At 70.8% G+C, this 53,544-nt stretch carries 56 protein-coding genes, 5 pseudogenes and 2 riboswitches (1 of these 63 only partly in view); of the genes and pseudogenes, 28 read left to right on the top strand and 33 right to left on the bottom strand.

From position 1 onward, the window contains the following. The 4 genes from AB4Y78_RS08330 to AB4Y78_RS08315 all read left to right on the top strand — a co-directional run. On the top strand, positions 1–979 hold the 3' portion of the coding sequence (locus AB4Y78_RS08330; protein WP_265230186.1) for an FAD-binding dehydrogenase. The gene continues 686 nt to the left of window position 1, outside the view; only the last 979 of its 1,665 coding nucleotides appear in the window; its start codon lies off the left edge, out of view; its stop codon occupies positions 977–979. Positions 980–1,044: 65 nt separating this feature from the next. Next, positions 1,045–4,071, top strand: a complete 3,027-nt coding sequence (locus tag AB4Y78_RS08325; protein ID WP_441713301.1) for an FtsX-like permease family protein — start codon at positions 1,045–1,047, stop codon at positions 4,069–4,071. Continuing rightward, complete coding sequence (locus AB4Y78_RS08320) at positions 4,068–4,904, top strand: ABC transporter ATP-binding protein (RefSeq protein ID WP_441713300.1); 837 nt, start codon at positions 4,068–4,070, stop codon at positions 4,902–4,904. The genes AB4Y78_RS08325 and AB4Y78_RS08320 overlap by 4 nt, the downstream gene beginning before the upstream one ends. Next, positions 4,901–5,602 carry an ATP-binding cassette domain-containing protein gene (locus tag AB4Y78_RS08315; protein WP_441713299.1) on the top strand — a complete coding sequence of 234 codons (702 nt, stop codon included), beginning with the start codon at positions 4,901–4,903 and terminating at the stop codon, positions 5,600–5,602. Before AB4Y78_RS08320 ends, AB4Y78_RS08315 begins: the two co-directional genes overlap by 4 nt. A gap of 142 nt (positions 5,603–5,744) precedes the next feature. Here AB4Y78_RS08315 and AB4Y78_RS08310 read toward each other — a convergent pair whose 3' ends face one another. Both AB4Y78_RS08310 and AB4Y78_RS08305 read right to left on the bottom strand, forming a co-directional pair. Then, the gene (locus AB4Y78_RS08310; protein WP_441713413.1) at positions 5,745–6,722 is read right to left on the bottom strand and encodes an NAD(P)H-quinone oxidoreductase; all 978 of its coding nucleotides are present in this window, start codon (positions 6,720–6,722) and stop codon (positions 5,745–5,747) included. Continuing rightward, a complete protein-coding gene (locus AB4Y78_RS08305; protein WP_007928796.1) occupies positions 6,722–7,021 on the bottom strand; it encodes a DUF4235 domain-containing protein in 300 nt (99 codons plus the stop codon). The genes AB4Y78_RS08310 and AB4Y78_RS08305 overlap by 1 nt, the downstream gene beginning before the upstream one ends. Positions 7,022–7,106: 85 nt before the next feature. Beyond that, positions 7,107–7,209, top strand: a riboswitch (TPP riboswitch). Positions 7,210–7,286: 77 nt separating this feature from the next. Here AB4Y78_RS08305 and AB4Y78_RS08300 point away from each other — a divergent pair. The 4 genes from AB4Y78_RS08300 to AB4Y78_RS08285 are packed head-to-tail and all read left to right on the top strand — an operon-like array spanning position 7,287 to position 11,509. Next, positions 7,287–7,931: an ECF transporter S component gene (locus AB4Y78_RS08300; RefSeq protein WP_265230185.1), complete on the top strand. Its 645-nt coding sequence runs from the start codon at positions 7,287–7,289 to the stop codon at positions 7,929–7,931. Continuing rightward, entirely contained in the window at positions 7,844–10,165 is a 2,322-nt protein-coding gene (locus AB4Y78_RS08295) for an ATP-binding cassette domain-containing protein (protein ID WP_441737038.1), read from the top strand. Before AB4Y78_RS08300 ends, AB4Y78_RS08295 begins: the two co-directional genes overlap by 88 nt. A gap of 16 nt (positions 10,166–10,181) precedes the next feature. Continuing rightward, the gene (locus AB4Y78_RS08290) at positions 10,182–10,673 is read left to right on the top strand and encodes a flavodoxin family protein (protein ID WP_441713297.1); all 492 of its coding nucleotides are present in this window, start codon (positions 10,182–10,184) and stop codon (positions 10,671–10,673) included. 56 nt (positions 10,674–10,729) lie between these two features. Then, the gene (locus tag AB4Y78_RS08285) at positions 10,730–11,509 is read left to right on the top strand and encodes a thioesterase family protein (RefSeq protein ID WP_441713296.1); all 780 of its coding nucleotides are present in this window, start codon (positions 10,730–10,732) and stop codon (positions 11,507–11,509) included. Here AB4Y78_RS08285 and AB4Y78_RS08280 read toward each other — a convergent pair. The 5 genes from AB4Y78_RS08280 to AB4Y78_RS08260 form a co-directional block, all read right to left on the bottom strand. Then, on the bottom strand, positions 11,493–12,395 hold the full coding sequence (locus AB4Y78_RS08280) for a hypothetical protein (RefSeq protein ID WP_441713295.1): 903 nt from the start codon (positions 12,393–12,395) through the stop codon (positions 11,493–11,495). The genes AB4Y78_RS08285 and AB4Y78_RS08280 overlap by 17 nt on opposite strands. After that, a complete protein-coding gene (locus tag AB4Y78_RS08275; RefSeq protein ID WP_265230181.1) occupies positions 12,383–12,964 on the bottom strand; it encodes a hypothetical protein in 582 nt (193 codons plus the stop codon). The genes AB4Y78_RS08280 and AB4Y78_RS08275 overlap by 13 nt, the downstream gene beginning before the upstream one ends. Before the next feature lie 148 nt (positions 12,965–13,112). Next, positions 13,113–13,583: a hypothetical protein gene (locus tag AB4Y78_RS08270; RefSeq protein WP_387357167.1), complete on the bottom strand. Its 471-nt coding sequence runs from the start codon at positions 13,581–13,583 to the stop codon at positions 13,113–13,115. 5 nt (positions 13,584–13,588) lie between these two features. Further along, positions 13,589–14,389, bottom strand: a complete 801-nt coding sequence (locus AB4Y78_RS08265; protein WP_441713294.1) for a hypothetical protein — start codon at positions 14,387–14,389, stop codon at positions 13,589–13,591. 4 nt (positions 14,390–14,393) lie between these two features. Beyond that, positions 14,394–14,978, bottom strand: a complete 585-nt coding sequence (locus AB4Y78_RS08260) for a DinB family protein (protein WP_441713293.1) — start codon at positions 14,976–14,978, stop codon at positions 14,394–14,396. 286 nt (positions 14,979–15,264) lie between these two features. Here AB4Y78_RS08260 and AB4Y78_RS08255 point away from each other — a divergent pair, with 286 nt between their 5' ends. Genes AB4Y78_RS08255 through AB4Y78_RS08245 form a run of 3 tightly spaced genes read left to right on the top strand, consistent with a single transcriptional unit; the run spans position 15,265 to position 17,884 of the window. Beyond that, entirely contained in the window at positions 15,265–15,966 is a 702-nt protein-coding gene (locus AB4Y78_RS08255) for a DUF1361 domain-containing protein (protein ID WP_441713292.1), read from the top strand. Then, positions 15,963–17,168 (top strand): MFS transporter, encoded by a 1,206-nt coding sequence (locus AB4Y78_RS08250; protein ID WP_441713291.1) that lies wholly within the window; start codon positions 15,963–15,965, stop codon positions 17,166–17,168. Before AB4Y78_RS08255 ends, AB4Y78_RS08250 begins: the two co-directional genes overlap by 4 nt. Positions 17,169–17,197: 29 nt before the next feature. Next, entirely contained in the window at positions 17,198–17,884 is a 687-nt protein-coding gene (locus tag AB4Y78_RS08245; RefSeq protein ID WP_265230175.1) for a DsbA family oxidoreductase, read from the top strand. Here the strand turns inward: AB4Y78_RS08245 and AB4Y78_RS08240 are convergent. After that, positions 17,868–18,386, bottom strand: a pseudogene (locus AB4Y78_RS08240) (DUF932 domain-containing protein); the annotation flags it as partial. The gene AB4Y78_RS08245 and the pseudogene AB4Y78_RS08240 overlap by 17 nt on opposite strands. A 115-nt stretch (positions 18,387–18,501) precedes the next feature. Next, positions 18,502–20,091, bottom strand: a complete 1,590-nt coding sequence (locus AB4Y78_RS08235) for a ParB/RepB/Spo0J family partition protein (protein ID WP_259908832.1) — start codon at positions 20,089–20,091, stop codon at positions 18,502–18,504. Between the two features lie 311 nt (positions 20,092–20,402). On the opposite strand from AB4Y78_RS08235, the gene AB4Y78_RS08230 reads away from it, so the two are divergent. Both AB4Y78_RS08230 and AB4Y78_RS08225 read left to right on the top strand, forming a co-directional pair. Further along, positions 20,403–20,858 (top strand): hypothetical protein, encoded by a 456-nt coding sequence (locus tag AB4Y78_RS08230; protein ID WP_259908831.1) that lies wholly within the window; start codon positions 20,403–20,405, stop codon positions 20,856–20,858. 53 nt (positions 20,859–20,911) lie between these two features. After that, positions 20,912–21,030: riboswitch (SAM riboswitch) on the top strand. A gap of 9 nt (positions 21,031–21,039) precedes the next feature. Further along, complete coding sequence (locus AB4Y78_RS08225) at positions 21,040–21,504, top strand: hypothetical protein (protein WP_282072733.1); 465 nt, start codon at positions 21,040–21,042, stop codon at positions 21,502–21,504. 341 nt (positions 21,505–21,845) lie between these two features. Here AB4Y78_RS08225 and AB4Y78_RS08220 read toward each other — a convergent pair. The 5 genes and pseudogenes from AB4Y78_RS08220 to AB4Y78_RS08200 all read right to left on the bottom strand — a co-directional run. Further along, positions 21,846–22,364 (bottom strand): annotated as a pseudogene (locus tag AB4Y78_RS08220) (bifunctional [glutamine synthetase] adenylyltransferase/[glutamine synthetase]-adenylyl-L-tyrosine phosphorylase); the annotation flags it as partial. Between the two features lie 56 nt (positions 22,365–22,420). Next, positions 22,421–23,764: pseudogene (locus AB4Y78_RS08215) on the bottom strand (NAD(+) synthase); the annotation flags it as partial. A gap of 9 nt (positions 23,765–23,773) precedes the next feature. Further along, entirely contained in the window at positions 23,774–24,259 is a 486-nt protein-coding gene (locus AB4Y78_RS08210; protein ID WP_265230173.1) for a DUF4345 domain-containing protein, read from the bottom strand. Further along, positions 24,246–25,250 (bottom strand): sterol desaturase family protein, encoded by a 1,005-nt coding sequence (locus tag AB4Y78_RS08205; protein ID WP_259908823.1) that lies wholly within the window; start codon positions 25,248–25,250, stop codon positions 24,246–24,248. Before AB4Y78_RS08205 ends, AB4Y78_RS08210 begins: the two co-directional genes overlap by 14 nt. A 133-nt stretch (positions 25,251–25,383) precedes the next feature. Further along, positions 25,384–26,619 carry a hypothetical protein gene (locus tag AB4Y78_RS08200; RefSeq protein WP_282072720.1) on the bottom strand — a complete coding sequence of 412 codons (1,236 nt, stop codon included), beginning with the start codon at positions 26,617–26,619 and terminating at the stop codon, positions 25,384–25,386. On the opposite strand from AB4Y78_RS08200, the gene AB4Y78_RS08195 reads away from it, so the two are divergent. From AB4Y78_RS08195 to AB4Y78_RS08185, 3 genes are all read left to right on the top strand, one after another. Beyond that, positions 26,618–27,121: a mycothiol transferase gene (locus AB4Y78_RS08195; protein WP_040881501.1), complete on the top strand. Its 504-nt coding sequence runs from the start codon at positions 26,618–26,620 to the stop codon at positions 27,119–27,121. The two genes, AB4Y78_RS08200 and AB4Y78_RS08195, sit on opposite strands and share 2 nt — an antisense overlap. Beyond that, entirely contained in the window at positions 27,118–27,549 is a 432-nt protein-coding gene (locus tag AB4Y78_RS08190; protein WP_259911156.1) for a hypothetical protein, read from the top strand. Before AB4Y78_RS08195 ends, AB4Y78_RS08190 begins: the two co-directional genes overlap by 4 nt. 84 nt (positions 27,550–27,633) lie before the next feature. After that, positions 27,634–27,810 carry a VOC family protein gene (locus AB4Y78_RS08185; protein ID WP_156811789.1) on the top strand — a complete coding sequence of 59 codons (177 nt, stop codon included), beginning with the start codon at positions 27,634–27,636 and terminating at the stop codon, positions 27,808–27,810. 9 nt (positions 27,811–27,819) lie between these two features. Here the strand turns inward: AB4Y78_RS08185 and hrpB are convergent, their stop codons facing one another. From hrpB to AB4Y78_RS08155, 6 genes are read right to left on the bottom strand one after another with little or no spacing between them, the layout of a single operon-like run. Then, on the bottom strand, positions 27,820–30,363 hold the full coding sequence (gene hrpB, locus AB4Y78_RS08180; protein WP_282072719.1) for an ATP-dependent helicase HrpB: 2,544 nt from the start codon (positions 30,361–30,363) through the stop codon (positions 27,820–27,822). A 31-nt stretch (positions 30,364–30,394) separates the two neighbouring features. Next, positions 30,395–30,940, bottom strand: a complete 546-nt coding sequence (locus AB4Y78_RS08175) for a GNAT family N-acetyltransferase (protein WP_441713288.1) — start codon at positions 30,938–30,940, stop codon at positions 30,395–30,397. A gap of 46 nt (positions 30,941–30,986) precedes the next feature. Further along, positions 30,987–31,535: a DUF1697 domain-containing protein gene (locus tag AB4Y78_RS08170; RefSeq protein WP_441713287.1), complete on the bottom strand. Its 549-nt coding sequence runs from the start codon at positions 31,533–31,535 to the stop codon at positions 30,987–30,989. Next, positions 31,532–32,305, bottom strand: a complete 774-nt coding sequence (locus AB4Y78_RS08165; RefSeq protein WP_441713286.1) for an SDR family NAD(P)-dependent oxidoreductase — start codon at positions 32,303–32,305, stop codon at positions 31,532–31,534. The genes AB4Y78_RS08170 and AB4Y78_RS08165 overlap by 4 nt, the downstream gene beginning before the upstream one ends. Positions 32,306–32,349: 44 nt before the next feature. After that, on the bottom strand, positions 32,350–32,877 hold the full coding sequence (locus AB4Y78_RS08160) for a GNAT family N-acetyltransferase (protein ID WP_007928774.1): 528 nt from the start codon (positions 32,875–32,877) through the stop codon (positions 32,350–32,352). Between the two features lie 41 nt (positions 32,878–32,918). Next, entirely contained in the window at positions 32,919–33,056 is a 138-nt protein-coding gene (locus tag AB4Y78_RS08155; RefSeq protein WP_441713284.1) for a hypothetical protein, read from the bottom strand. Here AB4Y78_RS08155 and AB4Y78_RS08150 point away from each other — a divergent pair. Next, on the top strand, positions 33,013–34,233 hold the full coding sequence (locus AB4Y78_RS08150) for an MFS transporter (RefSeq protein ID WP_441713412.1): 1,221 nt from the start codon (positions 33,013–33,015) through the stop codon (positions 34,231–34,233). The two genes, AB4Y78_RS08155 and AB4Y78_RS08150, sit on opposite strands and share 44 nt — an antisense overlap. Positions 34,234–34,265: 32 nt before the next feature. Continuing rightward, positions 34,266–34,733, top strand: a complete 468-nt coding sequence (locus AB4Y78_RS08145; RefSeq protein ID WP_441713283.1) for a PaaI family thioesterase — start codon at positions 34,266–34,268, stop codon at positions 34,731–34,733. A 728-nt stretch (positions 34,734–35,461) separates the two neighbouring features. Here AB4Y78_RS08145 and AB4Y78_RS08140 read toward each other — a convergent pair. Next, positions 35,462–35,884: a recombinase family protein gene (locus tag AB4Y78_RS08140; protein WP_441713282.1), complete on the bottom strand. Its 423-nt coding sequence runs from the start codon at positions 35,882–35,884 to the stop codon at positions 35,462–35,464. 212 nt (positions 35,885–36,096) lie between these two features. Here AB4Y78_RS08140 and AB4Y78_RS08135 point away from each other — a divergent pair. Beyond that, a protein-coding gene (locus tag AB4Y78_RS08135) for an IS3 family transposase (protein WP_441713281.1) occupies positions 36,097–37,370 on the top strand; the annotation gives its coding sequence in 2 pieces (ribosomal slippage) (positions 36,097–36,445 and positions 36,445–37,370; 1,275 coding nt in all). A 128-nt stretch (positions 37,371–37,498) separates the two neighbouring features. Here the strand turns inward: AB4Y78_RS08135 and AB4Y78_RS08130 are convergent. Both AB4Y78_RS08130 and AB4Y78_RS08125 read right to left on the bottom strand, forming a co-directional pair. After that, on the bottom strand, positions 37,499–37,783 hold the full coding sequence (locus AB4Y78_RS08130; protein ID WP_441713280.1) for a hypothetical protein: 285 nt from the start codon (positions 37,781–37,783) through the stop codon (positions 37,499–37,501). Between the two features lie 111 nt (positions 37,784–37,894). Continuing rightward, positions 37,895–38,428 carry an ABC transporter permease gene (locus tag AB4Y78_RS08125; RefSeq protein ID WP_441713279.1) on the bottom strand — a complete coding sequence of 178 codons (534 nt, stop codon included), beginning with the start codon at positions 38,426–38,428 and terminating at the stop codon, positions 37,895–37,897. Positions 38,429–38,436: 8 nt separating this feature from the next. Here AB4Y78_RS08125 and AB4Y78_RS08120 point away from each other — a divergent pair. Further along, positions 38,437–38,955, top strand: a pseudogene (locus tag AB4Y78_RS08120) (IS5 family transposase); the annotation flags it as partial. On the opposite strand, the gene AB4Y78_RS08115 reads toward AB4Y78_RS08120, so the two are convergent. The 6 genes from AB4Y78_RS08115 to AB4Y78_RS08090 all read right to left on the bottom strand — a co-directional run bounded on the left by AB4Y78_RS08115 (position 38,952) and on the right by AB4Y78_RS08090 (position 42,644). Then, entirely contained in the window at positions 38,952–39,557 is a 606-nt protein-coding gene (locus tag AB4Y78_RS08115) for a hypothetical protein (protein ID WP_441737033.1), read from the bottom strand. The pseudogene AB4Y78_RS08120 and the gene AB4Y78_RS08115 sit on opposite strands and share 4 nt — an antisense overlap. Continuing rightward, positions 39,554–39,862, bottom strand: a complete 309-nt coding sequence (locus AB4Y78_RS08110; RefSeq protein WP_441713277.1) for a hypothetical protein — start codon at positions 39,860–39,862, stop codon at positions 39,554–39,556. Before AB4Y78_RS08110 ends, AB4Y78_RS08115 begins: the two co-directional genes overlap by 4 nt. Before the next feature lie 832 nt (positions 39,863–40,694). Further along, a complete protein-coding gene (locus AB4Y78_RS08105) occupies positions 40,695–41,258 on the bottom strand; it encodes a helicase-related protein (protein ID WP_441713276.1) in 564 nt (187 codons plus the stop codon). Between the two features lie 21 nt (positions 41,259–41,279). Further along, positions 41,280–41,810 (bottom strand): glyoxalase superfamily protein, encoded by a 531-nt coding sequence (locus AB4Y78_RS08100; RefSeq protein WP_441713275.1) that lies wholly within the window; start codon positions 41,808–41,810, stop codon positions 41,280–41,282. Positions 41,811–41,950: 140 nt separating this feature from the next. After that, entirely contained in the window at positions 41,951–42,184 is a 234-nt protein-coding gene (locus tag AB4Y78_RS08095) for a hypothetical protein (protein ID WP_441713273.1), read from the bottom strand. A gap of 64 nt (positions 42,185–42,248) precedes the next feature. Then, a complete protein-coding gene (locus AB4Y78_RS08090) occupies positions 42,249–42,644 on the bottom strand; it encodes a RidA family protein (RefSeq protein ID WP_441713410.1) in 396 nt (131 codons plus the stop codon). Positions 42,645–42,775: 131 nt separating this feature from the next. Here AB4Y78_RS08090 and AB4Y78_RS08085 point away from each other — a divergent pair, with 131 nt between their 5' ends. After that, complete coding sequence (locus AB4Y78_RS08085; protein WP_441713272.1) at positions 42,776–43,747, top strand: helix-turn-helix transcriptional regulator; 972 nt, start codon at positions 42,776–42,778, stop codon at positions 43,745–43,747. Positions 43,748–43,919: 172 nt separating this feature from the next. After that, entirely contained in the window at positions 43,920–44,489 is a 570-nt protein-coding gene (locus AB4Y78_RS08080; RefSeq protein ID WP_441713271.1) for a GNAT family N-acetyltransferase, read from the top strand. A gap of 251 nt (positions 44,490–44,740) precedes the next feature. On the opposite strand, the gene AB4Y78_RS08075 is transcribed toward AB4Y78_RS08080, so the two are convergent. Continuing rightward, the gene (locus AB4Y78_RS08075; protein WP_259911130.1) at positions 44,741–45,376 is read right to left on the bottom strand and encodes a winged helix-turn-helix transcriptional regulator; all 636 of its coding nucleotides are present in this window, start codon (positions 45,374–45,376) and stop codon (positions 44,741–44,743) included. A 72-nt stretch (positions 45,377–45,448) separates the two neighbouring features. Here AB4Y78_RS08075 and AB4Y78_RS08070 point away from each other — a divergent pair, with 72 nt between their 5' ends. Both AB4Y78_RS08070 and AB4Y78_RS08065 read left to right on the top strand, forming a co-directional pair. After that, on the top strand, positions 45,449–45,856 hold the full coding sequence (locus AB4Y78_RS08070; RefSeq protein WP_441737030.1) for a DUF1761 domain-containing protein: 408 nt from the start codon (positions 45,449–45,451) through the stop codon (positions 45,854–45,856). 75 nt (positions 45,857–45,931) lie between these two features. After that, positions 45,932–46,617, top strand: a pseudogene (locus AB4Y78_RS08065) (helix-turn-helix domain-containing protein); the annotation flags it as partial. Between the two features lie 36 nt (positions 46,618–46,653). Here the strand turns inward: AB4Y78_RS08065 and AB4Y78_RS08060 are convergent. Next, the gene (locus AB4Y78_RS08060; protein ID WP_441715745.1) at positions 46,654–47,241 is read right to left on the bottom strand and encodes a recombinase family protein; all 588 of its coding nucleotides are present in this window, start codon (positions 47,239–47,241) and stop codon (positions 46,654–46,656) included. A gap of 454 nt (positions 47,242–47,695) precedes the next feature. Between AB4Y78_RS08060 and AB4Y78_RS08055 the strand changes: the two genes are divergently transcribed. Then, a complete protein-coding gene (locus tag AB4Y78_RS08055; protein ID WP_068327929.1) occupies positions 47,696–48,442 on the top strand; it encodes a DUF5131 family protein in 747 nt (248 codons plus the stop codon). Here AB4Y78_RS08055 and tcmP read toward each other — a convergent pair. After that, a complete protein-coding gene (tcmP, locus tag AB4Y78_RS08050) occupies positions 48,429–49,559 on the bottom strand; it encodes a three-Cys-motif partner protein TcmP (protein WP_441737027.1) in 1,131 nt (376 codons plus the stop codon). The genes AB4Y78_RS08055 and tcmP overlap by 14 nt on opposite strands. Here tcmP and AB4Y78_RS08045 point away from each other — a divergent pair. Beyond that, entirely contained in the window at positions 49,548–50,102 is a 555-nt protein-coding gene (locus tag AB4Y78_RS08045; RefSeq protein WP_441737024.1) for a GNAT family N-acetyltransferase, read from the top strand. The genes tcmP and AB4Y78_RS08045 overlap by 12 nt on opposite strands. A 48-nt stretch (positions 50,103–50,150) precedes the next feature. Here the strand turns inward: AB4Y78_RS08045 and AB4Y78_RS08040 are convergent, their stop codons facing one another. Next, positions 50,151–51,011, bottom strand: a complete 861-nt coding sequence (locus AB4Y78_RS08040; protein ID WP_072623517.1) for an alpha/beta fold hydrolase — start codon at positions 51,009–51,011, stop codon at positions 50,151–50,153. A gap of 429 nt (positions 51,012–51,440) precedes the next feature. On the opposite strand from AB4Y78_RS08040, the gene AB4Y78_RS08035 reads away from it, so the two are divergent. Next, positions 51,441–52,805 (top strand): TrkH family potassium uptake protein, encoded by a 1,365-nt coding sequence (locus AB4Y78_RS08035; RefSeq protein WP_433955094.1) that lies wholly within the window; start codon positions 51,441–51,443, stop codon positions 52,803–52,805. Further along, on the top strand, positions 52,798–53,205 hold the full coding sequence (locus AB4Y78_RS08030; protein ID WP_259921726.1) for a potassium channel family protein: 408 nt from the start codon (positions 52,798–52,800) through the stop codon (positions 53,203–53,205). Before AB4Y78_RS08035 ends, AB4Y78_RS08030 begins: the two co-directional genes overlap by 8 nt. Positions 53,206–53,544: the final 339 nt, after the last annotated feature.

Raw genomic sequence — 53,544 nt, 5'->3', positions numbered from 1 at the left:
CCTCGTGCGCGCCAACTGGCCCGAGCGCCTCGGCGCGCCGCCGAAGCACATGGTGACCGGCGTGCCCGCGCACGTCGACGGACGCATGATCGGCATCACCGAGGCGGCCGGCGGCAACCTCATCAACCGCGACCGCATGTGGCACTACGTCGAGGGGATCCGCAACTGGGACCCCATCTGGGCGCAGCACGGCATCCGCATCCTGCCCGGGCCGAGCTCGATGTGGCTCGACGCCGAGGGCAACCGCCTGCCGGCGCCGCTGCTGCCCGGCTACGACACCCTCGGCACGCTGGAGCACCTGCGCGCCACCGGGCACGACCACTCGTGGTTCATCACCAACCGGTCGATCGCCGGCAAGGAGTTTGCCCTCTCCGGCTCGGAGCAAAACCAGGACCTCACCGGCAAGGAGGTCGCGGGGGTCATCCGCAAGCGCTCGCTCGCCGACGTCACGCCGTCGATGCAGGCCTTCCTCGACCAGGGGGCTGACTTCGTCCAGGCCGACACCGTCGAGCAGCTCGTCGCCAAGATGAACGAGCTCGTCGAGGACGGCGAGCCGCGACTCGACCCCGCCCTCGTGAAGAAGCAGGTCGACGAGCGCGACGCCCAGCTCGACAACCCCTACGGCAAGGACGCTCAGATCGCCGCGATGCGCGTGGCCCGCTCCTACGTCGGGGACAAGATCTCCAAGCGGGCCTACCCGCCGCACAAGCTGACCGACCCCAAGAAGGGCCCGCTCGTCGGCGTCAAGCTGCACATCCTCTCCCGCAAGACCCTCGGCGGCTTCGAGACGGACCTGTCGGCACGGGTGCTCGGCAGCGACGGCCAGCCGATCGCCGGTCTGTACGCGGCCGGGGAGGCGGCGGGATTCGGCGGCGGTGGCGTGCACGGCTACCGCGCCCTCGAGGGCACCTTCCTCGGCGGGTGCATCTTTTCCGGGCGGACCGCCGGTCGGGCGATGGGCGCCGAGATCGGCGACTGACGAGAGCCCACGCGTGCAGGTGACCGGCGTAGGGTGACGCCGGTCACGACGAAGGGGGACGCTGCATGTGGGCAGCGCTGCGGCACCGCAGGGGGCAGGTCATCGCCCTTGCTCTCGTGTCCGCCCTCGTCGTCACGTGCGCGGTCTTCTCCCCGGTCTTCGCGCGCAGCATCGACCAGGCCCTGCTGCGGGTGCACGTCACCGAGGCCGACCCGGCGGCCACGGCCATGGCCATCGCGCGCAACCGCACCTCGACCGACCGCGACCTGCGCCCCGGGAGCGTCGCGGAGGCCGTGCCGGCGGAGCTGGCCGAGGTCTCCCGGGAGCCGATCCAGATCATGCGCCACTCGGGCGACGTCGTCCCGGCGCCCGGCAAGAAGGCCTCGCCGGTCGTCGTGCGCTCGCGCACCTCGGTCTGCGAGCACCTCGAGGTCGCGGGGGACTGCCCGTCGGCGGCTGGCGAGGTCCTCGTCTCGTCGGCCGACGCCAAGGCATGGGGGTGGAAGGCCGGGACGAAGCTCGCTGTGCCGCAAGGCAAGTGGGGGCGCTTCGACCCCGACCCGCCGCCGGTCGAGCTGAGGGTGGTCGGGACCTACACGGTGGTCGACGACCCCGACTACTGGCTGGGCGACCGGCCCGACGGCAAGTCGGGCGTCACCGCCCCCGACCTCGACAACCTGCCGCTCATCGACGACCTCATCACCGACGAGGCCACCTTCGCCGATGCCTTCCCCAAGGCGACCGCGCTCGTCGTGCTGCCGCTCGACCGGGAGGCCGCCACGCTCGACTCCCTCCCGCTGGCCGCGCAGGCCGTGGAGGGGATGCGCGAGGAGCACCCGGAGCTCGACGTCGACGACACCGCGACGACGCTCATGGACGGCATCGCGACCGGGCGCGACCAGACGGCGGTCATCGTCCCCTTCGTCACCGTGCAGCTGGCGCTGCTGTCGGTCCTCGTCCTCTTCCTCGTCGCCCAGGCCGCCGTGGACCAGCGTCGGCACGACGTCGCCCTCGCCCGGCTGCGGGGCCGCTCGCGCAGCGGCGCCCGCCGGCTGCTGCTCGCCGAGCTGCTCGTGCCCGTGCTCCTCGGGGTGCCGCTCGGCGTCGTCGCGGCCCTCGGCCTCGCCGTCCTCGTCCGGCGTCTCATGCTCCCGGCAGGGCTGCCCTTCGAGGTGCCGCTCGCCGCGCTCGGGTGGATCGTCGGGGCGCTCCTGCTGTCGGTGCTCGCCGTGCACCTCGCCGCCCGCCCGGTGCTGCGCGAGCCGGTCAACGACCTCCTCCGGTCCGTGCGACCGAGCACGGCCGGGGGGTCCCGCACGACCGAGGCCGTCGTCGTCGTGCTCGCCGTCATCGGGGTCGTCGGGCTGGCCACGGGGGCGCTCTCCGGCCCCGCCGCGCTGGCCACCCCGACGCTGCTCGCCATCGCCGTCGGCGTGCTGGCCGCCCGTCTCGTCCCGGCCCTCGCCGCCCGCCGCGCCCGCTCGGCCATGCGTCGCGGCCGGGTCGCCGCAGCGCTCGCCGGGCACGGCATCGGGCGTCGGCCCGCCGCCCGACGGGTGCTCACGGTGACGACTGTCGCCACGGCTGTGGCGATCTTCGGTGCCAACGCCGTCGTCGTCGCCGACCGCAACCGCGAGGCCAGGGCAGACCTCGAGACCGGCGCGCCCGCCGTGCTCACCGTCGACTCGACGACGGCCCCCGCCCTGCTCGACGCCGCGCAGCTGCTCACCGACGACGGCATCGCCGCGGCACCCGTCGCGCTCATCCGGCCGCGGGCCCGCGACGCCGAGGCGACCCTGGCCACCGACCACGACCTGCTCGCGCGGGTCGCCCACCCCGACACGGTGGCCGGCCTCGACCTGTCCCCGCTCCGGCTGCCCGAGCAGGCGCCCATCCCGATCCCCGGAGCACGGGCCACCGCCCACGTCTCGTGGGACCTCACGACGAGCACCGGTGACGCCGACCCCGCGCTCGTCGTCGACATGACGACGGCCGACGGGGCCAGCCGCAGCGCCACCCTCGCCACCCTCGGCCCGAAGACCTCGGGCAGCCGCACCGTGCGCGCAGACCTCTACTGCCCCGAGGACTGCCGGCTCGCCGGGCTGCGCGTCGCGACCTCCGGGGCGACCGGCACCGAGGTCACCGGCACGGTGACGATGACCGGCCTGGCCGTCGACGGTCAGGAGCTCCCGGTCGCCGATGCGCAGACTTGGGCGTCCACCCGCACCGGCGACGGCACGGGGATCACGACGAAGGTGACGGGGGACTCCCTTCGCCTCGACGTGCAGGCGGCCGACGGCGGCGACGTCTCGACGTGGGTCACCGACGTCCCCCGCCCCCTGCCCGCCATCGCCTCCACCCCGGGGCCGAAGGGGGAGGTGCGCCAGGTCGTCGACGTCTCCGGCGGTCAGACCGAGGTGCGCATCGCCGACGTGCCGACCCAGCTGCCGAGCGTCACCGATCGCGGGGTGCTGCTCTCGCTGCCCGCCCTGGCACGGGTCACCGGTGACCTCGACACCGTGCGCACCGAGCGGCAGATCTGGCTCGCCGACGCCTCTCCCGCAGCCGTCGACCGCGCCACCGCGCTGCTCGCCGAGGACGACGTCACCGTGCGATCGGTCGTGACGAGCGCCCAGGCGGCGAGCGTCTACGACCGGTCGGCCTCCGGCTGGGGACTGCAGCTCGCCCTCATCGGTGGTGGCCTGGCCGTCGCGCTCGCCGGCCTGGTCCTCGTCATCCTCGCCGTCACCGGGTGGCGGGCCGCCGCACGCGACCTCGCCGCCCTGCGGATCAGCGGGGTGAGTCGCGCCGCGGTCGCCCGGGCGACGCGCACTGAGCACCTGACGACCGTGGTCGTCGGGGTCCTCCTCGGTGCCGCCTGCGCGGTGGCGGGGTCGTGGATCGCGCTGCCCTCGATCCCGCTCTTCACCTCACCCGCCCGCGTGCCGCGGGCGGACCTCGCCCCGGACTGGCCGACCGTGCTCGCCGCCACGGCCGGGGTGACCCTCGTCCTCGTCGTCATCGCGTGGCTGCTCGCCGGAGTGGTGCTGCGCCGGGTGCGCCTCGGCGCGGCACGGGGGGAGCTGGGATGAGCGGGCTGCCGGTGCGCACCCACGGGCTCGTGCACATCTACCGGGCCGAGGGCCACGACGTCGCGGCGCTGTCCGGCGTCGACCTCACCGTGGCCGCCGGCGAGCGCATCGCTCTGCTCGGCCCGAGCGGCGCCGGCAAGTCGACGCTGCTCGCGCTCTTCGGGGGTCTGCTGCGCCCGAGCGCCGGCCGGATCCACGTCGGCGACCACGAGCTGTCGGCCATGACGGAGGCGCAGATCGACGGCTTCCGGGCCGGTGAGGTCGGCATCGTGCTCCAGGGAGCGGCCCGCAACCACCTGCCGTGGCTCACCGTGCGGGGCAATGTCGACTTCGCGCAGCGGCCGGCACGGCGCAGCGGTCGGCCGGTGCCGCCGATCGACGACCTGCTCGCCCTCCTGCGGCTGTCCGACGTCGCCGACCGGCGTCTCGAGGGTCTGACCCCTGGCCAGCTCCAGCTCGCGGCGCTCGCCGTCGCCCTCGCCGGCGGCCCCGGCCTGCTCCTCGGTGACGAGCCGACGAGCCAGCTCGACCACGACGCCCGTGACATGGTGCTCGAGGCGCTCGCGGAGGTGAGCGCCGATCTCGGCACGACGGTCGTCGTCGTCACCCACGACCCGGACGTGGCCGCCGCCTTCCCCCGCACCGTCACCATCCGCGACGGCCGGGTCGGGGGCGAAGGGCGCAGCGGCGAGGAGTACTCGGTCGTGGCCGCCGACGGCTCGCTGCCGCTGCCGCCGCCGGCCGTCGAGGCCTTCCCGCCCGGCACGCTCGTGCGCGTGCACCGCACCGACGAGGGAGTCTGGCAGCTGCTCGTCGACGAGGAGGACGCATGAGCACGCCGATCGACGGACCGGACACGGCCCCGCTGGTGCTCGCTGACGTCACCGTCCGCTACGGCGACGTGGTCGCCGTCGACGGGGCGAGCGCGACCGCCCGGCCGGGGGAGATCACCGCGGTCACCGGGCACTCCGGCGCGGGCAAGTCGTCGCTCCTGTGGGCCGTCGGCGGGTTGCTCGAGCGAGGGCAGTCCAGCGGCTCGATCACGCTGGGGCACCAGGCGATCGGTGACGAGGAGAGCTCCCGCGCCGCGGGGGCGGTGCTCATCCCGCAGGGCAGCGCGCTCGCCGAGGTGCTCACCGCCCACGACAACATCGCCGTGCCGCTCGTGGCCGCCGGCACCGCCGGTGCCGCGGCGAGCGCGCTCGCCGACCGCGCGCTCGCCTCGGTCGGTCTCGACGAGCACGGTGGGCACCTCGCCGAGGAGCTCTCCGGCGGTCAGCGGCAGCGCGTGGCCGTCGCTCGGGGACTGGCGCTGTCCTCCCTTCGGCTGGAGCGGGGTGGGCTCGTGCTGCTCGCCGACGAACCCACCTCCGAGCTCGACCACGACACCCGCGAAAGGGTCGTCGCACTGCTCACCGACGTCGCGCGGCGCGGCGCGATCGTGCTGCTCGCGACCCACGACCCCGAGGTCGCCGAGGTCGCCGCCGCCCGCTGGCACCTCGACGACGGGCACCTCACCGCATTTCCCTAGGGAAATGCGGTGAGGTGGGCCGTATTTCCCTAGGGAAATGCGCAGGTGGGGCCGTATTTCCCTGGGGAAATGCGCAGGTGGGGCCGCATTTGCCTAGGGAAATGCGCAGGTGGGGCCGTATTTCCCTAGGGAAATGCGCAGGTCAGGGGGTGAGGAGGATCTTGCCGATGTGGCCGCTCGCCTCGAGCTCGCGGTGGGCGTCGGCGGCCCGGTCGAGCGGGTGGCTGCCCTGGACGATCGGGCGCACCGCGCCGGCCTCGATCAGGGGCCACACGTGCTCGCGGACGGCGGCGACGATCGCCGCCTTCTCCCCGGCGGGGCGGGCGCGCAGCGAGGTCGCGATGACCGCGGCGCGCTTGCTGAGCAGCTTGCCAAGGTCGAGCTCGCCCTTGCGGCCACCCATGAGACCGATGACGACGAGACGGCCTGCCGTGGCGAGCACGTCGATGTTGCGTGGCAGGTACTTCGCGCCCATGAGGTCGAGCACGACATCGGCGCCGTGGCCGTCGGTCGCCGCCCGGACCTCCTCGACGAAGTCCTGCTCGCGGTAGTTGATCGCGATGTCGGCCCCGAGCTCGCGGCAGAAGGCGAGCTTGTCCTCGCTGCCCGCGGTGACGGCGACCCGGGCTCCGGCGGCCTTGGCCAGCTGGATCGCCATCGTGCCGATGCCGCTCGACCCGCCGTGGACGAGGAAGGTCTCGTCGGGCTGGAGGTTGGCGGTCATGAAGACGTTGGACCACACCGTGCACGCCACCTCGGGCAGGCCTGCGGCAGAGGTGAGGTCGACTCCCTTCGGTATCGGCAGCAGCTGGGCCGCCGGCACGAGGACCCGCTCCGCGTAGCCGCCGCCGTCGACGAGCGCGCAGACCTCGTCGCCGACGGACCAGCCCTCGACCTCGGGGCCGACCTCGAGGACCCTGCCCGACACCTCGAGGCCCGGCAGGGGGGAGGCGCCCTTCGGCGGCGGGTAGTGACCCAGCCGCTGCATGACGTCCGCGCGGTTGACGCCGGCGGCGACCATGTCGACAACGACCTGGCCGGGCCCGGCGGTGGGTGCCTCGACCTCCGTGATCTGCAGGACGTCGGCGTCGCCGGGCTCGGTGATGGAGATGCCCTGCATCACGACTCGAGCCCCAGCTCCTTCTCGACGTCCTCGCGCATCGGCTTGGGCAGGTGACCGGCGGACCTCTGGTAGATCGCCGCCGCCTGACGGGTGGTCATCGTGCGGGCCAAGCCGACGGCCAGACCGGCGAGGGCCGCATAGGCGAGGGCCTCCCCGAAGGAGGTGTTGGGGTTGGTCGGGTCGATCTCGGTGTCTCGGCCGGCCTTCTTCCACACCTCGGTGATCACCTTGTTGGCGACGATGCCGGCGAGGATCGCCGAACCGCTACCCAACAGCTTCCACACCACGTTGCCCATGAGGGGTCCTTTCGCCACGCGTGAGAGGTGGTCACGGTCCGCGCCACCCGGTACGGGACCAACCCTGCCACAGGCCTATGCTGGAGGGGCACGACAGGGGAGCGCAGCAGCGCTGAGAGTGCGGGCGACCGCAGACCCTCGTACCTGATCCGGTTCGCACCGGCGTAGGGAGTCGAGTCTCACGGACCGTCGTCGCCGGACGGCCTCGCCGTCGCGGGTGGCGTCGGCCCGCCCTGTGGAGTCACACCACACAGGAGAAGCACACATGACCACCACGAAGTCCACGGGCGCGACCCGCGCCGGGACCGTCCTCGCCACCCGTCCGCTCCTCGGCTGGCGGACCGTCGACCTGCTGACCATCGCCTTCCTCGGCGTGGCCTTCGGCGTCGCCTACTGGGGCTACGGACTGCTGTACAACGGCCCGATCTCCGCCCTCGGGCTCGCCTTCCAGCCCCTCTTCGGCCTCTTCGTCGGCTTCTGGTTCATCGCCGGGGTCGTCGGGGGCCTCGTCGTGCGCCGGCCCGGTGCCGCGATCGCCTGTGAGCTCATCGCCGCGACCGTCTCCGCGCTCTTCGGCAACCAGTGGGGCGTCACGACGATCGTCTCGGGCCTGGCCCAGGGGATCGGCGCCGAGCTCGCCTTCGCGATCTTCGCCTACAAGGCCTTCGGCCCCGCCGTCGCGGTCCTCGCGGGAGCCCTGTCGGCGCCCCTGGAGTGGGTCTACGAGATCGGTGCCTACTTCACCGACTGGGCATGGGCCTGGAAGCTCGCCTACCTGCCCCTCATGGTCGTCTCCGGTGTCGTCATCGCCGGCATCGGCGGGTGGCTGCTCACCCGGGCGCTCGCGGAGGCCGGTGCGCTCAACCCCTTCCCGCCCGGCCAGGAGGTCCTCGAGCGGAGGGCCGTCTGATCCCCGACACCACCGGCGGGCCCGCGGACCGCTCCGTCGCCGTCCGCGGGCTCACCTGGCGACCGGCCGGACGAAAGGAGCCGGTCCTGCGGGAGATCGACCTCAGCATCCCCGCCGGCCAGCGGGTCTTGCTCGTCGGGCCGAGCGGCTCGGGCAAGTCGACGCTGCTGCGGGCGCTCGCGGGACTGCTGCTCACCGTCGACTCGGGTGACCTCACGGGCACCGTCACGATCGAAGGGAGCCCGCCGGGTGAGCGGCCCGGTGCGGTCGGCCTCGTCCTCCAGGAGCCCGGGTCAGGCACCGTCGCCGCCACCGTGGGGCGGGACGTCGCCTTCGGTCTCGAAAACGTCGGGGTGGCCGCTGACGCCATGCCGGCCCGGGTCGCTGCCGCGCTCACCGCGGTCGGGCTCGGCGACCTCGACCCCGCGACGCCGACGAGTGCCCTCTCCGGCGGGCAGACCCAGCGCGTCGCGCTCGCCGGTGCGCTCGCCCTCCAGCCCTCGCTGCTGCTGCTCGACGAGCCGACCGCCATGCTCGACGAGACGAGTGCCGCCACCGTGCGCGACGCCGTCCTCCGTGGTGCCGCCGGCGTGTCGACCATCGTCGTCGAGCACCGCATCGAGCCGTGGGTCGAGCACTGCGAGCGGCTCGTCGTCCTCGGCCGTGACGGTCGGGTGCGGCACGACGGACCGCCCGCGGTCGTGCTCGAGGAGCACGGGCCGCGGCTCGCCGCGGAGGGTATCTGGGTCCCCGGGGTCGCCGCGCCGGAACCCCTGAGCGTGCCGCTCGGGCCGCTCGCCCGCCCGGTCGACGGGGGTGCCCCCCTCCTGCAGGGTGAGGCCCTGCGGGTCGAGCGCCGACGCAACCACCTCGACGGCAGCAGCGAGTCGGCGACCGCGCTCGTCGCGCAGCCGCTGGCCGTGACCGGCGGCCGGGCGACGGCGCTCGTCGGCCCGAGCGGCGGCGGCAAGAGCACCTGGCTGGCCGCGCTGGCCGGACTCGTCACCCCGGTCTCCGGCCGGGTCACCACGGCCGAAGGGCGTGAGGTCGGCGAGCTCCCCGCGACCGAGATCGCCCCGCTGCTCGGGTGGGTGCCCCAGTGGAGCTCCAGCGCGCTGCTCGCGCGCACCGTGCTCGACGAGGTGCTGCTCACCGGCCGCACGCTCGGCGAGCGCGACGAGGCCGCCGCCACGGACCGGGCCCGACAGCTGCTCGAGGCCCTCGGGCTCGCCCACCTCGAGCGGGCGGACCCGCAGACCCTCTCGGGTGGCGAGCAGCGTCGCCTCGCCGTCGCCGCAGCCCTCGCCCACGGTCCCGCAGCAGTGCTCGCCGACGAGCCGACCGTCGGGCAGGACCGCGGCACCTGGGCCGCGGTCGTCGGGCTGCTCCTTGCGCAGCGTGCCCGCGGTGGTGCCGTCGTCACGGCCACCCACGACCCCGACCTCATGGCCCTCGTCGACGCCGTCGAGCCGGTGTCACCCCCTTCGCCGGGGCCGGCCCGCTCCACGCCCCGCGCGGTCCTGTCGGCCTGTGGTCCGCTGTCGCTCTTCGCCGCCGCCACGATCCCGATGGTCGCCGCGGTGCTCTCGCCCGGCTGGCGCACCTCGCTCGTCGTCCTCGCGCTGCTCGGGGTGGGCGCGGTCATCGGGCTGGCCAACCGGCCCGGCCCCGGCTGGGTCGTCGGGCGGTGGCGCGGGTTGGCGATCCGGCTCCTGCCGGGGCTCGTCGGCGCGGTCGGCGTCGCATGGTCGACCTGGCTCCTCGGCTCGCGTGATGTCGACACGGCGTTGTCGGCCGCTCTGCGTCTGCTCGTCATCGTGGTGCCGTCGGCGATCACGCTCGCCTACGTCGACCCGGACGACCTCGCGGACCACCTCGGCCAGCGGCTGCGTCTGCCCGCCCGGCCCGTCGTGGCGCTCGGCGCCGCCCTGCAGCGGGTGCAGACCCTCGGTGCCGCATGGACCGAGATCGGCTGGGCCCGCCGGCTGCGGGGGCAGGGAGTCTCGTGGCGGCACCCGCGCACGCTCGTCGCGCACCTGTGGGCCTCGACCTTCGGCATGCTGCTGCGCTCCCTCGGGTCGGCTGCGACGCTCGCGGTGGCCATGGACGCTCGCGGTTTCGCCTCGTCCGCCCGCCGCACCTGGGCCGAGCCGGCCCCCTGGCGCCCGGCCGACAGCCTCGTCGTCCTCGCGGCGTGCCTGCCCGTGCTCGTCGTGGTCATCGCCCGTCTCTGAGGGCAGGATGGCAGGCATGGCTCGTCTGCTCGTCGTCCACCACAGCCCGACCCGGTCGACCCGCGCGCTGCTCGACGCGGCGCTCGCGGGGGCCCGGCACCCCGACCTCGACGGCGTGGAGGTGCACGTCGTCCCCGCCCTCGAGGCGAGCGCCGACGACGTGCTCGCGGCCGACGGCTACCTGCTCGGCACCCCGGCCAACTTCGGCTACATGTCGGGGGCGCTCAAGCACTTCTTCGACTCGACCTTCCTCCAGGTCGGCGGGGCACTCGACGACTCCGGCGGGGCCGGCGAAGGGGGCGGTGGCTCCACCGCGAAGCGGCCCTACGGGCTCTGGGTGCACGGCCGGTACGACGTCACCGGTGCCGTGCGGGCGGTGGGCTCCATCGTCCAGGCGCTCGACTGGCGTCAGGCCGCCGAGACCCTCGAGGTCGTCGGTGACGTCAACGACGCGGCGCTGGAGGCGGCGACCGAGCTCGGCGGCACGCTCGCAGCGCTGCTGAGCTGAGCAGCGCGAGCGTGCCTGCCCACCAGACCGGTGACACCGGGTGGTCTGATGGGCCCATGGCCTACTTCGAGCGCATCGACAGCCTGACCGTCCGCCCCACGGCGCACACCGGCGGCGCCTGGACACAGAGCGAGCAGCACATCGCGCCGGCCCTCGGCCTGCTCGCCCATCTCGTCGAGGTCGACCGCGACGCTCGCCGCGACGACGGGCTGCCGCTCGTTCGGCTGGCCTGCGACATCCTCGGGCCCGTCCCCGTGCAGCCGTGCACGCACGAGGTGCGCGTCGTGCGGCCGGGGCGGACCATCGAGCTCGTCGAGGCGACGCTCTCGCACGGGGGCCGCGCGGTCGCCGTCGCCCGGGCCTGGCTCGTCGCCGCCGGGGAGACCAGCGCCCTCGAGCACAGCGACCTGCCGCCCATGCCGGCGCCGGGTGACACCGAGCCGTGGGACCCGAGCAGCGTGTGGTCGGGAGGATTCATCGCGAGCGTCGAGGTGCGCCGCGAGGCGGTCGAGCCGGGGCGCGGGCGGGTGTGGGTGCGCACCGACGTGCCGCTGGTCGACGAGCCGCACAGTCACCTCGCCGCGACGGCTGGTCTCCTCGACATCGCCAACGGGATGAACGTCCTCGCCTCACCCCGGGAGGTCCTCTTCCCGAACGTCGATCTCACCGCGCACCTCTTCCGACAGCCCGAGCCGGGCTGGCTCGGGCTCGACACGACGGTCTCCTTCGGACCCGCCGGCCACGGGCTGACCTCGAGTGTGCTCCACGACGAGCGAGGGGCCTTCGGCACCCTCGCCCAGGTGCTCACCGTCCGGCCGGTCAGCCCTTCTGCGTGACCACGGACTGCAGCTCGCCGACGGTGACCTGCTCGGTGGAGGACATGATCTGGGTCGCCGAGCCCGTGGCGTCACCCGAGATCGAGATCTCCCAGACGTAGCTGGCCGTCAGGGTGTGCGTGCCGGCGGTGGACCAGCCGGAGGCGAAGCCGCAGGTCGGGTCCGACCAGCCGTGCGTCGCCGAGTCGTACTTGGTGCCGGTGGTCGTGCAGGTGGTCGTCGTGCCGTCCCCGAGCGACCACTTCACCTTGGAGACCTTGGCGGTCGCGGTCACGGTGTAGGGGCCGGCCGTGGCCGTGGTCGACATCGAGGGCAGCGCACCGCCGGTGCCGTCGCCGACCCACAGCCAGACGGGCAGGCCGACGGTGCCGCGGCAGGCGCCGGTGTCGGTCTGGCAGGGGGAGGCGCCGATCTCCGGTCGGCTGAGGTCGAGCCGGCTGATGGCGGTGATGCGGGCGCGGGCGATGGCCTGCGCAGGCGTCTCGTCGTCCGGCGCGTCCTCGGTCGCGTCATCCTCGCGGATGATGCGGTCGTTGTACGCCGCCATGCACGAGATGGACAGGGCGTCGCCGTCGCGCAGGCAGATCTCGATGACCTCCTCCATCGTGTACATGCGCGGTCCGGAGGAGGTCGAGTCGCCGGACTCCGACTGACCACCGGTGGTGCCGCCGCTGTTGTTGTTGCCGCCGCTGTTGTTGCCGCCGCTGTTGTTGTTGCCGTTGTTGTTGTTGCCGGACTGGCACCACTCGGCGCCGACGATGACGGAGCCACCTCCAGTGTCTCCCCGACCACCCTCTCGGCAGTCGGCCGTGGCGCTGGCCTGCGGGAGGGCGGGCGTGAAGAGCAGGAGGGCTCCGGCCAGGAGCGTGGTGGCTAGGCGTCGCACGGGGTCCCCTTCTTGTCCTTGTCAGGCAGGTTGCGCGACCGGTCGAGCTGCCAGGTCGTGCCGTCGTCGGTCGTGGAGTAGGTGTTGAGGTAGGTGTCGTGCCGAGGCTTCTTGGGCAGCACCTTGGTCGGGTCGTTGGGGTGCGCCGTGACGTCCTTGCCGTCGACGATGATCCGCGTGGTGTCGACCGTGCACGCATAGGCGGTGAGCTGCCCGCCTCCCGGAGCATCGGGGTCGGACTCGCCGAGATGCAGCGACTCGGTCGTGATCTTGCCCGTGAAGACCGCACCCGCCTCGGTGAAGTCGGCGGCTGCCGCGTCGAAGCGGGTGCGGAAGCCATCGGTCGCCCAGGTGGCGTCCTCGGGCAGGGGCTTGCTGGGGTCCGCGGCGCGAAGCTGCTTGTCGATGGCCCGGACCTGCTCCATGGCGTGCTCGTCGTCGGAGGTCGTCGAGGTGCTCGCCGTGGCGGACGAGGTCGGGTCGGACGTGCCGGACTCGTCGTCGCCGCAGGCGCTCAGGGTCAGCAGCGAGGCGGCGCAGGCCAGCGCGGCGATGTCTCGTGTGCGCACGCGGCGCATGCTCGTCCTCCCGATCGTGGTCGTCGATCCGGTCGGGCGCCGACTGCCAGGGCCCCACCTCGGGCCAGATTAGCGAGAACACGCCACGGGCGGCAGGGGAGGACTCCCCCTGCCGCCCGTGGCGTGCGTCTCTGTCGGGTCAGGCGTGCCGCGGGGTGTAGCGGCTGTGCCGTGCCGTGTAGCGCGAGTTGGAGCGGCGGATCGCGATGGCGCCGGCGACGACGAGCAGTGTCCAGACGCCGAGGGCGATCCAGCCGGCGAGCCAGGTGGCGGCCGCGCCGATGAGGACGACGGCGGCCAGCACACAGGCGACCGCGATGAGGTTGCGGCGGATGGCCGCGACCGACTCCGGGCTGGCGTGGCGGCGGCGCAGGTTGTGGCCCACGGGTGCGGCGACGTGCTCGACCTCGTCGACCGGCTCGGTGACGATCGTCTGGCCGGGGACGGCCGCCTCCTCGACGGCCTCGCGGTAGGCGAGTCGCGGGATGACCGCGGTGTCCACCGTGTCGTCGTCGGTCGCCAGCATGGCCTCGAGGTCCTCCGCCTGGATGGCCCAGGTCGGCAGGTCGGTCGGGGCGGTGCGGGGAGAAGTCGTGCGCGCCGTGCTCATGAGGGCTATGATCCCGCGCTTCCCGGCCGTTGTCGTGCACGTCCGGCGCCCGGGCGTGTCTCGAGTCGCGCCACCTCATCGGCCTCACGTGCCACACGTGTCTCGAGGTCCTTCGTGCGGTCGCGGGCGGCGACGAGCGCGGCCCGCGCCTCCGACTCGGCGAGGCGGGCCGCGGCCAGCTCCCGCTCGACGTCGCGCAACCGGTCGCGAGCGGTCTCGAGGGCCTGCTGGTGAGCACGCTCCGCGGCGCTGACCTCCTCCGCGTCGTCGCCGGGGTCGTCCGGCAGGGGCGGCAGGAGGCGAAGGGGGGTCGCCACCGCGTCGTCGAGCTCGACCTCACCGAAGCCGGCGTACGCCAGAGGGCGGAGCAGCTGACCCGAGGCCACCGCCGTGCCGCTCGCCTCGTCGGCGAGCGCGGCGACGGCCGTCGCCGCCACGGAGTCCTGCACGCCGGCGGACCAGCCCAGGCCGTGCTCGTGGGCGGCGCGACCGGCGGCCGCGACGAAGGCGTCGATGCACTCCCTTCGCTCGGGTCGGGCCGCTGCGAGCGCGGCTCCGTCGCCACTGGCCTGGGCGGCGCGCATCCGCTCGCCGAGGGCGAGGAGCGCGGCCACGACCTGCGGCTCTTCCCGCGCGACGACGTTGACGAGGTGCGCGGGGACGGTCGGCTTGCGCAGGGCCTTGATCGCGGCGGCCAGGTCGGCGTCGCCCTCGTCCTTGGCCGCGGTCACCCACCGGGTGCGGGTGGCGACGAAGTCGGCCAGGGGTGCTGCGTAGACGTCGGCGACGGCCTCGCTCAGCTCCACGGGCTCAGGCGCGCTCGTCGGCGATGCGGGTGAGGCGCCCGACGTACCGGGCCCAGCGCCCTTCGTCCCACTCCGGCAGGTTGTTGCCCTCGGAGCGCAGCCCGACCCGACCGTCGATGTGCTCGCGCAGGATGTCGGCGTGACCGGCGTGGCGGGCCTCGTCGAGGGCCATGTGCACGATGACCTGCCCGAGCGTCACCGAACGGCGCTCCGGCGGCCACCAGGCCACGGTGCCGGGGGCGTCCACGGGCAGCGCCTCGATCGTCGCGTCGGCGTGGGCGAAGCAGGCCGCGCTCCAGGCGAGCACGTCGGCCATCGACTCGCCCTCGGTCGCAAACATGTCCTCGTTGTCGTCCGGGTCCACCCCCTCGGCCTCCCACGGGAGCACCAGGTCGCTCGGCCGACCGAAGGTCTCGCCGAAGTAGCCCAGCTCGCACGCCGCCGCATGCTTGTACAGGCCCAGCAGGTTGGTCCCCGTCGGCGTCCGGGGCAGCCGCGCCTCCCGCTCGCTCAGCCCCTCGAGCTTGAGCAGCAGCGCCGCCCGCTGGGCGCGCAGGTGGTCGTGCAGGGCGGTCTTGAGGTCGGCCATGGGACCAGCCTGCCACCGGGGACCTACTGCGAAGCGGGCGAAGGGGGACGGAGCGGACGGGCGAGGAGGGTCGGTGCAGCGTCAAGCCGACGTCGAGAACGACAAGGCGCCCACACGAGGACGAAGGACGTCGGCAGCGCGCCGGCCCTCCTCGCCGGGAGCGGGGGGCACACGGTCGTGGCTTCGAGACGCTCGTTCCGCCCACGCGGCGCGTGGGACCCAGCTCCTCAGCCAGCGGTGGGGTCTCGTCCAGAGATCCCCAAGGTGGGCGGCCTACCGTCGTGGGATGGCTCCGACATCTCACCCCGGGCGTTGGCTGGCCGGGCTCACCCTGCTCCCCGTCGCCGGCACCCTCGTCGCCGCGGCGCTGCAGTACGTGCGCACGGATCAGACGGGGGCCGTCTTCACCTTCCTCTTCTGGAACCTCTTCCTCGCGTGGATCCCCTTCCTCCTCGCGCTCGCGATGACCGGGCTGGACCGGCTCCGGGCCCCCGGGTGGCTGCTCGCCGCCGTCGGCGTCGTGTGGCTGCTCTTCCTGCCCAATGCGCCGTACATCATCACGGACTTCATCCACCTCGACTGGATGCACGGTGCACCGCTGTGGTTCGACGCCCTGCTCATCGGCTCCTTCGCCGGGACGGGGCTGCTGCTGGGCCTCGCCTCGCTGCTGCTCGTGCACCGGATCGTCGCCGCCCGGATGGGGGCGGCCGCAGGCTGGGCGCTCGCCATCGGCTCTTTGGCCCTGACCTCGCTCGGCGTCTACCTCGGCCGCTTCCCCCGCTTCAACTCCTGGGACGTGGTGACCAACCCGCGTGGTCTCGTCGACGTCGTCCTCGGCCGACTCCTCGACCCCTTCGGCAACCCCTTCCTCCTGCAGTTCGCCGCGGCGATGACCGGGGGTCTGGTCGCCGCCTACCTCGTGACGTGGGGCATCGGTCGAGCCCTCGAGGGCGGTCATCGGGGTGGGGTGGCACAGTACGGCGGGTGAGCACCCCCGCCCGCCCCGCGCAGGAGCGGCCGCCCGTCCCGGCCGAGATCAAGGCGCTCGTCGCCGCGGCCTTCGTCATCGCCGTGGGCTTCGGCCTCATCACCCCGGTCCTGCCGCAGTTCGCCCAGAGCTTCGACGTCGGCGTCACCGCCGCCTCCGTCATCGTCTCGGCCTTCGCCTTCTTCCGTCTGCTCTTCGCCCCTGCGGGCGGTGCTCTCGTCACCCGGCTCGGGGAGCGGCCCGTCTACATCCTCGGGCTGGTCATCGTCGCCCTGTCCACGGGCGCCTCGGCCTTTGCCCAGTCCTACTGGCAGCTGCTGATCTTCCGCTCGCTCGGCGGCATCGGGTCGACGATGTTCACCGTCTCGGCGATGGCCCTGCTCGTGCGCATGGCCCCGCCACTCATCCGCGGCCGCGTCTCGTCGATGTACGGCAGTGCCTTCCTCATCGGCGGGGTCATCGGCCCCGTCATCGGCGGCGCCCTGGGCGAGCTCGGGATGCGGGTGCCCTTCGTCGTCTACGGCGTCGCGCTGCTGCTCGCCGCGGCCCTCGTCGCGATCATGCTGCGGGGGACTCCCCTTCGCGCCGACCCGCTGCAGGGCGCACTGCCGCCGATGACCGTGCGCGAGGCACTCGGCGACAGCGCCTACCGCGCCGCTCTGGTGTCGGCCTTCGCCAACGGGTGGACCAACTTCGGTGTGCGCGTGGCGATCCTTCCGCTCTTCGCCGTCGCGGTCGTGGGGGAGACGTGGGCCGCCGCCGTCGCCCTCGCCGCAGGTGCGGCCGCGACCGCCATCACCCTGCAGTTCTCCGGTCGGATCGCCGACACCCTCGGCCGCCGCCTACCCATCCTCGTCGGCCTCGGCCTGAGCGCCGTCGGCATGGGCGCCATGGGTCTCGCCGGTGGCCTCGTCGGCATCCTCGTCCTGACGACGGTGCTCGCCGCCGGCGCCGGCCTGCTCAACCCGGCCCAGCAGGCCACCGTCGCCGATGTCGTCGGCAACGGCCGGTCCGGGGGCAAGGTGCTCGCCGCCTTCCAGATGTGCCAGGACGCGGGCGGCATCGGTGGGCCCGTCGTCATCGGCGCGGTCGCCGACCTCTGGGGCTGGCAGTGGGCCTTCGCGCTCAGCGGGCTCGTCAGCGCCCTCGCCATCATCCCGTGGTCGCGGGCCCGCGAGACCCTGGCGGCACCCGCGGGATGATCCGGCGCCCTCCGCGCGTTGCCCCCGACATGCAGATCGACATCTGGTCCGACATCGCCTGCCCCTGGTGCTACATCGGCAAGCGGCGTCTCGAGACCGCCCTGACCGACCACCCGCAGCGCGACGACATCCAGGTCACCTGGCACAGCTACCAGCTCGACCCGTCGCTGCCGGAGCACTACGAGGGCACTGAGGCCGACTACCTCGCCTCGCGCAAGGGGATGCCGGTCGAGCAGGTGCGCGAGATGTTCGGTCACGTCGCCGAGCAGGCCGCGGGCGAGGGCCTGGCCTACGACTTCGACCGCCTCGTCGTCGCCAACTCCGCCCGCGCCCACGAGCTGCTCCACCTGGCCAAGGAGCGTGGTCTGGGTGACGAGGTCAAGGAGGCACTGCTCTCCGGTCACTTCGAGCACGGCCTCGACATCGGTGACGTCGACGCGCTCGTCCGGGTGGGAGTGGCCGCCGGTCTGGACGAAGGGGAGGTCCGCGCCTCCCTCGCGGACGGCCGCTACGAGGCCGCCGTCGCGGCCGACATCGACTTGGCGCGCCAGATCGGGGTGACGGGTGTGCCCTTCGTCGTCGTCGACATGAAGTACGCCGTCTCCGGGGCCCAGCCGCCCGAGGTCTTCCGCGAGGTCGTCGGATCGAGAACGACGACTCGTGGTTGCGCAGCGCCGCGCTCTGGGTGTTCGCGCACACGACGCGGACCGGGGTGACGAGGATGCGGAACGCGCTGGAGCCGTCGTGGCTGTTGAGCGCGGCGATGTTGAGGTCGACGCGGTCGGTGCCGCCGACCGTGAGCGAGTCCGGCAGCTGCATCGTGATGAACACCTGCCGCCCGCCGCGCAGCGACCCGGCGGTGTCGAAGATCGCGCCCGACTCGTCGGCCAGCAGGTTCAGGAACTCGGCGTGGTCCTCGTTCTGCAGCGGGGTGTAGCCACCACCGACGACGCCGAGCGCTTCGGGCTCGCCGGTGAACGGGTTGGTGCGCACCGTGGCGAAGCCGGGGACCTCGATCGCGGTGACGCCGCCCTCGCTGACCTCGGCGGTGGTGAGCGGCAACTTGCGAACGTCCCAGCCGCCCAGGTGGCCGAGCCTCATGGCCTCCTCGGCGGTGAACGCGCGGTCGCGAACGGTGGTGCCCAGGCGGTGCCAGGCGTCCTTGCGGGCGAAGACGGCTGCTGCCTGCGTGCCGTGGGTCTCGATCTCGTGTGACATGTCGGGGTCCTCCCGGGTAGCGGATCAAACGAACTGAGTTCATTCTATGGTTTCTATTCCACTGAGGGCGGTTCTCCACAGGAAGAACCGCCCTCAGGTGGGGGAGGGGAGCCGATCAGGCGGCGCTGTCGCTGGCCTCGTCGCTGGCCTCGGCGGCGTCGGCGTCGCTGTCGTCCTCGGTGCTCGGCTGCGGCTCCTCGCCGAGCAGGATCCGCTCGACCTCGCTGGGCTGGTAGCCCCACTCCACGAGCGCGCCGAGCACGCGGGCGTCCCACGCGGTCGGGTTGCGCCACGAGTGCTTGCCGGTCGTGGCCTCCCACGCGGCCACGACGGCGGCGAGCGTGGTCATGGTCGCGGCCTTCGGCGTGCTCGCCTTGGTCGCGATCTTGTGGCACTCGTCGTGGCCCGCGCCGTAGTAGCCGGTCGGTCGGTCGACACCCAGCAGCGTGAAGAGCATCGGGTGCCTGTGGTCCATGGCCTTGCTCAGCGAGTGGTGTCCGGTGACGACGGCCTCGCAGATCAGGGCCTCGGCTCCCTTCGGGGCGGTCTTGCGGGCGACGAAGGTGGCCAGCCACTCGCGGCGCACCGTCTCCGCGCTCGCCCAGGCCTTGTTGTTGGCGATCACGCGGCGGCGCTCCTCGCGGCGGGCCTCGGCCTCCTCCTCGCTCTCGCCCTCGTCGCCGCTCTCGGCGGGGGCGCTGCCGGACCCTCCGCCGCGACGGCGCAGGCCGGAGGCGTCGAGGTCGGTGACGACCCACACCGGCACGTACTGCTGGTAGGGCTCGGCGGGCTCGTAGTCCTCGTCCTCGTCGGTGCCGTCCTCGCTCTCCTCGTCGTACTCGTCCTCGGGGTAGACCCACTCCTTGACGACGTGGACGCGAGCGCCCGGGACGTTGGGCCACTCCTCCTCGGGCAGCGGCTCGCCGTCCTCGGTGACCAGCCGCTCGATGCGCAGCACCTCGTCGGCCTCCTCGACCTCCTCGGCGCTCAGCACCGGCAGGCCCTCGGCCCGCAGCCGCTCGACCTCGGCGGCGTCGGCCTCGCGCCCGGCGGCCTCGTCGCGCAGCCGCTGGGCCTCGTGGGTCAGCGAGCGCCGCCACTTCTTGGTGTTCTCCAAGCGCTCGACGGCCTCGCGGTCGTGCTCGAACTCGGCGAAGATCGCGGCCTCCTCCAACGTCAGGTCGCCGGAGTCGAGCCGGTTGCGGCTCTGGTCGGCCTTGGTGACCGCCAGGGCGGCGTTCACGGTGGGGCGGTCGATGCTGGTGCGCTTGGCGATCTGCGCGGCGCTCACGCCGAGCAAGGCCAGCTGCTCCACGCCCGCGACGATCTCGGCCTCGCGCATCCCGGCACGGTGGATGTTCTCGACCATCTGGTCACCGATTCGGTCGGCGTCGGCGGGCTGGGGCACGACGCGGGCCGGGATGAGGCCGGTGGGGGTGCCGACCTCGGCGGCGGTGACCGTGCGGCGCTGGCCGCGCAGCAGGACGTACTGGCCGTCCTCGTTGCGGTAGACCGTGACGGCCTCCAGGACGCCGCGCTCCTTGATCGACTTGCGGAATTCCTTGTGGTCGGGTCGCAGGTCGTTTCGGACGTTGGTGCCGATGATGATGTCGGCGGGGTCGAGGTGCAGGAACTCCTCGGCCGCGACGGTCTCGGTGGCCTCGTCGGTGGCGGTGTCGGCGGGGGTCTGGATGGTGTCGGTCATGTTGCGGTCCTCCGTGAGTAGAATAGAAAGAACTGACAGGACTAAGTCTCCCAGCGGGGGCCGACGGCTACCGGGCCACGGGCCGAACCTGTGGAAAGGTGGGCACCCGGTGAGGGTGGGGATTACCCCGGCCTCGGCGGGCGTGGACTTCGCTGCGGCGGCGCGGCGCAGCCGCACCTCGTAGCTGGCTGGAACGGAAGGAATCGAACGAGGGTGGGAACGGCTGCGCAGGGCCCCGACCGGGAATGCAGCGGCGTTGGTGTTAGTCGCTGCAGCTCGGCGCCGGCGGATGAGACCAGGGGAGTGACAAGGTGACGAGCCAGACCACTACCCCGGTCGGGATCTACTGGAAGCCCGGCGTGTGGGACCTCGCCCGGTCGGCCTACATCGCCGACCTGGACGCAGACGCCGACTCGCCCGGCTCGTTCGTCGGCTGGCTCGCCCAGGCGCTCGAGCTGCACGCCCGGCGCTCACCACAGCAGCGGGCCGAGCTCGCGGCCGCGGGCGAGAAGCACCCCGCCCTGGTCAGCGTGACCCGCAAGAGCTTCAACAAGAAGCACGACCTGCCGGCCTCGACAATCGAAGCGGTCGAAGACGCACTCGTGGCCGACCGGCAGGAGCTCGGCCGGATGCTCGCCCGCTCCGCGTTCGCCCAGGAGGCGGTGATCGTCGCCGCCGAGGATGCTCGCCGGCGGCTGGGCCGCGAGTTGCCGCCGCCTCCGCAGAAGCTCAGCAACCGTCCGCCGCGACGCCGACCGGCGCGATAGCCCGAGACGACGCCGGGAGGGTTGTGTCGGTGGCACGCCCTACCGTTCAACCAGGTCAAGAGCCCAGCCCGCACGCCTCCGGACGTGGGCTGGCGGCAACCGCGTCACCCGACACGGTGCCCTTCGGAGAAGACCCGGGCCGCGCGCACCCTGCCGCCGCCACGACGGGAAGGAACCACCCATGCACAAGTACGAGCCCTTCGAGTACCGCGGACACCGCTACGACATTCAGACGATCGCCGCGGACCTCGAGTTCGTTGGCCTGCGTCGGTCGCTTGAGGCCGCGAAGGCCGCCGGCCGCACGCTAAGCGGCATCGAGGGGATGTTCATGGAAGAGATGCGGGACACCATCCTCAAACGGGCTCGCGGCATCCACCAGAACACCCGGCTGGGCATGCCTGAGGCGGTCTGCTCCTGCGGCCTGATCGTCCCCGCCGACGTACCCCTCGACCGGGCAACGGGCCACCTCGACGACCAACTCTGGGAGCCGGTACGAACCATGCTGGTCAGTTGCTCCAACGACTGGTGGCGCGAAGGTCTCCCCTGCCGCGCGTACTGCCAAGCCTGCGGCTGGCTGGGCGAGGACGCGCCGTACGCCGAAGCGGAGCAGGCACGGCTGGCGCACACCTGTGAGGAGTCACGATGAGCATCCGGATCACCCAGACGACCGTGGCCGGCTTGGAGACGACCACCGATGCCGACGACCTGGCCGGCGTCATCCTTGAGGCCACCTGCACGGTCACCATCGAGGGCGTGGTCGATCTCGACGCCTTGCGCTTCGAGGGCGAGCCACTCGACCCCTCCGCGTGGGACGACCCGGACCTGGAGGATGCCTGCAACTGGTGGGCTACAGCGCACCGCGTCTTCGTAAACGGCACGCAACTCTTCGGCGCGACCACGGTGGAAGGTGAGCTCGTGTTCGTGTCCGGTGGCGGGATCCGCCCGCAGGAGACCTGGGGCGAGGTGATCGCCGTTTACTGGGACAGCTCGGTGTTCCAGGGTCCGCAGGAAGGCGTAGGCCTGGCGCAACGCCTCCCCGTCCTCCCGGCCCACGTAGCCGCCGGCAGTCAGCGCCGCCAAGGCACCCAGGGTCGAGGAGACCCGCAGCGACCGGTCGGCGCGACCGTGCACCAACTGCATCAGTTGCACCGCGAACTCCACGTCGCGCAGCCCGCCCGAGCCGAGCTTCAGCTGACGGCGCGCCTCCTTGGCCGGGATGTGTTCCAGGACGCGGCGTCGCATCGCCTGCACATCGGCCACGAAGCCGTCCCGCTCGGCCGCGGTCCAGACGAACTCGGCGGCCATGTCGGTCCACTCGATGCCCAGGGCCAGGTCGCCGGCGACCGGCCGGGCCTTCAGCAGGGCCTGGAACTCCCAGGTCTTGGCCCAGCGCTCGTAGTAGCCGCGGTGGCTGGCCAGGGTCCGGGTGAGCGGCCCCGATCGACCCTCCGGACGCAGGTTCGCATCGACCGGCCAGATGGTGCCCTCGGCGGTCTGCTCGGAGCAGACCGCCGGATGTCGAGCTCGGCGAAGGTCACGCCCAGCAACTGCGAGAGTCGGGTGGCGTAGCCCTTCGACGTCTCCCCGGTGGCGAAGCCCGGCATGGTGAAGGCCAACACGTCCGAACGCGGCCGACCGAGCCGATCCATCGCCTTGCAGGCCACGATCAGGGCGTGCGTGGAGTCGAGCCCGCCGCTGACCCCGATCACCGCCTTGGGGGTGCCGATGGCCCGCAACCGCTGCTCCAGGCCAGCGACCTGGATGTGGTAGGCCTCGTAGCAGTCCTGGGCCAGCCGGGCCGGGTCATCGGGCACGAACGGGAACCGGTCCACCTTGCGGAGCAACCCCAGGTCATCGGTGGGCGGCTCGAGTTCGAAGGAGATCTCGGTGAACTCACCGTCCCCGATCTCCAGGGCACGGGCGTTGTCGTCGAAGCTGCCCTGACGCAACCGCTCCTGGGTGATCCGGCCCAGGTCCACGTCGGCCACCGTCAGGGTGGGGCGTTCACCGTGCGGAGCGGCGAACCGTTCTCCCTCGGCAAGCAGGGTGCCCAGTTCGTAGATCATCGTCTGGCCGTCCCAGGCCAGGTCGGTGGTCGACTCCCCCTGCCCGGCGGCCGCGTAGACGTAGCCGGCCAGGCAGCGGGCGCTGGCCGAGGCGACCAGCTGACGCCGGTCCTCGGCCCGGCCGATGGTGATCGGCGATCCGGACAGGTTCACCAGCAGCGTGGCTCCGGCCAGCGAGGCCCGCGCCGAGGGCGGCACCGGCACCCACATGTCCTCGCAGATCTCCACGTGCAGGGCCAGGTCGGGCAGGTCGGTGGCGCGGAAGATCAGGTCGGGACCGAACGGCACCTCGATCTCGTCGGCCAACTCATCCTCGAAGTCGTCCTCGAATCCGTCGGGCCCGGCGCTCGCCTGGTCCTGCTGGGCGCGGCGCAGCCCGGGCAGGGTCAGGTACTCCCCCTCCAGGCCGACCCCCGAAGCGAAGTGACGCTTCTCGTAGAACTCCCGGTAGTTCGGCAGGTAGGTCTTGGGCGCGACGCCCAGCACCTCACCGTCCTTGACCACCACCGCGCAGTTGAAGAGTCGGTTCCGGTGTCGGATCGGGGCACCGAAGACCAGGACGGGGGTGAGCCCTTCGGAGTCGGCCGCGATCCGTCGGATCTGGGCATGCACCGTCTCCAACAACGCGTCCTGCAACAGCAGGTCGTCGATCGCGTAGCCGGTCAGCGCGAGCTCCGGGAAGACCGCGACCGCCACCCCGCGGGCGTGGGCCTGCCGGGCAGCGGCGACGATCCTGCTGGCGTTGGTCACCGGGTCGGCGATCGCCACCGGAAGGGTGACGGCAGCAACCCGGGCGAAGCCATGGGCGTAGAGCGAGTCGAAAGCAGTGTTCTCGGCCACGCACCGAGCCTAGTGGGCGCCGACCTCGCTGCGGGCACCGGACGCGCGGCTGCTGCTGGCCCGCTTCATGGCCCAGAGCAACCCGAAGGCGAAGCCCGCCGCCACCGCCTCAAGGATGATCAGCGCGATCGCGAACCCTCCGGGGTTGCCGTCCACGACCAGGCTCCACAGTCGGCCCGCCAACAGCCCGCCGCAGACCAGGCCCAGCATCCACAGTGCCACCGGCTTGAGCGAGTCGCGGAAGAGCCCGGCAATGCTGATCGCGGAGAAGGCCACGTGCATGCCGCCGTAGTTGGCGATGAACTCGTTCTGCGAGTGCGCGTTCAGCGCCAGCCAGCCCGCGTTGTGGGCGGCATTCGGGTTGAAGATCGCATTCACCGCGATGTAGCCGAAGAGCAGCGCCGAGATCACCAGCACCACCGTCACGGTGAGCCGACCCAGCGGGCCCAGGTCGCGGACCGATCCTCCGCCGACCGGGATTTCAGGCGACGACATCCACGTCCTCCTTCTTCCACGACGCCTGCTTGCGCATCTCGGGGGTGACCTTGATGGTGCCGACGTGCACCGGCGCTCCCTCCTCGGGGGTCCAGCCGGGCGGACCGAAGACATAGCCGAGCTTCTCGCGCAGTGTGCCCGCCTGCTTCACGTCGCGGGCGATGGCGACGTACTCGTGGGTCTGCAGCTTCACCATGTTGTAGGTGTTCACCGGCTTGGTGAGCCCGTACAGCGGCCGGTTGATCTCCTCCTGGAAGGAGCCGAACATGCGGTCCCAGATGATGAAGATGCCCGCGTAGTTGCGGTCCAGGTAGAGCGCATCGCTCCCGTGGTGGACCCGGTGGTGGCTCGGGGTGTTCATGATGAACTCGACCGGCCGCCACATCTTGTGGACTCGCTCGGTGTGCACCACGAACTGGAAGACCAGGTTGACGCCGTAGGCGGTGAAGATCATTGCCGGGTGGAATCCGAGGAACGCCAGCCCCAGCCACAGCAGGTAGTGCAGCGAACCGTTCCACTTCTGGCGCAGCGCAGTGGAGAAGTTGAAGTACTCACTCGAGTGGTGCACCTGGTGGGTGGCCCACACCAGACGCACCCGGTGGCTGATCCGGTGGGCCCAGTAGTAGACGAAGTCGACGACCACGATGGCCACCACCCAGCCCCACCAACTGTTCGCCGGGATCTGCCAGGGCGAGATGGCGTAGAGAGCGATGTAGGCGCCGAAGAAGACCAGCTTCAACAGACCCGAGAAGAGGAGGGACACGAGTCCCATCGACATCGAGGTGACGGCGTCCTTGCGGAAGTAGGAGCCGATCGCGTGCTGCGACTCCCCCGAAGGCAGCTTCTTGCTGGCCTCGGACTCGGGCTCCTTCTCCTCCAACAACCACGAGGCGAGCGCCTCGAGAGTGATCAGGGCGAGGAAGAACGGAATGGCCAGGACTGTCGGTTGCTTCACCCCGTCAGGCAGGGAGTTCCAGAAATCAGCGAGCATGGGAAGAACTCTATGTGACCACATGGTCACATGCAAGCGGATTCGTGGGCTTGCTCACATTTCTTCACCCACGACGAGTGGGGCACCCGTCCTGCGGATGCCCCACTCGTACGTCGGTACGTCGGTGCGGCGCTCAGCGCCGCTTGACCTGCACCACCTGCTTGACAGAGCTGGACGTCACGCTGGCCGAGCCGAGCCAGCGGACGGTGAGGGTGGCCTTGCCCGTGGCCTTGGCGGGAACCTTCACAACGACCGTTCCGGCGCCGCCCTTCACCCGCACCTGCTGGATCCGGCCCCAGGCATTCACCCGGACCGTGCCGGCGACCGGCACCCCGGCCACACTCGGCGTCACCTTGATCCGCAGCGTGACCTTCTTGCCCGGGCGGGCGGTGCGTGGAGCGCTCACCCGGACCCGGGACCCCGCCTTCCGCACCTGGACCGAGGTGGCGGCGTGCACCTCACCGGCGCCGGGAGCTGCCAGCACCAGGGAGACGCGGTGGGTGCCCACCGGCAGGCTCCTGGCCGGGACCTTCACGCTCGCCCGACCCGCTGTCACCGGTGCGCTGTACACCTTCCCGGCCACCTGGGCCCGCACGGTGCCGGCGTCGGCTCCGGCCACCCGGACCGGGACCGAGGTGGCTCGACCGAACTCGACCTTCACCGCAGTCGCGCTCAATCGCGGCGCCACCACCGGCGCGGACGCCACGGTGACGGGCACGTCGACCACGCGCTGCCACGGTGTCGACTGGACCAGGGCCACGGTGGCCCGACCCGGTGCCACGTCGCCCGGCACCGTGAAGGTGACCTGCTGACCGGCGGCGGTGCGCTTCACCGTGGGCTCCCCCAACACCCGGGCGCCGATCTGGACCCGGTCGAAGGTGGGAGCCGTGCCCACGTTGCCGCTGAGCAGCACGGTGGCCTCAGCCCCGGCCACCACCGGAGCGGTGACCTCGGCCTTCGGGAGCCGCTGGACGGTGTACTCCACCGAGGCCAGCGAGGTGTTCTCGAACTGGTCGACCACGTGGAAGGAGCCGCGGTGGCCGTTCTCGTAGTGCTCGGGGGCCGAGCCGCCGTCCAGGTGGATCTCCCCCCGGTCGCCGGTGTCCATGAAGCCGTTGAGCTCCACCCCGGTGGCCGAGCCGGACCGGATCGCGACCAGGAACTTGGGTTCCAGGCCGGTGGCCCGCAGCTCGAACTTCTGCTCCGACCCCACCGAGAGAACGGTGCCGGGCAGGCCCAGGCTGTTGGCCGGGAAGGTCGACAAGGCGCTCGCCGAGCGGACCCCGGCCGTGCAGGTCGTGCAGTCCGGCGACGTCTGCGGGCCCGACGGCTGCTGAGCGCCGCGACCGGGGCGTAGCGTCGGGGGCATGACTCCTGCACAACTGCTCATCGACTGCTTCGGCCGGGTGCGCGAGAGCGCGCTGGCCGCCATCGACGGTCTCACTGAGGAACAGCTGACGCACCGCGTCGCGCCCGACGCCAACCCGATCGCGTGGCTGGTCTGGCACGCCTATCGCGTCCAGGACGACCACGTGGCCGACGTCGCCGGTCTTCAGCAGGTCTGGGCTGCCCGAGGTTTCATCGAGTTCTTCGACCTCGACCTGGACGAGGACGACACCGGCTACGGGCACACGAGTGCGCAGGTGGGCAAGGTCGTCGCCAGTGCCGAGCTGCTCGCCCGCTACGTCGAGGCCGTCCACGACCAGACGGTGACGTGGGTCGCCGGGCTGGACGAGGACGACCTCGACCGCGTCGTCGACACCTCATGGGATCCGCCGGTCACGCTCGGGGCGCGGCTGGTGAGCGTCGTCAACGACGACACCCAGCACGTCGGGCAGGCGGCGTACCTCCGGGGGCTGATCACCGCATGAGGTCGAGCTTCGTCGTGTCCGCCGAGACCGAGCACGCGCCCGCCGAGACGTGGGCGCGGCTGTGGGACCTTGATCGGCACACGGCGGTCATCCCGCTGACGACGGTGACGCCCAACCCGCCGGCGACCCGGATCGGGGCGGGGGCCGGCTTCACCGGCAGGACCGCGCTGGGGCCGCTCGGCTTCGACGACGTCATGCGGGTCGAGACGTGGGCCCCGCCGGAGTCCGCGACCGTGGTCAAGGTCGGCCGGGTCGTCGGCGGGCGGATCGAGGTAACGGTGGCCCCCCTTCGTCACGGCTCGCGCGTCGTCTGGCGCCAGACGGTGCAGCTGCCGTGGCTGCCAGCGCGACTGCGGTGGGTCGAAGCGCTCGCCGCCCGGGTCGTGGCGCCCGGCTATCGGCAGGCGATCCGGACCCTGCTGGCGTGAGCCGATTGGACCGGCGGCGAGCACAACAGGTCGTCTTGGTGCATGTCGTGCCGTTCGCCGGCCCGCGCGGCGGAGCACCGCCACGTGCGGAGCGGGACCGAGATCGTGCTCGTCGTCGACGCCGTGCAGGCCGAGCGTGACCGGCTCGTGGCCGCAGGCGTCGAGTTCGCCGAGGACCTCACCGACCGCCCGTGGGTGCTGACCGACTTCCGGGTGCACGACCCTGACGGGTACCACCTGCGGCTCACCGACCGTCGCTGACGCCGGGGCTCAGGTCCGGCGCTTCGTGCGGGCCGTCGCCGGCGCGGTCCAGGGGTCCTCGGGCCAGGGGTGCTTGGGGTAGCGGCCGCGCATCTCAGCCCGCACCTGGGCGTAGGGCCCGGACCAGAAGGAGGCGAGGTCGTCGGTCACAGCGAGGGGCCGTCGGGCCGGGGAAAGCAGGTGGAAGAGCACCGGCACGCGACCGTCGACGAGCCGAGGTGTCTCGGCGAGGCCGAAGCACTCCTGCAGCTTGACCGCGAGCACCGGTGCGGCAGAGGGCTCGTCGTGCGGTGGCCAGGTGACCGCGGCCGTCGAGCCGCTCGGCACGGGCAGCCGCTCGGGGGCGAGGTCGTCGAGCCGGGTCGCGTCGGGCCAGGGGAGCAGCCGGCGCAGGGGATCGGTCAGGTCGATGCGGGCGAAGGGGGTGCCCGTCGCCACGCGCTGCAGCTCCGGACCGAGCCACTGCTCGAGTCGCGCCGCCAGGGCGTCGTCCGAGACGTCGGGCCAGGGGTCGCCGAGGTGATGGTGGAGTGCGGCGAGGCGCCGGCGGAGGGCGTCGGCGGGTGCCGACCAGACGAGCAGGTCGAGGCCGCGGAGGGTGAGCGCGCGTCGTACCGCCTCGGCCCCAGTTACCGGGTCGGGCCGGACCGGCGTCGAGCTGAGCTCGATGGCGCCGAGGGCGTCGACCTCGCGGGCGGTGACCCTTCCTTCGCCCAGGTCGGCGCGGACCTCGCGAACCCGCAGCCCGGCGCCAGCGGTCTCCGCCTCGTCGCGGGTGAGGGCTGCGGCGAGCCGGATGACCGCGCCGGTGCCGGCCGCGACGCGGCCGTCGGCGCGGGCGACGTCGGCGACGACAAGCCACTCGTCGTGACGCATCGGGCTCCCGGCGGGCAGGGCCGCGCGGGTGCCCGAGGCGAGGAGATAGGCGGGGCCGTCGCCGACGCGTCGGGCGATCCGGCCGGGGTGGGCGAGGGCGGTGACCAGTCCGGCGCCGGAGACGTGCCGGTCGCCGGCACGGGCATCGTTGCCGGGGCGTCGGTGCTCGCCGGCTGGGACCAGCCGCGCGAGGCGGTCGGCCTCGCGGCGCCACCGGCTGGCGTCGCGGGAGCGCCCGGAGCGCAGGTCGGCGAGCAGCCGGTCGAGGTCGCCGTCGTCGCTGCGCAGGTCGTCGGCGAGGGTCGCGACCACCTCGGCGGCCGCGGTGGTGCCCACGAGGGTGGCGCCGTCGAGCAGGGCGCGGGCGAGCCGAGGGTCGGCGGGGATGCGCGTCGCGGCGAACCCGTCGTCGGTAATCCGTCCGCCGTCGTCGACGAGGCCGAGCCCGCGCAGGGTGGTCTCGGCCGCGTCGATGCCGGCCGTCGGGGGTGGTGTCAGGAGCGCCATGCCCTCGCCGCGGGGCGAGCCCCAGGCCGCCAGGGTCAGGGCCGTCTCGGTGAGGTCGGCCGTCGTGATCTGCGGGGTGACGTGCTCGGGAGCGCGGGACCAGACGGACTCCTCGACGAGCCGCACGGCACGGCCGGGGCCCAGGCGCGCGGCCCGGCCGGCGCGCTGGGTCATCGAGGCCCGGGATGCCTGCACGGTGACCAGCCCGGACATGTCACGGGCGGCGTCACGGCGGGGCTCGCGGGAGAGGGCCGCGTCGACGACCAGCCGCACTCCGGGAACGGTGAGCGAGGACTCGGCGAGATCGGTGGAGACGACGATGCGGCCACCGCTCGTGGTGGGCTCACCGCCGATCGCGCGGTCCTGCTCGCGCGGGGCAAGGCGGCCGTGGAGCGGGAGGACCTCGGCGCCGGGGACGAGACGGCCGAGCAGCTCGACGACTTGGTCGACCTCCCGGGCTCCGGGGACGAAGACGAGGGTGTGGTGGTCGGGCTCGTGGTGCCGTGCGGTCACCCTCGCGACGTGCTCGAGGAAGTCCCGGGTGACACCCCGCGCGTCGGTCCGCGGGCCCGTGCTCGGCTCCCAGAGGACCTCGAGCGGGTGCAGCGCGCCCTCGCTGTCGACGAGTGGGGCCGGACCGTCGTCGTCGCCGAGCAGTGCGGCGATGCCCGGGGCGTCGAGGGTGGCCGACATCGCGACGAGCGGCAGCTCCCGCAGCTGGCGCACCTCGGCGAGCATCCCGAGCAGCAGGTCGGTGTCGAGGGCTCGCTCGTGGACCTCGTCGAGGACGACGGCGGCCGTGCCGGTGAGCTCGGGGTCGGCGAGCAGCCGACGGACGAGCACCCCCGGGGTCACGAACTCCACCCGCGTGCGCGGCCCGACGCGGCGCTCGCCGCGGACGGTGTGGCCGACGAGGTCACCGACCTGCGTGCCGGTCAGGTGGGCCAGCCGTCGCGCCGCCGCACGCACCGTGACCCGCCGGGGGCCGGTGACGACGACCCTTCCTTCGACGCAGTCGGCGACGAGCGGTGGCGCCAGTGTCGTCTTGCCGGACCCCGGCGGGGCCTGGACGACCGCGACGCCCCGGGTCGTGACCGCCGCCCGCAGGTCGTCGAGCGTCTCGGCGAAGGGGAGTCCCTCCCCGATCGCGCGCAGGTCGAGGTCGGTCATGGCGTCGAGCCTCGCACGAGCAGCGCCGGGGTCAGCGCTCGAGGACGAAGAGTCGCGTCGTCGTGTCGTAGTAGCGGTCCGTGAGCCCCTCGTCGCGCATGCCCAGGCGACGGGCGACCCGCTGGGAGGCCTCGTTGTCCGGGTGGGTGACGGCGACGATGCGGGGGAGGTCGGAGGCGTGGCCGAGCACGCGGGTGGCGGCTTCGGTCGCGATGCCGCGGCCCCACACGTCGGGGTGCAGGTGCCAGCCGATCTCGACCTCGGGACTGTCGAGGGCCAGCTCCGGGTTGCGCGGGTCCGCCGCGAGGGCCGAGCCGCTGATCGGGATCGGCTTGAGCAGCAGCGTGCCGACGAAGCGCTCCTCGAGGTCGATCGCCCAGATGCCCTGGGGCGGCGGGTAGGGCACGTCGCGTCGGCGGGGGACCGACGCGCGGGCTTCGCCGACGTCCGTCATCGGCTGGCCGTCGCCGATCCACCGCTGCACCTCGGGGCGCGAGTGCAGGTCGAAGAGCGCGTCCGCGTCCTCGTCGACGAAGGTCCGCAACGTCAGCCGGTCGGTCGTGAGCGTCTCGGGCACGCCTCGATCCTTGCACCCGGCGGTGTCTCGCGCCCGGCGCCCGCTCTCAGAGCGACTCGAGCTTGCGCACGATCCGCTCCACGGTGAGCCATGTCCGGGTGGTGATGTCCTTGCCGTAGGTCCGGTCGAGCCAGCGCATGACGTCGGGCGTCTTGCCCGGGTCGCCGTTGTCGATGACGGCGAGGAAGGCCCGTGCCTCCGCGTCGAAGCCGACGACCTGCACCCTGGGATCAGGATCGTCGGGGATCTCGGTGGGTGCCGGCGCGCCGTCCTTGAGGAAGGTCGCGACGAGGTAGGTACCGCGTCCGTGCTCCAGCCCGTCGAAGGGATCGCGCTCGAGCAGCCCGCGCAGCTCCTCCAGGGAGCGGATGATCGTGCCGCCCCCGATGCCGAGCTCGCCGACGAGCGCCTCCTGGATCCTCCGCTCCAGCTGCGGCCCATCGGTCTCGTCGGTCTCGAAGACGATGTTGCCGCTGGCGAGCACCGACCCGACCCGCTGCAGGCCGAGCCCTTCGTGGACCGCTCGCAGCTCGGCATTCGAGTTGTGGGGCAGCGCGGGCGCGATCCCGCGCAGCAGGGCGACGTAGCGCGTCATGGCCGCAGGTGCGAGGCGCCGTTGAGGTCGAGCGTCGCCCCGGACGCCCACTGCGCGTCGGGGGAGGCGAGCCAGAGCACGGCCGACGCCACCTCCTCGGGCCGACCGACCCGGCCGAAGGGGGAGTCCGCCCGGATTGCTTCTCCCGCAGGGGCGTCCAGCCGATCCGCGACCCTCTCGGTGTCGACGAAGCCGGGCGCCACGGTCGCGACCGCGATGCCGTGCGGGGCGAGTGCGACGGCGAGCGAGGCATCCATCGAGTGCAGTGCCGCCTTGGAGGCCGCGTAGGCCGGGTACTCCGGCTCGCCGCGGTGGACCCCGCGGGTGCCGATGGTGATGACCTGCCCCGGGAGCCCGAGCTCGACGAGCCGACGGGTCATCGCGTGCGTGACCATCGCCGTCCCGAGGGTGTTGATCCGCAGGTAGTCCTCCCAGCTGCGTTGCCACGCAAGGGGATCCGTCGTCGCGGGTGGGTGGGTGAGCGCCGGTGTCGTCGCGATGCCCGCGTTGTTGACGAGCACCGTGACCGGTGCGCCGAGGGCCTCCTCGGCTGCCGCCGGCAGGCCCGCGGCCTGGTCCGCGTCGCCCAGGTCGCCGACGACGAGGGCGTGCCCCTCGCCGGGGAGGGAGTCGCGCGTGGCCTCCCCTTCGTCCACCGCGGAGCGGACGTGCACCGCGACCCGATCACCTTGGTGGGCAAAGGCGCTCGCGATGGCGCGACCGATGCCGCGAGAGGCTCCGGTGACGAGGACGGCGCGGGGTGCAGTCATGCGGCCAGTCTGCTCCCTCGTGGTGGCACGGCGGCCCGGGGCGGTCAGGAGCCTGCCGGGAGGATCATCGCGACGACGTCGGGGGCATCGTCCCCGAGCCACGACGGCCGGGTGCGTCCGACCTCGACCCACCCCGTCCGCAGGTAGTAGTCGGCCGCGACGCCGAAGGGGACGACGTCGAGGCAGGGCGCGAGGCCACGCTCGGCGAGGTCGTCGAGGGCGGTGCGCATGAGGGCCGAGCCGACGCCTCGGCCACGGGCAGCGGTGGAGGTGAAGTACACCCCGATCTCGCCGAGGCGCTCCGTCGGCAGGCCGTGACCGGCGCTCCACAGCCGCGCCAGCTCGGGCTCGTGACCGTCGGGGCGGACCGGGAGGACCGCGACGTGGCCGACGGGCTCGCCGTCGAGCTCCGCGGTCCACGTGGCGAGCGCGCCGGGCCGGGCGACGAAGTCCTCTGCCGGCATCGGCAGCGGATCGCGGTGGGGGTAGCGCGAGGCGGGCTGCTGCTCGACGAGGGCGCGCCCGAGGGCGGGTAGGTCTGCGTCGGCGCGGGGGCGGATGACGAGGCTCATGGGCCCATCTTGTGGGGGTAGTCTCCGACTGCAAACTCTCTTCAGAGAAGTGATGCCTCGACGGCCCGGTCGGCCACCTCGACGCCTCCCCGCATCCACCCCGCGTGGTAGGTCGCGGCCGTCGCCTTCCTCGCGCTGCTCGGGGCCGCCGGCTTCCGCGCCGCGCCCGGTGCGCTCATGGTGCCGCTCCACGAGGAGTTCGGCTGGTCGATGAGCACGATGTCGCTCTCGGTCGGGATCAACCTCTTGCTCTACGGTCTCGTCGCCCCCTTCGCCGCGGCCCTGATGGACCGCTTCGGCATGCGGCAGATCATCGCCGGTGCGCTCACCCTCGTCGCGCTCGGCGCCGGCGGCAGCACGCTCATGACGGCGTCGTGGCAGCTGCACGTCTTCTGGGGCGTGCTCATCGGGACAGGCACCGGCTCGATGGCCCTCGTCCTTGCCGCGACCGTCGCCAACCGCTGGTTCGTGGCGCGAAGGGGGCTGGTCATGGGCGTCCTCACCGCCGGCTCCGCCACGGGGCAGCTGATCTTCCTGCCGCCCGTCGCGGCACTGGCGGAGGACGTCGGCTGGCGCCCCGCCTCGCTCGTCATCGCGGTCGCCGCGCTCGCCGTCGCGCCCATCGCCTGGCTCGTCATGCGGGACCACCCGCACGACCGGGGGGTCCTCCCCTTCGGCGCCGACCCGCAGACCTGGGTGCCGCCGGCAAAGGTGACCGGCGGCGCGATGGGCCGGGCGATCGACGGGCTGCGGTTCGCGGTGCGGCACAAGGCTTTTTGGGCGCTCGCGCTCGCCTTCGCGATCTGCGGCGCGACGACCAACGGGCTCATCGGCATCCACTTCATCCCGTCGGCGCACGACCACGGCATGTCGCAGACGACGGCCGCCGGGCTGCTCGCGCTCGTGGGCATCTTCGACATCGTCGGGACGATCGCGTCCGGCTGGCACACCGACGTCTTCGACCCGCGGTGGCTGCTCGTCGCCTACTACTTCTTCCGCGGGGTGGGGCTGCTCGCGCTGCCGCTGCTGCTGTCCGACGCGGTGCACCCGGGCATGCTGCTCTTCAGCGTCGTCTACGGGCTGGACTGGGTGGCGACCGTGCCGCCGACCGCCGCGCTGTGCCGGGAGATCTTCGGCGAGCAGGGGACGATCGTCTTCGGCTGGGTCTTCGCCGCGCACCAGATCGGGGCGGCGCTCGCGGCCTTCGGTGCCGGGGTCATCCGCGACACCTTCGGCGCCTACACGTGGGCGTGGTGGGGCGGCGCGATGCTCTGCGTCATCGCGTCCGTGCTGTCCTTCGCCGTGCGGCGCGAGCCCGTCGTCGAGCCGCAGTCGGAGCGTGCGGCCGTCGGCTGACCGACGCGCGGGGGTGGGGCTAGCGTGCCGACATGAGCACCGCCTTCCAGGACACTTATCCCGGCGACGTCGCGCACTGCTACGGCTGCGGCACTCAGAACCCCGCCGGTCACCAGCTGAAGTCGCACTGGGACGGCGAGGAGACCGTCGCGCGCTTCACCCCGCGGCCCGAGCACACGGCGATGCCCGGCTACGTCTACGGCGGACTCATCGCCTCGCTCGTCGACTGCCAGGGCACGGGCAGCGCGGCAGCCGCAGGGCACCGCGCCCAGGGGCGCGAGATGGGCACCGAGCCAACGCTGCGCTATGTCACCGCCTCCCTGCACGTCGACTACCTCGCGCCTACCCCGATGGGGGTCGAGCTCGAGCTGCGCGGTGTCATCGAGGAGGTCACCGAGCGCAAGGTCGTCGTCGCCGAGACCGTGCACGCCGGCGAGACCCTCGTGGTGAAGGGGAAGGTCGTCGCCGTGCTCATGCCCGCCGGGATGGCCCGGGGCTGACCGGCCGCGTGTCGTCCTGCAGTTCGTCAAGCAGGGCGATGAGACCACGAGGATGCGGGGGAGAGACGCGCGCGGCGGAGTGAACGGCGGGACCTCATTGGTTAACGCTGCCGAGGTGATCGCTGAAGCGGTCGAGCGTCGGTGGAGCGGCACCGGGAGGCCGTTAGCAATCGTGGAGGACTGGCATCCGCGCACTGCGGTTGGCGCTCGGTTCGTCCTGGCAGCCGGCGGGGGTGGTCACATCCCATTCGACCGAGACGAATGGGTGGAGCGAGGTCTCGTACTGCCGCAGGACTAGTGCCAGCCCGGTACCGCACCACCACAAGCAACGTGGGTCATTTCTCGCAATCACAGGCCGTCAGCCAACAGCGAGGGCACGTGACGGACTCTGTAGGCGTTGAAGCAGAACCACAGCGCAGACAGGCTCTCCACTCCGCGTGCATAAGGAACCGGGCTCGACTAGGACCCATTGTCCAGCGACCCTCATCAGCCTCTTGGCGCCAGTCCGCAAGCCCCTCACCGCTAGTCGGATCAAGCTCCCGGAGCCACCCCAAAGTGGTGCGAGGCATCGCCATCCAGATTCGAACCGTGGGGCAGTCCACAGTGGAGTGATACACGCCCGTGGAGATGGGAGAGCGTTCGTAGACGCCAACGGGAGCGGGGTTACGATCCAGACCGATCCTCGCGCGACGGGTGTGGCGCATCGAAAGTCTGACTGGCTCCCGCGGTCACTGCGATTCCTCCCTCATCTTCCTGGCCCGCTCGATGGTCCGGTAGATGGTGGTCATCGAGAACCCTCCCCCTGCGCCTTCGCGCGCTTGATCGTGCGGTACACGGTTGCTCGCGACACGTTGTAGTCCTCGGCGAGCTGGCCAACCGTCGCGGTGCCGGCCTCGTAGTCCTGGAGCAACTTCTTCGTGCGTCGCTCGTTCAGCTTCGGCGGCTTCCCGTTGAGGCGGCCCTGTGCCCGCGCGATCGCAGCCCTCCATCGTGCGCTGCCGGTTCAGGTCGGACTCGAACTCCGCGACCATCGCCAGCGCGTTGAACAGGAGCTTCCCGACGGGGTCATCCGGGTCGTGCAGCGACGGCCCGAGCTGGAGCGCAGCGCCCTTGTCGTAGACCTGGCCGACGAGGTCGCGAGCATCGGGCACCGATCGGGCGAGCCGGTCGAGCTTCGTAATCGAGCCGCCTCGTCGAGACTCGCCAGACGGCCCAGAATGCGGCGCGCAGAGCGGCTTCCTCTTCGCGAACTGCCGCGCGCTCCTGCTGGATCTTTGCGATGTCGTCCTCGGGGCCTGACCCCGGTTCTTGGACACGCTGAATCCAGCACCTGGTGCTGTGGAAGCGAGATGATCGAAGAACCATGGCCAGGAAGAACTATTCCGAAGAGTTCCGTCGTCAGGCCGTCGACTTGTACGAGTCCACCCCGGGCGCCACGGTCCGCGGCATCGCCGAGGACCTCGGCATCGTCCGCGGCACCCTGCGGCACTGGCTCGAGGCCTACGGGACCGGCAAGAAGACCGCCGCTGACGGGACGTTGACCTCCAGCCCGCTGCAAGCCAAGACGTCCGCCGCGAGCTCGTCGGCACCGACGGACGAGATGCCGGAGCAGAGGATCGCCCGGCTCGAGGCCGAGAACGCGGCGTTGCGAGCGGAGAGCACCAAGCTCACGACCGAGCGGGAGATCCTGCAGCGGGCGGCCAAGTATTTCGCCGGGGAGACGCGCTGGTGAGTCGCTTCCAGTTCGTCGCCGACAACTCCGCCACCTTCGAGGTGAAGCGACTGTGCGAGCTCGTCGAGATCGAGCGCTCGTCCTACTACGCCTGGCTCAAGGCCGCGCCGGCCCGGGAAGCCAGAGCAGCTGACGACGCAGCGCTGGCTGAGCGGATCAGAGCGGTCCATGCCGAGGACAACACTCAGGGCGCGCCGCGGATCACCGCCGAGCTCAACGCTCAACTCGGTGACAGCGCGGCTGCCGGTGAGCGGGTCAACCACAAGCGTGTCGCGAGGGTGATGCGCTTTGAGGGCATCCGCGCCTACATGAAGAAGCGCCGGGTCCGCACCACGATCCCCGAGCCGTCGGGGCAGAAGTACCCCGACCTGCTCAAGCGTGACGTCACCGCCGAGCGCCCCAACGAGCGCTATGTCGGCGACATCACCTACCTGCCGCTGGCCGACGGGACGAACCTGTACTTGGCGACCGTGATCGACTGCTACTCCCGTCGGCTGGCCGGGTGGGCCATCGCCGAGCACATGCGCACCGAACTCGTCGAGGACGCCCTCAAGGCCGCCGCCGCGACCCGGGGCAGCCTCAAGGGCGCTGTGTTCCACAGCGACCACGGGTCGGTCTACTGCTCGAAGGCCTACGCCAAGCTCTGCCGCAAGCTCGGCGTGACCCAGTCCATGGGCGCCGTCGGATCCAGCGCGGACAACGCCCTCGCAGAGTCGTTCAACGCCACGATGAAGCGTGAGGTCCTCCAAGACGCCGCCTGCTGGAGTGACGAGCTGACCTGCCGTCGGCAGGTCTTCAGATGGCTCGTCCGCTACAACACCAAGCGACGCCACTCGTGGTGTCGCTACACCTCGCCGGTCGCCTTCGAGACCGGCTACACCGCTACGCTGCGACCTGCCGCGTAATCACACCCCGTGTCCAAGATCCGGGGGTAGGGCCCACCACGGCCGAGTACGCGGTCGGGACGCTGGCGTCATGAACTGAACATATCCGACCGTCACGGCTCTGCGAACTCGCCCGTGTGCGCGGCGGATCAGAGCAGCCAGCCCTCGCCGAGCTTCGTCTCGGTGCCTTTGGCTTCCAGGAAGTACTCCTGTCCGAAGAGTCCGGCGGCCTTCATCACGATCCGGACCCGAACCGGGTCACCGTCGGGAAGGAGGCCCTCGAGGACGTGGGTCCCCACTGCCGCCTTGCGGGTGTCCTGTGGCTGGCCGTCGATCTTCAGCACGAACCGGCCGTGAATGGGCCCGGACCGTGCCTCAACGGTGATGTCGTGGCCGTCGACGCGGCCGGTGAATCGATCGAAGGTCCATCCCATGAACCCGAGACTACCGATGACTTGTGGGTCGCTCCGAGGAGCACGGCCCCCGGCCGGGTTGGCATCGATCGCGTGCGCTGTCATCCGTGTCGGTGCCGTCCGAGTGCTGGTTCAGTCGATGGCGCGACGCAGGAATCCGCGCAGTCCGATCGCGAGGAATCCGGCCGTGGAGCCGGCGACGCCCAGCACGATCCACCCCGCCCCCAGGTGCGGGTCGGCGGTCATGGCGGCCCGCATACCCTCCGAGACGTAGGTCAGCGGGTTGATCAGGGTGACCACCTGGAACCAGCGCAGCGACTCCAGCGCCTGCCACGGGCAGAACGTGGCGCCGGTGAAGATCAGCGGGGTCAATGCGATGGCGAAGACGACGTTGATCCGGTTCGGGGGTACCACCGTGCCGAGCACGAGGCCGATCGCGCCGCCGGCGACCCCGCCGACGACCAGCAGCACGACGAACAAGACCCAGTGAGGGTCCTGGACGGTGATGCCACCGGGCAGGATCAGCTCGCCCAGCGGCAGGATCAGGGCCGCCGCGACGATCGCCCGACCGGTGGCGAAGACGACCTTCTCCAGCCCGACCGCCCACGGCGGCAGGGGCGCCAGCAGCCGGTCCTCGATCTCCTTGGTGTAGGAGAACTCGATCACCGGACCGGCCGGTTCCAGAGCCGCCTGATCATGCCCTGGGCCGCTCGCGCGGCGGGCTCTCGACGAAGATCCACCAGCTCGTCGACGGCCGAGGGCTGCCACTGGTGGTGCTGCTGAGTCCCGGCCAGGCCGGCGACTCACCGATGCTTCTGCCGCTGCTGCAGCAGCTGAAGGTCGGCCGCCGCCTCGGCCGACCACGGACCCGGCCGGATGGGCTCTGCGGCGACAAGGCCTACTCCTCGCGGGCGATCCGCAAGCACCTGCGCGCCAGGGGCATCACCGCCCATATCCCCGAGCCCGAGGACCAGAAGGGCCATCGACTGCGGCGCGGATCAGCCGGCGGCCGGCCGCCAAACTTCGACCCCGACGCCTACCGCGGCCGCAACGTCGTCGAACGCCGCTACTGCCACATCAAGCAGTGGCGCGGACTCGCGACTCGCTATGACAAACTCGCGATCGTCTACCGAGCCGCGGTGGTGCTCAACGCGGTGATCGCCTGGACTGCACATTTGTCAGACATGCCCTAGGTGAGGGACGGGCCCTGGCTGCGGGTCGCGTCCGGGGTGATTCGTGGCGAATCATCTCGCGATTGCGGGGTGCGGGCCTGCTCCCGTCGGGCCGTCGGTGAGGCTGTCGCGGCCTCGGGCCGGGGGCCTGGGGAGATCGCGCGGGCCCGTCGATCGCTGTGGGCTGAGCGGGCGGCGACCGCCACCTTCGCGAGCTGCTGGCCGACCTGGCGGACCTGGGGGTTGGGGGCGTCTCGGGTGTGCTCTGCCTCGACCATCGCAGCGGCCTGGAGGGTGACGGCCACGGCCGTGGCGGCGTCCTCCCGTCGCTCGGGTTGGGCGTTGACCTGCGTGGTGAGGTCCTCGATCGCAGCGGCGAGCTCGGCCAGGTGCGGGGTGGGGTCGGCCTGCGCGGCGGGCCTGGCGGGGATGCTTCGTGCCGTCTCGGTCAGGGCGGTGGTGACCTGGTCGTGGCCTGCGTCTTGAAGGAGCGGGGTGGCGGCTCGGGCGACTGCGGCCCATCCGGCGAGGTCGCTGGCGGTGGTGCTTTCGGCGTCGGGCAGGTTGGCCACGGACTGCCTCCCGGCCTCCTGGACGCGCTGGATCGTGTCGTCGAGGCTCATGGGGTGCTCCTGCGTCGCAGGATCGCCAGCTCGGCTCGCAGCGGGAGCAGCCACAGGGGGCGGTCCTGCGCGGGGATCGCGTCGAGGGCGCGTTCGGCTCCGCGGAGTGCTTCTTCGGGGCTCGTCGTGGTGTCGATGGTGATCTCTGGCGACTCGAGGTCGACGACCTCGTGGAGGGTGAGAGCGACCTCCTCGAGGTGCTCGGTCAGGGGGTGGGTGTCGCTGATGGCGGTCCGGGCCGTGGTGAGGTGACCCAGGACCTCGCGCAGCATGCTGTCCAGGGCTGCGGGGGTGGTCTCGGTCATCCCAGACCCGTCGTGGGCCCGTGGGTACGTGAGGGCTGCCTAGCCGGGTCGTCACGGCGTGGCTCAGCCCGGCGTGACCCTTGGGCCTCGATGGTGGCCTGGAGGCGCGCACGGGCCTCCTGGGCGCGCCTGACGGCCTGATCCGGGGGAAGCACCTCGTCATCATCCCCGATTCGTGGCGAATCAGTCGCTGCGGGCGCGACGTCGGCAGCCTTCTCGCCCTTGGGGGCGCTCATGCGTTCTTCGACCTGCGCGAGCCGGTCGCGGGCGTGCTTGAGGTCGTCTGCGCGGGCGAAGGGGGCGCCGAGGCTGTCCTGGGCCTCAGCGATGTCGCGTCGTGCGCGTTCGGTTGCGCCTTGCGCGGCTTCTAGGGCGCGGGGCAGGTTGGCGATCGCGTTCTCGATGCGGGTGATGCCACCGTGACCGCTCTCGGATAGGTCGATGTCGACGCTGATGTCTGGGAGGTCACCGAGGCGAACCTGGGCGACGTCCTGGCCGCCGAGGCGGGCGAGGCGCACTCGTCCGTTGAAGGTGTGCCCGCCGAGGGTGAGGACCTGGTCAGTCTCGGCCTCGGGCCGGGTGTGCTTGTCCAGGCGGGCGAGGTGGGCACCGAGGGTGTGGCGCAGGGTCGCGGCGGCGTCGGCGCGGTTGGTGTGGGTGCGCCCGTCTGCGGTGCGGGCGCGGAAGTTCTCGCCGCGGGTGTCGGTGCTGCGGGCGATCGCGGCCTCGATCCGCGGGATGCGTTCCTGGGCACGGTCGAGGTCCTGCTCGGCGGTGTGGATCCTGGTGCGCAGTCCGGCCTGGGCTCGGGAGTGGGAACGCTCAAGGCGGGTCAGGGTGGCGACTTCCTGCTCAAGCTCGGCGCGTTCGAGGACGAGCGGGTCGCCAGAGGCGAGGGCCTTGACCTCGTTGAAGCTGAGGGTGTTGTCGCCGAGGTCCTCGATCTCGCGCTGGTCGAGGGTGCCGTCATGATCTGGTCGATGAACTTCGCCTTGCGCTCCACGGTCTGCCACGAGTAGGCGTCGAAGCTGCCCTCGACGACGTAGCGGTAGATCCCGACCTCGGGGTTGAGGTTGCCCTGGCGCAGGATCCGCCCTTCGCGTTGCTCGATGTCGGCTGGCCTCCAGGGGCAGTCGAGGTGGTGCAGGGCGACCGCCCTCGTCTGGATGTTCGTCCCGACGCCCATCTTCGAGGTCGACCCGATGATGACGTCGACCTGCCCGGTGCGGCACTGCTCGAACAGGAGTGCCTTCTTGCGGTCGTTGTTGGCCTCGTGGATGAAGCGGACCCGGGCCGGGTCCATGCCGCGCGCGACGAGCTCGTGCCGCAGGTTCTCGTAGACGTTGAAGGGGGCGGAGCCGGTCGGGGTGCCCAGGTCGCAGAACACGATCGTCACCGCACGCTTGATCTGAGGGTCCTACTCAAGCGGCTGGCAGAGCCGCAAAGTGTTGCCGAACGGGTCCGGGACCACGATGGTTGGGCCGCCGGGGAAGGATGGGTCAATGCCCGGGCGAAGCTTGGGGTGTGGGCGTGATCGAAGGTCGGCCAGCAGAGCGTCGATGTCGAGTACCGGTATCCAGGACACGGATCCGGGCACTCCATCACCGTGGTGCTCCGAGAGGTCTATGACTGCGTCGTCGCGTCGTGCCCTGACGTACAGGGGAAACCCCGGTTCGAACCGGTGCTCCCACTCCGGCGTGAAGCCGAGGTAGTCGAGGTAGAACTCCCGTGCGAGTTGCTCGTCTTGCACTCGGATCACGGGTATTGCTCCGCCAAGGCCGGCTGTAGAGGGCGTAAGTGCGGCGTGCGCGGTGTTCCAGTCTCGGTACCCAAGTTGTTGGGCGACCACCTCGAGTGCCTGGCTGTGCGTGACCGACACGTCCAGCGTGGCGAGTGAGGTGCGCAGCGCCCGGGCGGAAGCCTTGGCCTGGTCGAGGGTCGTCGTCATGCCGAGTCGCTCTCTGGGTGTGCAGTACAGCCGGTGCTCGCGTTACCGACCAAGACACCCTTGGAAAGAGCGCACGGACGGAAAGGATGTCCCGATCACTTCACCTCACCGATGACCGGCGCGAGCGGCGGGCGTGATCGTCAGCCCCCAACAATGTACCGGGAGCTGACCCGCCAGCGCCGGTCGCAGCTGAGCATCCCGGCTGCGGCCAGCGATGACTGCAATCGTTGCGAGTTGGCCCAGGCATACTCGGGGCCGCGGACGCCGCGACGCTGACGCACATCGAGCAGCATGGTGATCCCGTCCCTGGTCAGGCCGTCCAGGAACGACACGTCATCGAAACCGTAGACGCCGATCGTCCTCAGCTCACCCATCAGCAGTCACCTCCTCCGCGTGCTGCCCGCGCCGGGCACGGCCGGCGCGGGCAGAAGGGGTCGCTCAGGCGACGGCGGTCCCTTCGAGTTCGATCATCTGGCCGGGGATCGCCAGCCGTGTCACCCCGAGCATGGTGGTGGTCGGCGCTACCTGGGCCGCTCCCAGCCGCGAGGCAAGCACCCCGTAGTTCTGGAAGAGCAGGTCAACGTCGGTGGTGTAGACGTTGAGCCGGACGAGGTTGGCCAGTGACATGTCGGCCGCCGTGAGCACGGCCTCCAGGTTGTCCAGGCTCAACGTCACCTGTGCTGCCATGTCTCCGTCATGTTGGGGAGTTCCGTCGGCCCCCATCGCAGTCTGCCCAGAGCAGTACAACGTCCGGGTCTGGCCGGTGACCAACTCGCCCTGGTTGAAACCCATCTCCACCGACCACGTCACCGGGTTGATGGCCACTCGTTCGATTGCCACTTCAGCTCCAATCAGATTCCATCGGGGGTTGCCCGCGTTCGCGCGTCGCCGCGATTCGGCGGCGCGTCACCACCCAAGCGCTGAATCACGACACCTTGTGTCAGGTATTCGGTAGCGTCCATGCCGTGCGCGCTGACCGGTTGGTGTCTTTGGTCCTGCTGCTGCGTCAGCGTGGCCAGTTGACCGCGGACGTCTTGGCCAAGGAACTCGAGGTCTCCACCCGCACCGTCGTGCGTGATATCGAAGCGCTCTCCGCGGCCGGTGTCCCCGTCTACGTCGAGCGCGGCCGACACGGTGGGTACTCGTTGCTGCCAGGGTTCCGCACCGAGCTCACCGGACTCAACCACGACGAAGCACTCGCGCTGCTCACCGCTGGCTCGGGACCCGGCGAGCAGATCTTCGGGCTCGGAACGGCTCTGGCCTCAGCGATGCGAAAGATCGTTGACGCACTCCCCGACGGCCATCAAGTCGCCGCGAACAACGCGGCCCAGCGATTCCTCGTCAACCCCGAGACTGATCTGCTCTCGCGTCGCCTGACCCAAGACGGGCTGCCCGACGCCACTTTGATGGTCGTGCGACGCGCTGTCCTCGACGGACGCAAACTGCGGATCCACTACGCCTCCCGGGGGCAGCCACCCCAGTGGCGCACAGTGGACCCGATCGGCCTGGTCACCGTGCGAGACAAGGGCTACCTGCTGGCCACCGAGTCAGGCACCGACCGAACCATGCGGATTTCACGGATCGAAGCCGCTGAAGAGCTTCCCGAACCAGCGCAACGACCGGATCAGGTCGACCTCGAACTCATATGGGCACAACGCTGCGCCCAGTTCCTGTCCGACGGCCACATCCCCGTCCACGTACGGGTTGACCCGAAACGCCGCGATGACCTCCTCGACATGGCCGAAGCCGTCCGCGCCGAGGAGCCAGAGCCAGACGGATGGCTACGCCTCGAAGTCACCTTCCAAGACCTCTGGCATGCAGAGTGGGCGCTGTGGCAACTCGGCACCAACGCCGAAGCGCTCACGCCGCGCGAACTACGCCTCTCCCTGCGCACCCGGGCACAAGCGGTCGCCGACCGCTATCGAGAGCGAGCCTGAGCCCTACCGATCAGACGCTCGTCACCCCGTCCCTGCCGCACTTCCGGGGTGATGTCGAAACTCACCAACACCTGACCTGCTCCAGAACTGAGCAGTGTCAAGACCGACCCCCATTCGGTGTCGGGCGAGACCTCCATAGCCACGCTGTGACGTTCCGTGCCATCGTCTGCGCGTGAGCAGAACGAGCCCATGGCCGAAGACCATCGATAGCGTGCTGCTGCGCGACCCCACGCCCGCCGACGTGGACGCCATCGCGAGTTTCCGCAACCTCCCGGAGGTTGGCCGCTGGCTGATCGTCGCCCACGAGTCCATGGAGGACCTGCAAGACTACTGGCCGTCAGTGACGAGCAGCGACACCGACTTCTCCTGCATAGCCGAGGTCGATGGCCAGGTCGCGGGACTCGGGTACCTCGAGATTCACGACGGCATGGGCCAGCCCGGCAAGCCCCAGGGGACCGACGCAAGCATCGGGTACATCGTGCGGCCCGGTTGTCAGGGACGCGGGATCGGCTCAGCGATCGCATCAGGGATCGTGGAGGCAGCTTTCGTCGACCTCGCTCTGCGCCGTGTCACCGCTGGGTGTTTTGCCGACAACACCCGCTCCTGGCGCATCCTGGAAAAGGCGGGTCTCAAGCGGGAGCAGCACGGCCGTAGAGACTCTTGGCACGCCGAGCTCGGCTGGATCGACGGCTACACCTACAGTGCCCTATCCGAGGACTGGCTGCCCAAGCGCGGTCGTTAGACAGCCACTCCGAGTTTGGAGACTGCGCCGATACCGGGCGGAGCCGATCACGGGTGGTTCGCAGAGTTCAAGGTCTCACCCATACAGCCATCACGACCGGTTTCGCAGTCACATCCGACGATCGTCTACGCACACCGGTTCCGTCCCCGGCTCGGCGATCGGGAGCACTGCTAGCTGTTGCTGGCCAGGAGGTTGTTGACGGCATCGCACCGACTACGGATCCTCCGACCCACTGCTGCGGAGGTGGCGTCTTAGGCGAACGCCTGCCGAAGGAGGGCCGCGTCACCGCGCAGTTCTCCTGCACCGAGCGCGTGGTCGACCGCGACAGCGCCGGCGACGAGGCCTACAACGGTTTCGGCCTCGGCCGCCAGGACGGTGTCCGGTCGATTCTCGTCACCGATGCGCGCGCTCGGCCCATCCTCGTCGATGCGCAGAACGATGAGCAGACCCTCCACCTCGAAGCCGATCTCCACTGGTGGCGTTGCCGTTCTCCCGTGGAGGATGGCGGGCAGGGCGAGCGTCAGCCACCGGGGCCGGAATTCGTCGTCGCCGCGCCCGGCGGCTAGCAGAGGGACGCCCCACCGACCCAGGGCCTCCATCGGCTCCTTGAGCTCCGTACCCCATCGCGTCAGTCCATAGACGACACCCGTGTCTCCCAGTACTCGCTCCACGACGCCGGTCTCCTCCATCGTCCGCAGTCGCTCGGCGAGGAGGTTGCTCGCAACGCCTGGCAGGGATGCTTTCAGCTCGCCGTATCGCAGGGGTCCGGGCAGCAGTTCGCGAACGATCAGAAGGTTCCAGCGGTTTCCGACGATGTCGAGCGCGCGCGCCAGTCCGCAGAACTGACCGTAGGATCGGCGCGATGTGGGATTGACATGCTCAACCATGCTTGATTATATCAAGTTGCGGTCGTCGTTGCCAGGGGCTGTCCGTGCTCCTGCCGTCAAGGAGGTATGGGCATGGAGATCAGCTGGGTTGGTGTGCTTCTTGCGTTCGTCGCGGGGATGGTCGTCGCGATGGCCTGGTACTCGAAGGGAGCCATCGCGGACGCCTGGGAAAGGCTGACGGGCATCACGCCGGAGAAGAGCAGACCCGTCCGAACACGGAACCTGATCCTGCTCGCCGTGTCCAACGCGGCGACCACTGTCGGACTGGCGTTCGCTGTCGGACTCACGTCGGCGGCTACCGGCAACGACTCCGTGTGGCTGGCCGTGGTGGTCGGGTTGGTCGCCTGGCTGGCCCTGTCCGCATCGACTCTTCTCCAGCACAACTCGTTCGAGCAGAAGCCTCTGAAGCTGACGATCATCAACACCGGCTATCAGCTCGCGCTGTTCCTGGCGATTACGCTGGTGCTGGGTCTGTTCTAGGCAGGTCGATTCATGACGGGACTATCACGTCCTTGCGCTAGGCGGCAGAGCGTGACCTCGAGCACAAGCTCGTCGATGGGTACTCGCAGCCACAGGAATGCGCCACTCACGCCCGAGGCCGCGGACGTCTCGTGGAGAGATGCCGCACCCGGCCGATCGCGCACGTGGCGGCCGAGATGGGCATCTCGCGGGCGACCGCATCGAAGTGGGTGAACCGCTACCAGAAGTTCGGCGAACTCGGGCTGCTTGATCGCTCGTCTGCTCCGGTTCGACAGCCGACCGTGACACCCGGCCAGACGGTGGCGAGGATCGAGCAGCTACGGCGCGAGAAGAAATGGTCGGCGTCCCGCATCGCATTCGAGCTTCACGCTGACGGCACCACCGTCAGTCGGCGCACGATCACCCGCCACCTGGCTCAGCTCGGCTTGAACCGCCGCCGGTTCATCGACCCCAACGGCGAGAACAACCGCGAGATCAATACGATCATCGCCAAGCATCCCGGACACATGGTGCACCTGGACGTGAAGAAGGTCGGGCGCATCCCCGACGGCGGCGGCTGGCGAGTCCACGGGAAGAACAGCCCCCAGGCCAGGGCCGCCGCCCGCGCGAAGACCCGCGGCGCGCGAGCGGGATACGCATACCTACACTCTGCGATCGACGGAAACACGCGCCTGCCGTACACCGAGTCGCTCGAGAACGAGCAGGCCACCACTGCGGTCGCGTTCCTGAACCGCGCCCGGGAATGGTTCGCCAAGCATGGCTCGTTGATATTCAGCCCTGGCGGGTATCTGGCGCGGTCAGGAGTCCTGTGACTGGGCGGTGGCGTTGTGGCGGTAGAACGTGGCGCGGGCCCAGCCCACGAGTCGGGCCGCGTCTGTGGCGGTGCGTCCTTTGGCGCGTGCGTCGTTGACGATCGCGAGCTTCTCGGCGATCACGGCTGGCTCCACGCGGGGTCGCCCGAACTGGGTGCCGGAGGCTTTGGCTGCGGCGATGCCGGCATTCACCCGTTCTGTGATCAGCTCCCGCTCGTATTCAGCCAAGGTGGCGAGCATGTTCAGCATCAGCCGTCCACTGGTGGTGGCTGGGTCGATGCCGTCTTGGATGGAGCGGATGCCGATGCCGGACTCGCGCAGCAAGGTCACCGTGTTCAGCACGTCGATCAGTGAGCGTCCCAGCCGGTCCACTCGCCAGACCACGACCGTGTCTCCAGCGGTGGCGTACTCCAGGAGTCGGCGCGTCCCTGGACGTTGCGCTGCGTTCTTGCTGCCCGAGGTGACGTCCGAGAAAACGTCCCGAGCCTCGACTCCCGCCGTGGTCAGCGCGTCCAACTGCAACTGCGCGTCCTGACTGGCCGTGCTGATCCTCGTGTACCCCAGAAGTCTCACCCACCCATCCTGCCTCAGAAACCCTTCCGGTGATGTCGTCTGAGACGTTTCTCGTCGAGACACTTTTCCGAGACACGCCTGCAGCCGCAGAACCGCGAGAGCTCGGTCCTCGGCAGCGACGTTAGATCGTGTCTCATCAACCTGTAGTTTCCTGAGACGCCACCACCGTGTCGCAAGACGTCCCCGTCCCGGTGAAAGGTCCGGACGGGGTAAACGGCGACGAAATGCCTCCGGGAACTTCGGCAGGCGCTGCGACCTGCTCCCGACCCTCGGACTTAGCCTGCGGCAACCTTCGTTTGACCGACGCGAGACCGCTGCATACCGCCCAGAATGATGTACCTCTGCAGAGCCACCTGCTTCGTCGTCCGCGAGGCAGAGAGCGGGTCAGCTTCACCGGAGCGCGAAGCACCGAGCCTTCGCGGGCTGTCGGTAGCGAGTGGCATACCTTGTTGTCATGGCGGACGGTAGCGGCATCGAGTGGACGGAAGCCACGTGGAACCCGACGACCGGCTGCGATCGCATCAGCCCGGGATGCGACAACTGCTACGCCCTCACCTTGGCCAAGCGACTCAAAGCGATGGGTAACCCGAAGTACCAGGAGGACGGCGACCCGCGCACAAGCGGCCCCGGCTTCGCAATCACCGAGCACCCATCCGCGTTGGACATCCCACGCCGGTGGGCGTCGCCTCGCGTCATCTTCGTCAACAGCATGTCCGACCTCTTCCACGCGCGAATTTCGTCGTCGTTCATCCGCGAGGTCTTTCAAGTCATGGAGGAGACGCCGCGACACACCTACCAACTGCTCACCAAACGGCCTCGTCGTGCGGCGCGTATGGCTGCCGAACTGCCGTGGCCAAGCAACGTGTGGCTCGGCGTCAGCGTGGAGACAACCGACCAGCTCTGGCGCATCGATGACCTGCGCCGAGTGCCCGCCGCGACCCGCTTTGTGTCCGCCGAGCCGCTCCTCGGCTCGCTTGCCTGCCTCGACCTCACTGGGATGCACTGGCTGATCGCCGGAGGGGAGAGCGGAGCCAACCACCGTCCCCTTGACCCGACCTGGGTGCGCGAGCTTCGCGACTCCTGCCGCGAGCAGGGCGTAGCGTTCTTCTTCAAGCAATGGGGTGGACGCACACCCAAGAGCAACGGGCGGGAACTCGACGGTCAGCTCTGGGACGAGATGCCGGTGCCTACGCAGGCTTAATCCTCAGGGTGAGCAGGTCGCTCTTGCCCTTCGGGTCGGTCGATGTGTTGCCATCGTCCAGCACTTTCTTCAAGGCTGCGCGCACATGCAGCGTGCGGACGACGCCCACGAGGTCTTGGCCGAGGATCTCTTCCGGCTTGTCGATGATGCGGAAGGCCTCGCCCTTCGCGAGCTCGTCGGTGATCCGCTCCGCGAGCGTCTCGACCCACTGCTTCTTGAGGAGTTCCTCCTGGACCTTCCAGTGCTTCTCCCACGCGTCGTTCTCCGCGAACAACGTGTTCTCGGCAGCCAGCTTGGCGTGGTACTTCCGCCACTCTTGGAGCCCCAGGGACGCCGACTCACCGAAGGTGAGCATCCCGTCGATGTGCCGTGTCGCGAAGACGAGGTAGTAGAGCGGCTTGAGGTCCGCGCGGGGGCGGACATCGATGACCCAGGTTCCCACTCCACCGCCTAGGCACTCCCGGAGTTTGGCGGCGTAGCCTTCCACGACCGCCTCTTCGGCGGCGACCTTGTCGTCCTCCGAGGCGTCCTTGTTCGCGCACTTCTCCAGCCAGGTGTCCCGCCACCAGTCACCGCCGCAGACGGCGTCAACGCGCTTCAGCGATGCCTCGATGGGGTTGTCACTTGTCAGCATGCCCGCGAACCGGCGCAGGTGCGCGGTCAGGTTGATCAGGACCTCGGTCGGCGCCGTGCCGCCAGGGCGGTTGAAGATGCTCACGACCTCGTCCATGGGGATGATCAGGCCGCATGGGTCTAGGTAGGCGAACAGGGGGATGCCCTCCGCGGCCCTGAGGAGCTTCGGCAGGTGAACGGAGATGTCCCCGTCATCCACCGTGACCGTGAGGCCGTTGCCGTCGGCTGCGACAACCTTGCGCAACTTGGCGACTGTGACAGGGTCCTGCTCGACAAAGTGGAGCTCGACCTGACGGGGGGAGCTCATCGCCGCCAGCTCGTGAGCCTTCCGGAGCAACATGGCGCCCGAGCCCTCAGCGCCGTCGTCGTACCGTCCAGCTCCGGCATACCCGTCGATGAAGGTGACCCGGTGGTCCAGCGACCTGCTGCCAGTCTTACTGGCGAAAGGCGTCGCGTACTGGTTGATGATGGCGTGCTTCAGCACGGCCGCCGATTTCCGGCTTTTGTGAAACTTGCTGGTGCTGCTGCTGGACACGCCTGTTGCCCCCGAAGTGATCTGCGCTGGGTGATCAGGCTATGCGAATGTTCGGACGGAGCGGGGCTACCGGCGACGGGGAGGCTCCTCGCCATTCAGCGCGCCGCCTACCGGGTGGAGGCGTCTCTGATTGGAGATGACCGCATCCCGGCGCTGCATGAAGAGGTCGAGGAGCTTCGTGCGGCGCGCCTGAGTTGGCTCGGTGCCTTCGACGATGGCCGTCGTTTGATCGGAGCGGTGGCGCGGGCCGAGGACGCCGACGGCGTCGACATCGACCGGCTGGTTGTCGATCCGGCGGCTCACCGCCGCGGTGCTGGACGGAAGCTCGTCCAGGCGGTGCTATTTCGGGCAGGGCATCGCCGCGCGACCGTGTCGACCGGACGGGCCAATCTGCCCGCACGCACGCTGTATCGGGGGCTGGGATTCCAGCAGTTGAACGACACCGAAGTGGTGCCTGGCCTCTGGGTTACACACCTAGCGCGCATCCCGTAGGCGGATCCCCTTGCGGCACGCAGCGAACGAGGATGGTTTGCGGAGTGGTCAGGCCAAGAACTCACCAAGCGCCGTGGTCAAGTCCTCGGGGGCTTGCTCGGCGATGTGGTGGCCGGAGTCGAGGCCGTGGCCGGTGACGTCGTCGGCCCAATCGCGCCAGATCGTCAGTGGGTCGCCGTAGAGGTCTTCAAGGTCGTCGCGGGTGGACCACAGGACGAGCAAGGGTTGTTGCACGCGTCGTCCGGCGGCGCGGTCTGCTCGTTCGTGATCGGCGTCGATGCCAAGGCCGGCCCGGTAGTCCTCCAGCATGCCGCGGACCACCTCCGGGTCGTGCACGGCGGCGCGCCACTCAGCGTGGTTGTGTTCTCCCATGGAGGCGGGATCGCCGCGGTACCAGGTGTCCGGGTCGGCGTTGATGACCCGCTCCGGCAGCTCGGGTTGGGCGAAGAAGAACCAGTGCCACCACTCGGTGGCGAATCGCGCGTCGGCGCGATCGAGGTGCTCACTGATCGGCAGACAGTCCAGCAGGGCCGCCCTCGTGACGTGGTCGGGATGGTCGAGCGCCAGGCGTAAGGCGTAGTAACTGCCGCGGTCGTGGCCTACCACCGCGAACTTGTCGTGTCCCAGGTTCCGCATCGCGGCCAGCAGATGTCCGGCACCTGCCCGTTTCGAGTGCGGTGAGTGGTCCGGAGCCGGTGTCGGCTTGTCCGAGCGGCCGTACCCCGGCAGGTCGGCACACGCCACCGTGAACCCTGCATCGACCAGCAGGGGTGCGACCCGATGCCAAGTCGAGGAGGTCCGTGGATGCCCGTGCAGCAGCAACACCGCCGGCCCGGCACCGCCGTGTCGCACCATCAGCCTTAACCCGCCGGCACCGTCGACCATCTCCTCGGTGAAGTCCTCGAACATGACCACAGTCTGCCGCGGCGCTGTTGTTGTTGTACGGGCAGCAGCCGTCCGATTGAGGATCCCCTTGCGGGGCATGACCAGCGGCCATGGCCCCGCGATGGTCGAGCAGCTCCGCCGCGGTACTTTGCACGACGCCATCCGCAAGGAGGGTCCTGTGCAATCTAGGCCGCGTGTCGTGTGCAGTCTTCGCTGCATCTCGACAGTCGGCTCACAAGCTGACGTCACCGAGCCGGGTTCGTCTGTCCAGCCTCCGGTCGCAGCCGTGACGCCCGGCAATCACTCCTGGTTGGTGGCGTCGCGTGCCGCCGGGACGACATGGGCGACGAGAGCGGGCCCCGCGGCAGACCCCCCGGCATTCTCCGGACCCGGCCAGCAGAACCTGACGCCGTCGAGGGAGCATTCAGCTCGATCCGGAGTACCGTTCCACCAATGGCTCAGGACGCGACGAACACGCATCTGTTGAACCGTCTCGTAGCGAACCCGGCCCGGACCGTCATGCTGGGCTTCGCCGTGGTGATCGCCGCGGGGACCGCGGCCCTGATGACCCCGCTCGCCGCCGAGCCGGGCGAGTCCACCGACCTGCTCACGGCGCTGTTCACCGCGACCTCCGCCACCTGCGTGACCGGCCTGGTCACGGTCGACACCGCCACCCACTGGTCCACCTTCGGCGAGCTGGTCATCCTCGCAATGATCCAGATCGGCGGTCTCGGGGTCATGTCCACCGCGACCCTGCTCGTCATGGTCATCGGCCGCAGGCTCAGCGCACCCGCCAACGTGCTCACCGGCGCGGAGTCACGCTCGATCGCGCACCGCAATCCCGCCCAGGTCCTCGTCGACGTCCTGAAGTTCACCCTGATCGTCGAGACGGCGACCGCCATCGTCCTGAGCCTTCGCCTACGTTCGACCTACCAAGCGGATTGGGGCGATGCCCTCTACTCGGGGTTCTTCCACGCCGTCTCCGCCTTCAACAACGCCGGCTTCGGCCTGCACGCCGACAGCGCCGTCACCTGGGTCGACGACCCGTGGATGTGCCTGCCCCTGATGGCCTCGGTGATGATCGGTGGCCTCGGCTTCCCGGTCTGGTGGGAGATGTTCCGGCACTGGCGGCAGCAGTTCCGCCGCTGGACCGTCCACGCGACGATCACCATCTGGGGCTCGCTCGTGCTGTGGATCGGCGGCACCGCGCTCTTCGCGGCCTTCGAGTGGCGCAACGACGACACGCTGGGCCCCCTCAGCACCGGCGGGAAGATCCTCGCATCCGGCTTCCAGTCCGTCGTGGCCCGCACGGCCGGCTTCAACAGCGTGCCCATCGGCGACCTCCACCAAGAGACCCTTCTACTCCTCGACGGCCTGATGTTCATCGGAGGAGGCAGCGCCGGCACCGCCGGCGGCATCAAGATCACCACCTTCGCTCTGCTCGGCTTCGTCATCTGGGCCGAGATCCGCGGCGAACCCACCGTGCGGATCCTCCACCGTCGCCTACCCCCCGCGAACCTGCGTCAGGCTCTCACCATTGCCCTGCTGGGTGTCGGTCTCGTCGTCGGGGGGACGGCCGTCCTGCTCATCGTCTCCCCCTTCCACCTGGACGCGGTCCTCTTCGAGGCGATCTCGGCCTTCGCCACCGTCGGGATGTCCACGGGCATCACCGCGGACCTCCCACCCGTGGGACAGGTCGTGCTCATCGTGCTGATGTTCCTCGGCCGACTCGGGCCGATCACCCTCGGCGCCGCCCTGGCGTTGCGCCACCGACCTCGACGCTTCGAGGTCCCCACCGAAAGGCTCCTCGTTGGCTAAGTACGACATCGCCGTCATCGGCCTAGGCCGCTTCGGCTCCGCCCTCGCGCTGCGCCTGGAGCAGAATGGGCAGCGCGTCCTCGGCGTGGACGTCGACGAGTCCGTGGTGGAAAACCTCAAGGAGGACATCCGCCACCTCGCGATCGCCGAGGCACGCGACGAGGAGACCCTCAGGCAGCTGGAGATCACCCCCGACACCCTCGTCGTCCTCGGGATGACCGACGTCGCGGCATCGCTGATGGCCGCCACGGCCCTCAGCGAGCTGGGGGTCCGTGACGTGTGGGCCAAGGCGGGATCACGCCAGCACTACGAGGCGCTGGACCGACTCGGCGTCACCCGCATCATCCAGCCGGAACACGAAGCAGGACTGTCCATGGCAGCCGAGCTGCTGCAGCGCTGACCGAACCGGCGCGGCCCTTGGACGTCTCGACGGCCGTCGAGGATCGTTTGGCGCGCTTCTCATACAGGGCCGCCTTGCAGTCGGTCATCCCGTAGACCATGAGTAGTTCGCGCACGAATGACTGGGCCTGCTGTTTCTCTTCGCCCGTTCAGGCGCCACTCCGCGGTGAATTTCGCGGCCCGCTTGCGAATTGGCGTGACCCCCGTTGGTTGGTCCGGGTGGTGTGAGAGTCCTTGCGGCCCACGAGGGTGGGCAGGAAGGCTCCATCACCATGACAACGAGGAAGCGACACACGCCTGAGCAGGTCGTGCGCAAGTTGGTCGAGGCCGACCGGCTGCT

The organism is Janibacter sp. RAF52, assembly GCF_052114035.1.
GTDB classification, from domain to species: domain Bacteria; phylum Actinomycetota; class Actinomycetes; order Actinomycetales; family Dermatophilaceae; genus Janibacter; species Janibacter hoylei.
Note: the sequence above shows the minus strand (reverse complement) of the source record. Positions and strands in the feature narration are given on the sequence as shown.

Excerpts from the sequence above, each read along its gene's own strand:
- AB4Y78_RS08190 (WP_259911156.1), top strand. The coding sequence starts at position 27,118 with ATGAGGTCGAGCTTCGTCGTGTCCGCCGAGACCGAGCACGCGCCCGCC.
- AB4Y78_RS08070 (WP_441737030.1), top strand. The coding sequence starts at position 45,449 with ATGGAGATCAGCTGGGTTGGTGTGCTTCTTGCGTTCGTCGCGGGGATG.
- AB4Y78_RS08145 (WP_441713283.1), top strand. The coding sequence starts at position 34,266 with ATGAGCACCGCCTTCCAGGACACTTATCCCGGCGACGTCGCGCACTGC.
- AB4Y78_RS08315 (WP_441713299.1), top strand. The coding sequence starts at position 4,901 with ATGAGCACGCCGATCGACGGACCGGACACGGCCCCGCTGGTGCTCGCT.
- AB4Y78_RS08260 (WP_441713293.1), bottom strand. The coding sequence starts at position 14,978 with ATGGCCGACCTCAAGACCGCCCTGCACGACCACCTGCGCGCCCAGCGG.
- AB4Y78_RS08290 (WP_441713297.1), top strand. The coding sequence starts at position 10,182 with ATGGCTCGTCTGCTCGTCGTCCACCACAGCCCGACCCGGTCGACCCGC.
- AB4Y78_RS08300 (WP_265230185.1), top strand. The coding sequence starts at position 7,287 with ATGACCACCACGAAGTCCACGGGCGCGACCCGCGCCGGGACCGTCCTC.
- AB4Y78_RS08235 (WP_259908832.1), bottom strand. The coding sequence starts at position 20,091 with ATGACCGACACCATCCAGACCCCCGCCGACACCGCCACCGACGAGGCC.
- AB4Y78_RS08320 (WP_441713300.1), top strand. The coding sequence starts at position 4,068 with ATGAGCGGGCTGCCGGTGCGCACCCACGGGCTCGTGCACATCTACCGG.
- AB4Y78_RS08160 (WP_007928774.1), bottom strand. The coding sequence starts at position 32,877 with ATGAGCCTCGTCATCCGCCCCCGCGCCGACGCAGACCTACCCGCCCTC.
- AB4Y78_RS08035 (WP_433955094.1), top strand. The coding sequence starts at position 51,441 with ATGGCTCAGGACGCGACGAACACGCATCTGTTGAACCGTCTCGTAGCG.
- AB4Y78_RS08115 (WP_441737033.1), bottom strand. The coding sequence starts at position 39,557 with ATGAGCCTCGACGACACGATCCAGCGCGTCCAGGAGGCCGGGAGGCAG.
- AB4Y78_RS08095 (WP_441713273.1), bottom strand. The coding sequence starts at position 42,184 with ATGGGTGAGCTGAGGACGATCGGCGTCTACGGTTTCGATGACGTGTCG.
- AB4Y78_RS08165 (WP_441713286.1), bottom strand. The coding sequence starts at position 32,305 with ATGACTGCACCCCGCGCCGTCCTCGTCACCGGAGCCTCTCGCGGCATC.
- AB4Y78_RS08055 (WP_068327929.1), top strand. The coding sequence starts at position 47,696 with ATGGCGGACGGTAGCGGCATCGAGTGGACGGAAGCCACGTGGAACCCG.
- AB4Y78_RS08195 (WP_040881501.1), top strand. The coding sequence starts at position 26,618 with ATGACTCCTGCACAACTGCTCATCGACTGCTTCGGCCGGGTGCGCGAG.
- AB4Y78_RS08200 (WP_282072720.1), bottom strand. The coding sequence starts at position 26,619 with ATGCCCCCGACGCTACGCCCCGGTCGCGGCGCTCAGCAGCCGTCGGGC.
- AB4Y78_RS08310 (WP_441713413.1), bottom strand. The coding sequence starts at position 6,722 with ATGCAGGGCATCTCCATCACCGAGCCCGGCGACGCCGACGTCCTGCAG.
- AB4Y78_RS08325 (WP_441713301.1), top strand. The coding sequence starts at position 1,045 with ATGTGGGCAGCGCTGCGGCACCGCAGGGGGCAGGTCATCGCCCTTGCT.
- AB4Y78_RS08270 (WP_387357167.1), bottom strand. The coding sequence starts at position 13,583 with ATGAGCACGGCGCGCACGACTTCTCCCCGCACCGCCCCGACCGACCTG.
- AB4Y78_RS08305 (WP_007928796.1), bottom strand. The coding sequence starts at position 7,021 with ATGGGCAACGTGGTGTGGAAGCTGTTGGGTAGCGGTTCGGCGATCCTC.
- AB4Y78_RS08075 (WP_259911130.1), bottom strand. The coding sequence starts at position 45,376 with ATGGTTGAGCATGTCAATCCCACATCGCGCCGATCCTACGGTCAGTTC.
- AB4Y78_RS08210 (WP_265230173.1), bottom strand. The coding sequence starts at position 24,259 with ATGTCGTCGCCTGAAATCCCGGTCGGCGGAGGATCGGTCCGCGACCTG.
- AB4Y78_RS08100 (WP_441713275.1), bottom strand. The coding sequence starts at position 41,810 with ATGACGACGACCCTCGACCAGGCCAAGGCTTCCGCCCGGGCGCTGCGC.
- AB4Y78_RS08170 (WP_441713287.1), bottom strand. The coding sequence starts at position 31,535 with ATGACGCGCTACGTCGCCCTGCTGCGCGGGATCGCGCCCGCGCTGCCC.
- AB4Y78_RS08255 (WP_441713292.1), top strand. The coding sequence starts at position 15,265 with ATGGCTCCGACATCTCACCCCGGGCGTTGGCTGGCCGGGCTCACCCTG.
- AB4Y78_RS08130 (WP_441713280.1), bottom strand. The coding sequence starts at position 37,783 with ATGGGATGGACCTTCGATCGATTCACCGGCCGCGTCGACGGCCACGAC.
- AB4Y78_RS08040 (WP_072623517.1), bottom strand. The coding sequence starts at position 51,011 with ATGTTCGAGGACTTCACCGAGGAGATGGTCGACGGTGCCGGCGGGTTA.
- AB4Y78_RS08285 (WP_441713296.1), top strand. The coding sequence starts at position 10,730 with ATGGCCTACTTCGAGCGCATCGACAGCCTGACCGTCCGCCCCACGGCG.
- hrpB (WP_282072719.1), bottom strand. The coding sequence starts at position 30,363 with ATGACCGACCTCGACCTGCGCGCGATCGGGGAGGGACTCCCCTTCGCC.
- AB4Y78_RS08245 (WP_265230175.1), top strand. The coding sequence starts at position 17,198 with ATGCAGATCGACATCTGGTCCGACATCGCCTGCCCCTGGTGCTACATC.
- AB4Y78_RS08205 (WP_259908823.1), bottom strand. The coding sequence starts at position 25,250 with ATGCTCGCTGATTTCTGGAACTCCCTGCCTGACGGGGTGAAGCAACCG.
- AB4Y78_RS08110 (WP_441713277.1), bottom strand. The coding sequence starts at position 39,862 with ATGACCGAGACCACCCCCGCAGCCCTGGACAGCATGCTGCGCGAGGTC.
- AB4Y78_RS08155 (WP_441713284.1), bottom strand. The coding sequence starts at position 33,056 with ATGAGCGCACCGGGCGCGGCGCGGAAGCCGGCGGCCCCGAGCAGCGCG.
- AB4Y78_RS08225 (WP_282072733.1), top strand. The coding sequence starts at position 21,040 with ATGCACAAGTACGAGCCCTTCGAGTACCGCGGACACCGCTACGACATT.